General features: G+C 43.5%; 54 protein-coding genes (2 of these 54 cut by a window edge). 42 read left to right on the top strand and 12 right to left on the bottom strand.

Annotation, left to right across the window (positions count from 1 at the left end; translation table 11 throughout):
• From ACQRD1_RS08840 to ACQRD1_RS08815, 6 genes are all read left to right on the top strand, one after another.
• Window positions 1–966, top strand: partial view of an isopeptide-forming domain-containing fimbrial protein gene (locus ACQRD1_RS08840; protein ID WP_427787277.1) — the 3' portion only. 519 nt of this gene lie to the left of the window's left edge; 966 of the gene's 1,485 nt are visible here — the last part of the coding sequence; its start codon lies off the left edge, out of view; the stop codon is at window positions 964–966.
• 110 nt (window positions 967–1,076) lie between these two features.
• A complete protein-coding gene (locus ACQRD1_RS08835) occupies window positions 1,077–1,895 on the top strand; it encodes a class C sortase (RefSeq protein WP_268826643.1) in 819 nt (272 codons plus the stop codon).
• 25 nt (window positions 1,896–1,920) lie between these two features.
• Complete coding sequence (locus ACQRD1_RS08830) at window positions 1,921–2,874, top strand: Cna B-type domain-containing protein (RefSeq protein ID WP_235234033.1); 954 nt, start codon at window positions 1,921–1,923, stop codon at window positions 2,872–2,874.
• A gap of 1 nt (window position 2,875) precedes the next feature.
• The gene (locus ACQRD1_RS08825) at window positions 2,876–3,511 is read left to right on the top strand and encodes a sortase (protein ID WP_235234032.1); all 636 of its coding nucleotides are present in this window, start codon (window positions 2,876–2,878) and stop codon (window positions 3,509–3,511) included.
• A 68-nt stretch (window positions 3,512–3,579) separates the two neighbouring features.
• Window positions 3,580–4,017, top strand: a complete 438-nt coding sequence (locus ACQRD1_RS08820) for a hypothetical protein (RefSeq protein WP_235234030.1) — start codon at window positions 3,580–3,582, stop codon at window positions 4,015–4,017.
• Between the two features lie 61 nt (window positions 4,018–4,078).
• Window positions 4,079–4,558 carry a hypothetical protein gene (locus tag ACQRD1_RS08815; protein WP_427787276.1) on the top strand — a complete coding sequence of 160 codons (480 nt, stop codon included), beginning with the start codon at window positions 4,079–4,081 and terminating at the stop codon, window positions 4,556–4,558.
• A 90-nt stretch (window positions 4,559–4,648) separates the two neighbouring features.
• On the opposite strand, the gene ACQRD1_RS08810 is transcribed toward ACQRD1_RS08815, so the two are convergent.
• Window positions 4,649–6,271, bottom strand: a complete 1,623-nt coding sequence (locus ACQRD1_RS08810) for a peptidoglycan DD-metalloendopeptidase family protein (RefSeq protein ID WP_427787275.1) — start codon at window positions 6,269–6,271, stop codon at window positions 4,649–4,651.
• Between the two features lie 227 nt (window positions 6,272–6,498).
• On the opposite strand from ACQRD1_RS08810, the gene ACQRD1_RS08805 reads away from it, so the two are divergent.
• The 13 genes from ACQRD1_RS08805 to ACQRD1_RS08745 all read left to right on the top strand — a co-directional run bounded on the left by ACQRD1_RS08805 (window position 6,499) and on the right by ACQRD1_RS08745 (window position 19,808).
• A complete protein-coding gene (locus ACQRD1_RS08805) occupies window positions 6,499–7,623 on the top strand; it encodes a hypothetical protein (protein ID WP_235234045.1) in 1,125 nt (374 codons plus the stop codon).
• A 261-nt stretch (window positions 7,624–7,884) separates the two neighbouring features.
• Complete coding sequence (locus ACQRD1_RS08800) at window positions 7,885–8,856, top strand: Rpn family recombination-promoting nuclease/putative transposase (protein ID WP_347375597.1); 972 nt, start codon at window positions 7,885–7,887, stop codon at window positions 8,854–8,856.
• Between the two features lies 1 nt (window position 8,857).
• Window positions 8,858–9,745 carry a metallophosphoesterase gene (locus ACQRD1_RS08795; protein ID WP_235232509.1) on the top strand — a complete coding sequence of 296 codons (888 nt, stop codon included), beginning with the start codon at window positions 8,858–8,860 and terminating at the stop codon, window positions 9,743–9,745.
• A 242-nt stretch (window positions 9,746–9,987) separates the two neighbouring features.
• On the top strand, window positions 9,988–11,037 hold the full coding sequence (locus ACQRD1_RS08790) for an Rpn family recombination-promoting nuclease/putative transposase (protein WP_427787274.1): 1,050 nt from the start codon (window positions 9,988–9,990) through the stop codon (window positions 11,035–11,037).
• A 122-nt stretch (window positions 11,038–11,159) separates the two neighbouring features.
• Window positions 11,160–11,891, top strand: coding sequence for an Rpn family recombination-promoting nuclease/putative transposase (locus ACQRD1_RS08785; RefSeq protein WP_427787273.1), 732 nt, complete (start codon window positions 11,160–11,162; stop codon window positions 11,889–11,891).
• 194 nt (window positions 11,892–12,085) lie between these two features.
• On the top strand, window positions 12,086–12,424 hold the full coding sequence (locus ACQRD1_RS08780; protein ID WP_427787272.1) for a hypothetical protein: 339 nt from the start codon (window positions 12,086–12,088) through the stop codon (window positions 12,422–12,424).
• A gap of 80 nt (window positions 12,425–12,504) precedes the next feature.
• The gene (locus tag ACQRD1_RS08775; protein WP_427787271.1) at window positions 12,505–13,638 is read left to right on the top strand and encodes a radical SAM/SPASM domain-containing protein; all 1,134 of its coding nucleotides are present in this window, start codon (window positions 12,505–12,507) and stop codon (window positions 13,636–13,638) included.
• 26 nt (window positions 13,639–13,664) lie between these two features.
• Window positions 13,665–13,952 carry a PqqD family protein gene (locus tag ACQRD1_RS08770; RefSeq protein ID WP_347375602.1) on the top strand — a complete coding sequence of 96 codons (288 nt, stop codon included), beginning with the start codon at window positions 13,665–13,667 and terminating at the stop codon, window positions 13,950–13,952.
• Entirely contained in the window at window positions 13,952–14,800 is an 849-nt protein-coding gene (locus ACQRD1_RS08765; RefSeq protein ID WP_427787270.1) for a hypothetical protein, read from the top strand. The genes ACQRD1_RS08770 and ACQRD1_RS08765 overlap by 1 nt, the downstream gene beginning before the upstream one ends.
• 12 nt (window positions 14,801–14,812) lie before the next feature.
• Window positions 14,813–16,225, top strand: coding sequence for a polysaccharide biosynthesis tyrosine autokinase (locus ACQRD1_RS08760; protein WP_347375604.1), 1,413 nt, complete (start codon window positions 14,813–14,815; stop codon window positions 16,223–16,225).
• A 6-nt stretch (window positions 16,226–16,231) separates the two neighbouring features.
• Window positions 16,232–17,704: a polysaccharide biosynthesis tyrosine autokinase gene (locus ACQRD1_RS08755; protein WP_427787269.1), complete on the top strand. Its 1,473-nt coding sequence runs from the start codon at window positions 16,232–16,234 to the stop codon at window positions 17,702–17,704.
• Window positions 17,701–18,567, top strand: coding sequence for a hypothetical protein (locus ACQRD1_RS08750; RefSeq protein WP_427787268.1), 867 nt, complete (start codon window positions 17,701–17,703; stop codon window positions 18,565–18,567). Before ACQRD1_RS08755 ends, ACQRD1_RS08750 begins: the two co-directional genes overlap by 4 nt.
• Complete coding sequence (locus ACQRD1_RS08745; RefSeq protein ID WP_427787267.1) at window positions 18,546–19,808, top strand: nucleotidyltransferase domain-containing protein; 1,263 nt, start codon at window positions 18,546–18,548, stop codon at window positions 19,806–19,808. Before ACQRD1_RS08750 ends, ACQRD1_RS08745 begins: the two co-directional genes overlap by 22 nt.
• Here ACQRD1_RS08745 and ACQRD1_RS08740 read toward each other — a convergent pair.
• Entirely contained in the window at window positions 19,805–20,890 is a 1,086-nt protein-coding gene (locus ACQRD1_RS08740) for a radical SAM protein (RefSeq protein ID WP_427787266.1), read from the bottom strand. The genes ACQRD1_RS08745 and ACQRD1_RS08740 overlap by 4 nt on opposite strands.
• 73 nt (window positions 20,891–20,963) lie before the next feature.
• Entirely contained in the window at window positions 20,964–21,365 is a 402-nt protein-coding gene (locus ACQRD1_RS08735; protein ID WP_427787265.1) for a hypothetical protein, read from the bottom strand.
• Window positions 21,366–21,726: 361 nt separating this feature from the next.
• Here ACQRD1_RS08735 and ACQRD1_RS08730 point away from each other — a divergent pair, with 361 nt between their 5' ends.
• From ACQRD1_RS08730 to ACQRD1_RS08660, 15 genes are all read left to right on the top strand, one after another.
• Window positions 21,727–22,149: a hypothetical protein gene (locus ACQRD1_RS08730; protein WP_427787264.1), complete on the top strand. Its 423-nt coding sequence runs from the start codon at window positions 21,727–21,729 to the stop codon at window positions 22,147–22,149.
• Between the two features lie 101 nt (window positions 22,150–22,250).
• Entirely contained in the window at window positions 22,251–22,691 is a 441-nt protein-coding gene (locus tag ACQRD1_RS08725) for a S24/S26 family peptidase (protein ID WP_427787263.1), read from the top strand.
• 25 nt (window positions 22,692–22,716) lie between these two features.
• Window positions 22,717–24,501: an ABC transporter ATP-binding protein gene (locus ACQRD1_RS08720; protein WP_427787262.1), complete on the top strand. Its 1,785-nt coding sequence runs from the start codon at window positions 22,717–22,719 to the stop codon at window positions 24,499–24,501.
• Between the two features lie 69 nt (window positions 24,502–24,570).
• Window positions 24,571–25,332, top strand: a complete 762-nt coding sequence (locus ACQRD1_RS08715; protein ID WP_347375611.1) for a tyrosine-protein phosphatase — start codon at window positions 24,571–24,573, stop codon at window positions 25,330–25,332.
• A gap of 15 nt (window positions 25,333–25,347) precedes the next feature.
• A complete protein-coding gene (locus tag ACQRD1_RS08710) occupies window positions 25,348–26,220 on the top strand; it encodes a hypothetical protein (RefSeq protein ID WP_427787261.1) in 873 nt (290 codons plus the stop codon).
• A gap of 1 nt (window position 26,221) precedes the next feature.
• Window positions 26,222–27,682, top strand: a complete 1,461-nt coding sequence (locus tag ACQRD1_RS08705) for a polysaccharide biosynthesis tyrosine autokinase (protein ID WP_427787260.1) — start codon at window positions 26,222–26,224, stop codon at window positions 27,680–27,682.
• A 5-nt stretch (window positions 27,683–27,687) separates the two neighbouring features.
• On the top strand, window positions 27,688–29,181 hold the full coding sequence (locus tag ACQRD1_RS08700; protein WP_427787259.1) for a polysaccharide biosynthesis tyrosine autokinase: 1,494 nt from the start codon (window positions 27,688–27,690) through the stop codon (window positions 29,179–29,181).
• Between the two features lie 13 nt (window positions 29,182–29,194).
• Window positions 29,195–30,133, top strand: a complete 939-nt coding sequence (locus tag ACQRD1_RS08695) for an LCP family protein (RefSeq protein ID WP_427762184.1) — start codon at window positions 29,195–29,197, stop codon at window positions 30,131–30,133.
• A gap of 283 nt (window positions 30,134–30,416) precedes the next feature.
• On the top strand, window positions 30,417–31,841 hold the full coding sequence (locus ACQRD1_RS08690; protein WP_427787258.1) for a D-alanyl-D-alanine carboxypeptidase family protein: 1,425 nt from the start codon (window positions 30,417–30,419) through the stop codon (window positions 31,839–31,841).
• A 202-nt stretch (window positions 31,842–32,043) separates the two neighbouring features.
• Window positions 32,044–32,214, top strand: coding sequence for a hypothetical protein (locus ACQRD1_RS08685; protein ID WP_235232486.1), 171 nt, complete (start codon window positions 32,044–32,046; stop codon window positions 32,212–32,214).
• A gap of 161 nt (window positions 32,215–32,375) precedes the next feature.
• Entirely contained in the window at window positions 32,376–35,540 is a 3,165-nt protein-coding gene (gene ileS, locus ACQRD1_RS08680) for an isoleucine--tRNA ligase (protein ID WP_427787257.1), read from the top strand.
• 37 nt (window positions 35,541–35,577) lie between these two features.
• Window positions 35,578–38,064 carry a glycogen/starch/alpha-glucan phosphorylase gene (locus tag ACQRD1_RS08675; protein ID WP_235232484.1) on the top strand — a complete coding sequence of 829 codons (2,487 nt, stop codon included), beginning with the start codon at window positions 35,578–35,580 and terminating at the stop codon, window positions 38,062–38,064.
• 73 nt (window positions 38,065–38,137) lie between these two features.
• A complete protein-coding gene (locus ACQRD1_RS08670) occupies window positions 38,138–39,064 on the top strand; it encodes a SpoIID/LytB domain-containing protein (RefSeq protein ID WP_235232483.1) in 927 nt (308 codons plus the stop codon).
• Between the two features lie 44 nt (window positions 39,065–39,108).
• On the top strand, window positions 39,109–39,867 hold the full coding sequence (locus tag ACQRD1_RS08665; protein WP_347375620.1) for a M23 family metallopeptidase: 759 nt from the start codon (window positions 39,109–39,111) through the stop codon (window positions 39,865–39,867).
• Between the two features lie 151 nt (window positions 39,868–40,018).
• Entirely contained in the window at window positions 40,019–40,267 is a 249-nt protein-coding gene (locus tag ACQRD1_RS08660) for a GIY-YIG nuclease family protein (RefSeq protein ID WP_235232481.1), read from the top strand.
• A gap of 62 nt (window positions 40,268–40,329) precedes the next feature.
• Here the strand turns inward: ACQRD1_RS08660 and trhA are convergent, their stop codons facing one another.
• Window positions 40,330–40,992 carry a PAQR family membrane homeostasis protein TrhA gene (gene trhA, locus ACQRD1_RS08655; RefSeq protein WP_427787256.1) on the bottom strand — a complete coding sequence of 221 codons (663 nt, stop codon included), beginning with the start codon at window positions 40,990–40,992 and terminating at the stop codon, window positions 40,330–40,332.
• 275 nt (window positions 40,993–41,267) lie between these two features.
• Here trhA and ACQRD1_RS08650 point away from each other — a divergent pair, with 275 nt between their 5' ends.
• Window positions 41,268–41,837: an ECF transporter S component gene (locus ACQRD1_RS08650; RefSeq protein ID WP_235232479.1), complete on the top strand. Its 570-nt coding sequence runs from the start codon at window positions 41,268–41,270 to the stop codon at window positions 41,835–41,837.
• Window positions 41,838–41,867: 30 nt separating this feature from the next.
• Here the strand turns inward: ACQRD1_RS08650 and ACQRD1_RS08645 are convergent, their stop codons facing one another.
• The 3 genes from ACQRD1_RS08645 to ACQRD1_RS08635 form a co-directional block, all read right to left on the bottom strand.
• Complete coding sequence (locus ACQRD1_RS08645; RefSeq protein WP_347375622.1) at window positions 41,868–42,761, bottom strand: LysR family transcriptional regulator; 894 nt, start codon at window positions 42,759–42,761, stop codon at window positions 41,868–41,870.
• A 286-nt stretch (window positions 42,762–43,047) separates the two neighbouring features.
• Complete coding sequence (locus ACQRD1_RS08640; protein WP_347375623.1) at window positions 43,048–43,656, bottom strand: nucleoside recognition protein; 609 nt, start codon at window positions 43,654–43,656, stop codon at window positions 43,048–43,050.
• Between the two features lie 122 nt (window positions 43,657–43,778).
• Window positions 43,779–45,143: an MATE family efflux transporter gene (locus ACQRD1_RS08635; RefSeq protein WP_347375624.1), complete on the bottom strand. Its 1,365-nt coding sequence runs from the start codon at window positions 45,141–45,143 to the stop codon at window positions 43,779–43,781.
• A 195-nt stretch (window positions 45,144–45,338) separates the two neighbouring features.
• On the opposite strand from ACQRD1_RS08635, the gene ACQRD1_RS08630 reads away from it, so the two are divergent.
• Complete coding sequence (locus tag ACQRD1_RS08630) at window positions 45,339–45,866, top strand: spore maturation protein (protein ID WP_347375625.1); 528 nt, start codon at window positions 45,339–45,341, stop codon at window positions 45,864–45,866.
• Window positions 45,867–45,943: 77 nt separating this feature from the next.
• Here the strand turns inward: ACQRD1_RS08630 and ACQRD1_RS08625 are convergent, their stop codons facing one another.
• The 4 genes from ACQRD1_RS08625 to ACQRD1_RS08610 all read right to left on the bottom strand — a co-directional run bounded on the left by ACQRD1_RS08625 (window position 45,944) and on the right by ACQRD1_RS08610 (window position 50,743).
• Window positions 45,944–46,579, bottom strand: coding sequence for a hypothetical protein (locus ACQRD1_RS08625; RefSeq protein ID WP_347375626.1), 636 nt, complete (start codon window positions 46,577–46,579; stop codon window positions 45,944–45,946).
• A gap of 115 nt (window positions 46,580–46,694) precedes the next feature.
• Window positions 46,695–47,495, bottom strand: a complete 801-nt coding sequence (locus ACQRD1_RS08620) for an MBL fold metallo-hydrolase (RefSeq protein WP_427787255.1) — start codon at window positions 47,493–47,495, stop codon at window positions 46,695–46,697.
• Window positions 47,496–47,680: 185 nt separating this feature from the next.
• Entirely contained in the window at window positions 47,681–49,459 is a 1,779-nt protein-coding gene (locus ACQRD1_RS08615) for a DUF885 domain-containing protein (protein WP_427787254.1), read from the bottom strand.
• A 186-nt stretch (window positions 49,460–49,645) separates the two neighbouring features.
• Complete coding sequence (locus ACQRD1_RS08610; protein ID WP_427787253.1) at window positions 49,646–50,743, bottom strand: hypothetical protein; 1,098 nt, start codon at window positions 50,741–50,743, stop codon at window positions 49,646–49,648.
• A 237-nt stretch (window positions 50,744–50,980) separates the two neighbouring features.
• On the opposite strand from ACQRD1_RS08610, the gene ACQRD1_RS08605 reads away from it, so the two are divergent.
• The 4 genes from ACQRD1_RS08605 to ACQRD1_RS08590 all read left to right on the top strand — a co-directional run bounded on the left by ACQRD1_RS08605 (window position 50,981) and on the right by ACQRD1_RS08590 (window position 56,405).
• Window positions 50,981–51,928 (top strand): hypothetical protein, encoded by a 948-nt coding sequence (locus tag ACQRD1_RS08605; protein ID WP_427787252.1) that lies wholly within the window; start codon window positions 50,981–50,983, stop codon window positions 51,926–51,928.
• 594 nt (window positions 51,929–52,522) lie between these two features.
• Window positions 52,523–54,451 (top strand): methionine--tRNA ligase, encoded by a 1,929-nt coding sequence (gene metG / locus ACQRD1_RS08600; protein WP_427787251.1) that lies wholly within the window; start codon window positions 52,523–52,525, stop codon window positions 54,449–54,451.
• A 114-nt stretch (window positions 54,452–54,565) separates the two neighbouring features.
• A complete protein-coding gene (locus ACQRD1_RS08595; RefSeq protein ID WP_235232468.1) occupies window positions 54,566–55,552 on the top strand; it encodes a diaminopimelate dehydrogenase in 987 nt (328 codons plus the stop codon).
• Between the two features lie 85 nt (window positions 55,553–55,637).
• Window positions 55,638–56,405, top strand: coding sequence for a TatD family hydrolase (locus tag ACQRD1_RS08590; protein ID WP_427787282.1), 768 nt, complete (start codon window positions 55,638–55,640; stop codon window positions 56,403–56,405).
• A 232-nt stretch (window positions 56,406–56,637) separates the two neighbouring features.
• On the opposite strand, the gene ACQRD1_RS08585 is transcribed toward ACQRD1_RS08590, so the two are convergent.
• Window positions 56,638–56,982, bottom strand: a complete 345-nt coding sequence (locus ACQRD1_RS08585) for a hypothetical protein (RefSeq protein WP_235232467.1) — start codon at window positions 56,980–56,982, stop codon at window positions 56,638–56,640.
• 122 nt (window positions 56,983–57,104) lie between these two features.
• Between ACQRD1_RS08585 and ACQRD1_RS08580 the strand changes: the two genes are divergently transcribed.
• Both ACQRD1_RS08580 and nrdD read left to right on the top strand, forming a co-directional pair.
• Window positions 57,105–57,320 carry a helix-turn-helix domain-containing protein gene (locus tag ACQRD1_RS08580; protein ID WP_235232466.1) on the top strand — a complete coding sequence of 72 codons (216 nt, stop codon included), beginning with the start codon at window positions 57,105–57,107 and terminating at the stop codon, window positions 57,318–57,320.
• A gap of 175 nt (window positions 57,321–57,495) precedes the next feature.
• Window positions 57,496–57,671, top strand: partial view of an anaerobic ribonucleoside-triphosphate reductase gene (gene nrdD, locus ACQRD1_RS08575; protein ID WP_235232465.1) — the beginning only. Its footprint extends 2,014 nt past the window's final position; only the first 176 of its 2,190 coding nucleotides appear in the window; it begins with the start codon at window positions 57,496–57,498; the stop codon falls past the right edge of the window.

Here is a 57,671-nt window from a genome sequence, read left to right as displayed (position 1 = left end):
GTAAAGGATATCAATGATTCCACTGATGATGTTATGACTGACTGGCAGGATTCTGCTGACTATGATATCGGCGATTCCATTCCATTCCAGTTAAAAGCTACCTTAGCTGACAATGTTTCTTCTTACACAACGTACAAGGTTGTATTCCACGATACATTATCCAAGGGTCTGACTTACAACAATGATGCAAAGGTTTATATTGGTGGTGAAGAAACAAATGGATTTACGATTACTCCTACGAGTAATGATGACGGAACAACTACTCTCACGGTTTCCTGTGATGATGTGAAAGCACTTGGCGCCGGAAACAGCTCTGTAATCACAGTAGAATATACAGCTACTCTGAATAATAGTGCAGTACTTGGCTCTGCCGGTAACCCGAATGAGGTTTATCTGGAGTACTCCAACAACCCGAATAAATCCGAAGAGAGCGACAATGAGACTGGTAATACTCCAGAAGATGTAGTTATCGTATTTACATACAAGACAATCATCAATAAGGTTGACGACGAAAACAAACCTTTGACAGGTGCAGAATTTACTCTGGAGAAGTATAATAAAGAGACAGATAAATGGGAAGCTATCACAGTAGTTAAGAGTGAAGATGGAACGACTTTCACATTCTCAGGTCTTGATGATGGAAAATATCGTCTGACTGAGACAAAAACACCTGCTGGATATAACACCATTGAACCAATCGAGTTTACAATTACTGCAGAGCATGATGTTCTGTCTGATAATCCTGCTCTTACATCCCTGAGTGGAAATGCAACGACTGGTGAGATTACATTTACATCTAGCACTACAGAAGGTTCTCTGTCCGCTGATGTTGTAAACAAAGCTGGTTCTACATTACCGGAGACTGGCGGAATGGGAACGACAATCTTTTACATTCTTGGTGGATTACTTGTACTGTTTGCAGTAGTTTTATTGGTTTCAAAAAAACGCATGAGCAGTGAGAAATAAAAGATATAAATGGCATGTTGTAAAAGAGATTCTTGTCATAATAAAGAATTGGCGGCGGGGCACATTCGTGTGCCTGCGCCGCAGTCTGATACAACAGTAAGGAGAGTTCTATGGGATGGATAAAAAAGAATAAGTCAACGATTATATTAGTTTTTATTCTGTTTGTAGGCATCTCCTTACTGCTGTATCCTACTCTTAGCGATTACTGGAATTCTTTTCATCAGTCAAGAGCAATTGCAAGCTATGTGGAAGCAGTTTCAGATTTGACGAAAGAGGATTATGCCAGAATCCGTCAGGAAGCGGAGGAATATAATAATAGGCTTTTGGAGAAAACAGACCGTTGGACATTATCAGAGGAAGACAAAGAGGAATATGAAACTCTCTTAAATGTAGGTGGAACCGGAATCATGGGGTATATTGAGATCCCTAAGATTAAGACACAGCTGCCAATTTACCACGGAATTGATGAAGCCGTGCTTCAGATTGCTATTGGGCATCTGGAAGGGTCTTCTCTTCCGGTAGGAGGGGAGAGTACACATTGTGTAGTATCCGGACATCGGGGACTGCCGTCAGCGAGGTTATTTACTGATTTAGACCAATTGGTAGAAGGAGATATCTTTTTTTTGCAAGTGTTGGATGAGACGCTTGCTTATGAAGTGGATAAAATTTTAATTGTAGAGCCAGATGAGATGTCGGCATTGGAGATTGAGGAAGGAAAGGATTATTGTACTCTGGTAACCTGTACTCCTTATGGGGTAAACAGCCACCGACTTCTGGTAAGAGGACACAGGACAACTTATACTGGTGATTCGGTGAAAGTTACTGCTGATGCGATGCAGATTGAACCTTTATTAGTTGCACCTGTAGTAGCAGTCCCGATTTTACTGCTGCTGTTAGTATGGCTATTGATACACTATCGAAAACGTTGAAAGAGAAAGAAGGAGGAGGTAAAGAGTGGGAAGTAAAAAAAGACTATTTCAAAAATTCCAGATAATTATCACTCTGCTTATATGTATCATGATTTTTCCACTGAGGGTTCAAGCAGACTTTAATGGAGATAAAACAGAGACAGGAAGTCTGACGCTCCATTCAAAATCAGAAGGAAAAATATTTTCGTTATATAAGGTGGCAGATTTTTCTGAGACGGGTAAATTCGATAATATAGCGGATTGGGTTCCGAAAGACGCTGCAGATTTTGAAAACCTGGATAGTGAGGGGTGGAGAGTATTAGCTAAAGAACTGTCTGAATGTGTAAATAGTGACAAAGATATTTTGCCTGTACATCAGGATATGACAGACAAGAACGGTCAGATTCTTTGGACAGGACTACAAAAAGGTCTGTATCTGGTTACAGGCGAGAGAACAGAAGATGAAGAATATATTTACATTTCGAGTCCGTCGCTTGTAACGATTCCGAACCGGACTGAAGAAGGGGTGTGGTATAATACTCCGGAGATCACAGTGAAAGAATCATCTGTAGATAAATATGAAAAAAATGATATTACGGTAGTTAAAATCTGGAAAGACGCAGGAGTGGAAGATTCACGGCCAAAAGAGATTACTGTGCAGCTTTTGAAAGATGGTAAACCGTATGGCGAATCGGTAAAGCTGAATAAAGATAATAACTGGCAGTATGAATGGAAGGAGCTTTCTGCCAGATATGAATGGACGGTCAAAGAGAAGGATGTTCCAAAGGGCTATACAGCGGCAGTTCATCAGGATGGACAAAAGTGGATCATTACGAATACGGCTGATAAGTCAACAGTAAAGAGTACAAATACATCTGGCTCAAAGCTTCCGCAGACTGGGCAGCTCTGGTGGCCGGTACCGTTTCTTGCCCTGGTCGGAATAGTACTATATTTGGTGGGATGGATTTTCAGCAAAAAAGATAAAAAAGAGGATAAGTAAAATGAAGCGTAAGGCAGGAAAATTACTAATGACGATAGGGCTGTTGCTGATTGCAGCGGCCTTTTTACTCATGGTTTATAATATATGGGAGTCAAAAAAGGCAGAAAATATGTCGGAAGAGATTCTTAATCAGATAAAAGACGGGCAGGATGAAAACGTAAGTTCTGACGATGCAGATGAAAAACCACTCTATGAAATATATCCGGATATGGAGATGCCTGTCTTGACAATTGACGGAGTAGATTATATTGGAATATTGACAGTTCCTTCTCTTGGACTGGAGCTTCCTGTGGCCGGAAATTGGAGCTATCCGAATCTGAGACGTTCCCCATGCAGATATAAAGGTTCAGCCTATAGTAATGATATGATCATAGCAGGTCATAACTATAGCAGACATTTTGGCGGACTTAAAAATCTGGCAATCGGCGAAGAGATATCTTTTAGAGATGTAGATGGGCATATATTTCAATATCAGGTTGATGATATTGAAACAATTCCGGGAACGGCAGTGGAAGATATGCATGCAGGAGAATGGGATATGACATTATTTACATGTACTTACGGAGGAAAAAGCCGTGTTACAATCAGATGTAGGAAACTGGAAAATGATCACAGTGTTATATTCAAGGGATTGTAAAAACATTGTAATTGCTTTGACGCTAATATATAATAAACTTATTGATAATGAAAGGCAGGAACAGGTCTATGACAGATAAAGAACTTCGTAGATTAAAGAGAGAAGAATTGCTGGAAATGCTGATTTCACAGAGCAAAGAGGTTGAAGAACTTCGTGCTGAGGTAAGTGAGCTTAAGAAGAAATTGGACGATAGACAAATATGTCTGGATAAGGCAGGATCCATTGCAGAGGCATCGGTTCTGCTTAATGGAGTATTTGAAGCGGCGCAGGCAGCAGCACAGCAGTATCTGGAAAATATCCAATCATTAAGCGGACAGCAAGAGCAGATTTGCGAAGAGATGGAGCGAAAGACGAAAGAGCGTTGCGAAGAGATGGAACAGGAAGCCCGGGAAAATGTTGAAAAGCGATGGGTTGAGATATCTGAACGTCTGGAAAATTTCTACAATGAGCATAAAGGATTACGTGAGCTTCTGGGAGTTGCTGGCGAGAGTGAAGAAGCAAAATAAGAAATTGGAGATTTGATTTTTTTACGAATAGAGAATAACTTGAGAAAGCAGGTGTATTTACATGGATAGATTGCAGGAAATTAATGAGTATATTAATGACATGAAGATTAAGAAAGCTTTTTTTGGCGGATATGACAAAGAAGATGTCTACAAGAAGATTGGTGTTATCGTGGATCTGTTTCGAAAATTTACAGAGGAACAGCAGGAAAAAGAGAAAGAATTGATAGAAGGGTATGAAAAACGCCTTCAAGCATCAGATATGCTGAATATGGAATTAAATAAAAAACTCGGAAACCTCGCTGCAGAGCAGAAAAATGTTATTGAGGAAAAAGAGAAGATGAAAGAAGTCTATAAAGAATATTGCGCAAATATTCTTCAGCAATATTCTAATTCCTTGCGTGCATTATCGGCAGAATTTACACAGATTCTGGATAATGTGACAAATTTGCAGAAAGATATTGTGGATGAAGACTTGTTTGAAAAACTTGGTGCGGAGATAGAAGCTGAACAGATTCCAGAACTGTCAGAGGATGAGATATAGATGTATAAATAGGCTGAGAATTTGGTGTAATATCAGATTCCCAGCCTATTTTTTGATATTAATCATTTGATGTATAGATGACAGTGTAAATTACTCTTCCGTAGAAAGATAAGTTGTCGGATCTACGGCAACTCCATTTTCTTCTACCTGAAAATGTAAATGTATTCCTGTGGATCTTCCGGTAGTACCGGTAAGACCAATCTGCTGCCCCTTGGTAACTTCCTGCCCTCCCTTGACAAATGTATGACTGAAATGCATGTATTTTGTGGTAAGTCCATTTCTGTGGTCAATCAGAACCCAGTTACCGGCAAGATTATCATATTCTGCCTTGACAACCGTACCGGATTCCGCAGCATACACGGGGAGAATCTCGCCGTTAGTGCCAAGGTCAATGCCTTTATGGAACTTGTGGTCAAAATCACGATAGCCAAAAGAACTTGTCAGGTAAGAACCTGGACACGGATCAGAAAATTGTCCGATCATTTCACTGAAATCCAGAAGTGTCATGCGATCCAGACGATACAAATCATAGCGCTCCATATGCTGGATCAGATGTTGAGAATATTGAAGACTTGTTGCCCAGCGTGAACCAATCCGAGCGGCAAAAGTATTGGCATCTGTTACTCCGGAAATTAAGTCACTGTAAGCTCGTTTGATCAGTTTCGTGCGGTCTTCGATACATTCTGTGTAGGTGTTATAAACACGGAAATCGGCTGTAGTAGTGTAATATTTTCCGGAAGAAGTCTGCTCCCCGGTTCGCATGCTCACACTTCCGGCAGTTCCGGTACCTTTAACCCCAAACAGGTTGCAATACTGGTAAGCCAGATAAGAAAGCCCCTGATGGTCTTCTCCCCCTGGTCCGTATTTACCAAAGCCAGATTCCTGAATGATCTGAGCAATCGTTACGGAAGCTGGATATCCGGTCTCGTCCTGACATTTTAATGCAGCGATAATCATCTCCTGAGTGATAAAAGACGGAATATTGTCAAGAGGAAGTGCGGCATTATATTTAATCCGCTTATTCAGCTCGACAAAAGTCTCGGATGGATTATAGCTTCGTTTTATGTAAAGAGCATCGGAACTTTCGTCCCGGATTGTGGCTTTCGGAGAAGTTGTTTTCTCAGATTGTGTGGACAGATTCGGTTTTGCATCTGATGTTTGATGGGAATCCGAACCGTTATTTTTATCCTCGGTCTTAGAAGATTCACTGGAATCCGTACCATCATTAGAATCAGAAACATCCTCAGAACCCGAGACCTCGTTGGAATCAGAAACATCCTCAGAATTCGAGACCTCGTTGGAATCCTTACTATCCTCGGCCTCAGAAGACTCGCTGGTATCCGTACCATCCTCAGGGTCAGAAGTCTCGTCAGAGTCCGTACTATCCCCAGGGTCAGAAGTCTCGTCGGAATCTGTAATATCCTCAGGAACATTTGCATCGTCAGAGTCCGTACCCTCCTCAGGATCAGAGACTTCGCCGGAATCAATAATATTCCCAGAATCCGAAGCATTCTCAGAATCTGAAGGCTTTACTTCAGCTGCCCCAGAGTTCTCTGCATTTTGCGCTTCAGAATTTTCTGATGTCACAGATTCGACTTCGGTCTCCTCGGTTAATGCAGATGCTTTTTGAATCGTTGTGCATACCAAACCAATGGTAATAATAGTAATAACTCCGACTTTTGCCAGAGAAAGTAAGAATCGATGATGCTTCAACGAATGATGCCTCCAATCTGTAAAATAATGCTGATATCATTATACCACGTAAAAAGAGTGTTTAAAAGGAAGAAAAAATGTAAAGGTTCATATGAAAAGTGTTGACGATAGAAAAAATAAATATCTATGGAAAATGAAATGAAATTCTTTTACAATAAGTTTAGCAGTGAAATTCGTGTGAAGAAAGTGGAGTTATGACTATGATGTTAAGACGTCGTTTAATGATGATGAACAATTCAACGCAAGATAATTCATATAATACTTACGTAAAATACCAGATTATGCATGGGGAGCGCAAAGTCGCTTCGATAGATACTCAGGGGCGTTGTACTGTTTTTGATCAGGATTTTATGCCATATAATCTGTATCTGGAAGATGGTGGTGAAGAGCTGGATACGTTTATTAATAATCTTGCCAATTTTTATTTTTGGTGTGCTTCTCGTGTACTGACACTTGACCGTGAATATGCGAAGGAATTGCTAAACAGTATCGGTGCCACCCAGGCTTCTACAGATAAGGAGCGTGCACAGGTTGCGTTATCTTATCATTGCCTTAGTCTTACGGATATCTATTGGGTAAAACGAGAAGAAGAAAAGATTACATTTCGTGAAATAAATTTGTTTGAAAATCATTTATCTAATGCTTTCGTGGATGTGGCATTGCGCGGCAGACAGATGACGATAGAAAACAGCCATTTGATTGCTGACGATCTTTCAACAAATGGTTCGTTTCCAAAAGCATGGCTGAGAAAAAACAATACTTTCTGGCTTCTGAAGGATGGCGGAAGTCTTGCTGTTGAGAACGAGATTCTTGCCAGTAAGATCTGTCAATGTTTTCAATGTAATCAGGTGGTTTACTCAGAAGAGTTATTTGATGGGACTTTGGTTTCATGCAGTAAAATCATGACTTCTCTTAAATATAGTCTTGTCTCCAGAGAAGCTTTTGAGGTGTTTGCTCTAAATCTGAATATGAATGCTCTGGACTATATACTGGAGCTTGACAGTTATTCTTATTATATGATGAATATTTTAGATTACCTGGTAGGGAATACGGATCGTCATTGGGGAAACTGGGGACTTCTTGTTCGCAATAGCGATAATCAGCCGGAGAGACTTTATGATCTGATGGATTTTAACAAAGCTTTTTCGGCGTATGACAGGATGGAAGGGGCAAACTGTCTGACGACAGATTCGAAAAGATGTACGCAAAAGGAAGCGGCATTAGCAGCAGTAGAAAAAGTGGGACTAAATCAGGTGGCTGAAGTGAAGAAAGAATGGTTTGCAGGCAGAGAAGAGATATATGAAAGATTTATTGAAAGACTGAAACTGCTCGAAAATCATTTGCCTAAATGATAAAATGAATGTTCAGGGACGTCTGAAGGCAGGGACCTTACAGGCGTCCGTTTTAATGTAGTCCGTTTTAATGTACGATAAAATCCTGTTGCAAAGGGAAAGCAGCTTATGATATACTTGCAGCACATCAAAATCACAGACGAGTCCGTTCGGACTAATTCAGCGTCTGTATCGCCGTTTCAAAGACGGTCTCGAAGGTCAGAGGCAATTCGCCGAAGCATTCAGTTTTGATGAGAAAAATGGATATCAGGAGGTACATGCATGGGAAAAGGAAATGCAGCAGTCAGAGAATGGATGAGTAATCCGGTACGATTTTCAGATCTCTATAACGGAATCGTATTTCAGGGAAAGCAGGTGGTATTGCCGGAGGAATTGGAGCCGGCAGAAGGAGAAACGGATATCCTGCTGGAAGATAATGAACAAAAAGTACAGGAAATACACAGATATCGGGATATTGTAATGCGATGGAAAAAGGGAGCGCTACTGGTATTACTGGCATGTGAGAATCAGGAAAAAGTACATTACGCCATGACCGTGCGCAACATGCTCTACGACAGCTTGTCCTATGCCGGGCAGATCCAGCAACTGTGGAAAGAACGGGAAAAGGAAGAAAAACAGAAGATGACAGCCCCAGAATTCTTGTCCAAGTGGAAGAAGGATGACCGCCTGGTGCCGGTTATCACACTTGTCTTCTATTACGACACAGAGCAATGGGATGGGAGTACAGACCTACACGGCATGCTCCAATGGGGAGAAGGAAATCAAGAGCTGCTGAGAGAATACGTGCCTAATTATCGAATAAACCTTGTAGACGCTGGAAATCTAGAACATCTGGAACGCTTCCAGAGCGATTTACAAGAAATATTGGGTATGCTAAAATGTAGAGGGAATAAAAAAGAACTGCTAGACTATATGAATAAAAGAGAATCATACTTTCGGAATGTAGACGAAGAAACCTACCAGGTGATGCGAGAATTCCTGCATTCCGAAAAGATGTTAAAAGAAAACGTAGAAAGGATAGAGGGAAAGGAAACGGTGGATATGTGTAAGGCATTGGATGAATTGTATAATGATGGAATAGAGCAGGGAATAGAGCGTGGAATGATTCGAGGAACAATAGAGACAATGAAGGAATTCAATATTTCTATGGAAGAGGCTATAGAAAGAATCTCGAAGAAATTCGAGATTACAAAGGAACAGGCAAAAGAAGAGGTGGAGAAGTACTGGAGCTGATATGAAAGTGGAACGTAAATCGGTGAAAAGATATAGGCAAATCTCTATCAGTATCGTTCTTCTTCTTGTTATCCTCATTCTGGGAGAGGTCTGGTGCTCTACTCATTGGCTGATTGTGCGGAACTATGAATATCAAAGCGAGAAACTGGAGCCAGGACAAGAGATTAATGTAGCAGTATTATCAGATCTTCATGATCATGAGTTCGGAGAAGAGAATGCGAGGCTGGTAAAAAAGGTAAAAGAACAAGAGCCGGATCTTATTCTTCTGGGTGGAGATTTTCTGAATGAAGACTCTGAAGATGCAGATGTGCCGTGTGCTCTTATCCGGCAGTTAAAAGACGTTGCGCCAGTCTATTTTTCTCTTGGAAATCATGAAGTTTCTTATATGGAGAACGGGCATACGGACCTGGTTGGGCAGCTGGAGGCGGCAGGCGCAGTTGTGTTGGACAAATCATATGAAGATATTGAGGTAAATGGAGTGCAGTTCCGGCTGGGCGGGCTGTATGATTATGCATTTGCTCTGGATGGAAATGACGATGCAAAGAACACACCGGAGCCAGTCAAAAGCTTCCTGGAAGATTATCAAAATACCGACCATCTAAAACTCATGATGGCGCATCGCCCGGAGAGCTTCTGCTTCGGAAATGCATCTTCGGTCTGGGATGTGGATCTGGTCATCAGCGGACATATCCATGGAGGGCAGGTGGTACTTCCGATTCTGGGTGGTCTGTACGGAGGAGATCAGGGATGGTTCCCGGAATATGTTCACGGGATGTACCGGAAAGACGATATGAATATATTCGTAACCAGCGGACTTGGAAGCCACCATCAGCTGCTTCCAAGATTCTGGAACCGGCCAGAGATAGCAACGATAAAGATTCATGGATAACGATAAAGGGCATCTGAAAATATGTGTTTTCAGATGCCTTTTCCATATGAGGCGGCAAAAAAGAATTCTGTTGCAAAAGAAATGTAAGCCATGCTATACTTGCATCACATCAAAATCACAGACGAGCCCGCTCGGGCAATTCTTGCGTCTGAATCACCGTTTCAAAGACGGTCTCGAAGGTCAAAGGCAATTCGCCGAAGCATTCAATTTTGATGAGAAAATGAATATCAGGAGGTACATGCATGGGAAAAGGAAATGCAGCAGTCAGAGAATGGATGAGCAACCCGGTAAGATTTTCAGATCTGTACAATGGGATCGTATTCCGGGGAAAGCAGGTGGTATTGCCGGAGGAATTGGAGTCGGCAGAAGGAGAAACGGATATCCTGCTGGAAGACAAAGAACAAAAAGTTCAGGAGATCCACAGATACCGGGATATCGTAATGCGGTGGAAAAAGGGAGCACTACTGGTATTACTGGCATGTGAGAATCAGGAAAAAGTACATTACGCCATGACCGTGCGCAACATGCTTTACGACAGCTTGTCTTACGTCGGTCAGATTCAGCAACTGTGGAAAGAACGGGAAAAGGAAGAAAAACAGAAGATGACAGCCCCGGAATTCTTGTCCAAGTGGAAGAAGGATGACCGCCTGGTGCCGGTCATCACACTTGTCTTCTATTACGACACAGAACAATGGGATGGAAGCACAGACCTGTACGGTATGCTCCAATGGGGAGCAGGAGAAGCAGACCGAGAATTAATAAAAAAATACGTGCCCAATTATCAAATCAACCTTGTAGACGCAGGGAATCTAGAACATCTGGAACGCTTCCAGAGCGATTTACAAGAAATATTGGGTATGCTAAAATGTAGAGGGAATAAAAAAGAACTATTAGACTATATGAATAAAAGAGAAGCATACTTTCGGAATGTAGATGAAGAAACCTACCAGGTAATGCGGGAATTCCTGCATTCTGAGAAGATGTTAAAAGAAAAAGTGGAAAGAATGGAAGGAAAGGAGACGGTGGACATGTGCAAAGCATTGGAAGAATTGTATAATGATGGAGTAGAGCAGGGAATAGAGCAAGGAAGAAAGCAAGGAATAGAGCAAGGAAGAAAGCAAGGAATAGAGCAAGGAAGAAAGCAAGGAATAGAGTGTGGAATGTTTCGAGGAACAATAGAGATAATGAAAGAATTCGGAGTTTCCAAGGAAGAGGCTATAGAAAGAATCATGAAGAAGTTCGAGATTACAAAGGAGCAGGCGGAAAAAGAGGTGGAGAAGTACTGGAACTGATATGAAAAAAGATTCATAGATAGCGATAGAAGGGTGTCTGAAAATATACGTTTTCAGATGCCCTTTTTCTATATGAATGTAGATATAATTCTATTGCAAAAGAAATATAAGCCGTGCGCAACATGCTCTACGACAGTCTGTCCTACGTCGGTCAGATCCAGCAATTGTGGAAAGAACGGGAAAAGGAAGAAAAACAGAAGATGACAGCCCCGGAATATCTGTCCAAGTGGAAGAAGGATGACCGACTGGTGCCGGTCATCACACTTGTCTTCTATTACGACACAGAACAATGGGATGGAAGCACAGACCTGTACGGTATGCTCCAATGGGGAGCAGGAGAAGCAGACCAAGAATTAATAAAAAAATACGTGCCCAATTATCAAATCAACCTTGTAGACGCAGGGAATCTAGAACATCTGGAACGCTTCCAGAGCGATTTACAAGAAATATTGGGTATGCTAAAATGTAGAGGGAATAAAAAAGAACTATTAGACTATATGAATAAAAGAGAAGCATACTTTCGGAATGTAGATGAAGAAACCTACCAGGTAATGCGGGAATTCCTGCATTCTGAGAAGCTGTTAAAAGAAAACGTGGAAAGAATGGAAGGAAAGGAGACGGTGGACATGTGCAAAGCATTGGAAGAATTGTATAATGATGGAGTAGAGCAGGGAATAGAGCAAGGAAGAAAGCAAGGAATAGAGCAAGGAATAGAGTGTGGAATGTTTCGAGGAACAATAGAGATAATGAAAGAATTCGGTATCTCCATGGAAGAGGCTATAGAGAGAATCATGAAGAAGTTCGAGATTACAAAGGAACAGGCGGAAAAAGAGGTGGAGAAGTACTGGAACTAATTTGAAAAAGGCAAAGATCTGACAGCGCACTCTTTCGAAAAACTAATACGATTGTATTTATTTTGGTACAATCTACAATTGCTTTTGCTATGATTGACAATAGGGGGATGTTTTGGTAGTATGTAAAAAAGAGTATTGGCGAATAAGTCAAAATTGATAAGGGCGAGAGAAACAAAAGAGGGAGTGGAACGCGTATGAAGAGAGAATATGTTAAACCAGTGATCGAGAGCGAAGAATTTGTGGCAAATGAATATGTAGCAGCATGTTGGAGATTAACATGTGAAACGCCTTATTGTAATTATAATAAATATAATGTAATAATAGGTGGAGATAAATATTCAGCAAATGATTTGGAACAGTGCGTAAATGATTATAATGATAATAATACTGTTCATAAAGGTGGAGATCGTCCTTATGAATCTTCTTCAAGTTATTATCATATAGGAGGATTTCAGACAGAACTGGCGGCGCATCATACATTGACAGTTCAACTTGTATCTAGCGGTGAAAAACATCCTAATGCTTCCGCTTAAATCAATTATAAACTATAGAGAGTTATCCGAACTTTCGGGTTCAGATAACTTTTTCTATATCTACATACAAAGGAGTTTTTATGGATTCATTTACCCCTACAACTAAATTAGAAGAGCGTCTTGTTATCTCAGCCACCCGGAAGCGTATTCCTCTGGGTGGTTCTTTTGAATTGTTGCCTCTGTGCAACATGAACTGTCGTATGTGCTTTCTGCGGCTGTCTACGGAGGAGATGCGCGCCCAGGGGCGGCTGCGCACGGCGGATGATTGGCTGGCTCTGGCAAGGGAAGCTAAGGAGGCAGGAATGTTGTTCCTGCTGCTGACCGGTGGGGAGCCATTCATGTATCCGGAATTTGACCGGCTGTATCGTGGACTGTCGGAGATGGGACTATTCCTGACGCTAAATACGAATGGAACATTAATAACAGAAGAATATGCAGACCTTCTGGCAGAACATCTGCCAAGGAGAGTGAATATTACGCTCTATGGCTCTTCCGATGAGATATATGGGCAGCTTTGCCGCAATCCCCATGGTTTTACCCAGGTAATGCGGGCGATTCATCTTTTGCAGGAGAGGCATGTGCCGGTGAAGCTAAATGGCAGTCTGACACCGGACAACTGGGAGGATCTGGAGAAGATTCAGCAGATCGCCCATGACCTGGATATCCCTTTGGAGGTGGATTCTTATATGTTTCCGTCTTCCAGAAAGGGTGTATGCAAGTTTGATGAGAAGGCGAGACTTACGCCGGAGAAAGCGGCAGAAGGATATGTGAAGATCAGGCAGGATGAATTGTCAGAGGAAGCCTTCCGGGAACTTGCGAAAGCCATGGCTGAATGTTATGATAAGGGAGTAGATTTTCCGGGAGAATGTGACCCGGAACCGTTGCCTTGCAGGGCGGGATTGAGTTCTTTCTGGATCAACTGGAAGGGTATGATGACACCGTGCGTGTTCATGGATCAGCCGGGAATTCCGGTATTTGAATGCGGATTTGAGAAGGCGTGGGAATATGTGAAGCAGGAGAGAGACAAACTGTTTCTTCCTTCCGAATGTACGAAGTGCGGCAAGCGTGCATTTTGTACAGTGTGCGGAGCATGTGCATATACGGAGACCGGAGATTTTCAGAAACGGCCGGATTATATGTGTGCCATGACGATGGAGAAGCTTCGCCTGATGGCGGCATATGCGGATGAAGAGTTGAGTCAACAGATAACATAAGAGAGTCAGGAGAGGAGATTAGAAAGATGAGAATTGCAAAGGAATTTATTTTAAGAGAGATTGCGGGAGAGTGTGTACTGGTTCCGACTGGTGCAACAACACAGGAATTTAACGGGTTGATCACCATGAGCGATACGGCAAGATTTATCTGGGAGAATATGGAGAAGGCAGACAGTCTGGATGAGATGATAGAGATGATTCTTGAAGAATATGAGATAGATGAAGAAACTGCAAGAAAAGATGCCGTTGGATTTATCTCGCAGTTATTACAGGCTGGTTTCGTAGAATGTACGAAGGAGGATAAGACCTGGTAATGGCAAAGAAGAGTACACGTAGGCGTCTTCAGATTCTGTTGCTTGCGGCAGCAGTTATCATGGTGATTCTGTATATTGTGAACCGGTGGGTGCTCTACAGTCGGTTTGACCGGTCAACACCGGAGATTACATTTGACTCGGAGGTGCTGGAGGTATCTGTCGCTGTTACGGAGGAAGAATTGCTGAATGGAGTAACGGCTGCAGATAAGAAAGACGGAGATGTGACGGATACGATTATTATTGAAAGTATATCCAAGATGTTGGGAGATCATGAACGGATCGTGACCTATGCAGCATTTGATAAGGATAATCACGTAGGCAAGGCACAGAGGAAGATCCGGTATACGGATTATACATCTCCGAGATTCTCTCTGGATGGTCCTCTGGAAGCAGGCACTATGAATGCAGAGATGTCTGATATACTGGCACCTTTGCATGCCACAGACTGCATTGACGGAGATCTGACCAGTCAGATAGTAGTAATAGATACTGAGATTACTTCCATGTCTGCGGATGCCATGACGGCACAGTATGAGGTGCAGGTGACGAACAGCTGCGGCGATGTGACAACACTGAAGCTTCCGGTAAGAATGCAGATGAATACGAGTGGAAGCTTCGCTGAGATTAAGCTGTCAGAGTATCTGGCTTATCGTAAAGTCGGAGAAGCTGTGGATCCTGCAGCTTTTGTAGTGAGTGCATCAGCTGGGGGACAGGAGTATGGAGTGGGAGGTGTACAGATCAATTCGAATCTGGACACATCCATGCCGGGAGTATATACAGTGACCTATACATTGAGCGTAGAGGGGAACAGTACATCTACGGATTTGATAATTGTAGTAGAAGAGTAGGACATTAAGAAGATGACAGAACAGATTGATATTGTAAATATAATCCGGCGTGTGCTCAGACAATGGCAGATGATCCTGCTGGCGGGCATCATCGCGGCCATGGGGTGCGGTATCGTGTCAAGCCGGCTGTATCGACCGCAGTTTGAGACCAAAGCAATCATTGTGGTATATGAGAAAAGTGGATCCGGTGGTACCAGCGGAGCACAGGAGACTGCATCGGTATTTCAGGAGGTCATTACCAGCAGCCTGCTGCAGAAGAAAGTGGCAGAGGCGCTTGAGGTATCATCATTGCCGGGAACCATATCCTGTGAGAGTATCCCGAATACGAATATGATTACGTTGAAGGTACAGGCAGCTGCACCGAGAGATGCCATGCTTGTAATGAACGGTATACTGGATCATTACGGAGAAGTGACTGAGAAGCTGCTTGGCAACATGGTGCTTCAGGTGCTGGAAGAGCCGAAAGTACCGATGCAGGCAATCGATGCATATGATGAAAAGCGTCTCCTTGCAAAAGCATTTCTTGTGACGGTGGCAGGACTCAGCCTGCTGCTTGCGCTGTATTATTATTTCAGGGATGATATTAAGAATGAGAATGATGTAGAGAGAAAGCTAGATACACGTCTGTTTGCATCAATATATCATGAGAATCTGAATAAAGGGTTCCACCTGAGGCGGAAGAAGGAGAAGACCGGACTTCTGGTTACCCATCCGGTTACCAGTTTCGGATATATCGAGACGTTCCAGAAGCTGTGTATGAAGTTGGACTATAAAGCGGGGCGAAGGGGAAAGAAAGTGATCCTTGTGACCAGTGTTCAGGAAAATGAAGGAAAGTCTACGGTGTCGGCTAATCTGGCATTGTCTCTTGCTAAACGTGGGAAAAAGGTGCTTCTGGTAGATGCTGACCTTCGTAAGCCGGCGCAGTTTAAGCTCTTCGGACAGACCTACACAAAGGGAGAGCCTCAGATTGGCAGTGTACTTGCAGGGAAAGCGGATCCGGAGGCTGCAATACGCGAAATTGAGCATACGGGAGTACAGCTTCTTGCGGGCAGCCGAAGCTATAAGAATGCAACCAGACTTCTTGGCAGCCGGAGTGCGTCAAAGGTATTTGCGAAGTTTCAGACAGAAGCCGACTATATTATCATAGATACACCACCTATGTATCTTGCGGCAGATGCGGAAGAGATTATGCAGTATGCGGAGATGGGACTGCTGGTGGTGAGACAGAACTGTTCGAAAGCAAAGGACATCAACGATGCAATTGATATTTTCAAGAAGACGGGATGCCATCTGTTAGGGTGTGTGCTGAATGATGTGGAGACCGGGATCTTTGGAAATCTGGCACCGGGTTCAGACGGATACCAGCACAAATACGGATATGGCTATGGATATTATAAGAAGAAAGAACCAAAGGAGAATACCTGATAAGATATGAGTAATAAAGAAGAACCCAATTTAATCGATATTACTTCTTTTCTGGAAGATTTTCTGAAAACAGTTAGAAAGTTCTGGATTTCTTTGATCATATGTATCCTGATAACGGCAGCAGGATTTTATATCTACGCAAGAGTCCATTATCAGCCGGAATACCAGAGTCAGGCAACATTTTCAGTGAATACAGAGGGAAGCTCGGTAATCAGTGGAGGAACCAGTGGCAGCGAACAGGTGAAGGAGAGTCTGCCGTACATTCTTCAGTCGGATGTGATGAAGAATATGGTTATGGAGGATCTGGAACTGGACACCTTTCCTGCGCAGATTGAATTAGAGAGTAAGGAATCGGCAAATTTTTATATACTGAAGGTCACCTCTGATGATGCAGGAATGGCATATGGTATCCTGCAGTCGATTTTGGAGAATTGTCCCAAGGCCAGTGTGTATGTGCTGGGTAAGATACAGATAGAAGTGCTGGATGACTCGGGAATTGCAGCAAGACCATGGAATTATATGGATAAGAGGATGAGCCTTGCCAAAGGCGCTGCTGTCGGAAGTTTACTCTGGATGATTTTTGCTTTTTTCTATACATTGACGAATCATACGATTCAGAGGGAAGAGGATTTTAAGAAATATTTGAGTGTAACCTGTATAGCATCTATACCGAAGATTACATTTAAGAAACGCCGTAAACAGTTTGACAGGCATATCCACATTTATAATGATAAAGTTGGTTACGGATTTCTGGAAGCGATGCGTACCGTCCGGACAAGGGTAATTCGGGAAACAAAACGCTTCGATGGACGAGTGATCCTGGTGACAAGCTCTTTGCCGGGCGAAGGTAAATCTACGTTGGCCGCGAATCTGGCTCTGTCTCTGGCTGAAAAAGGAAGGAAAACTGCGCTGGTTGATATGGATCTCAGAAATCCCTCTGTTGGCAAAGTTCTTGGATTAGAAGCTGATGTAAAATACGGTATATCAGATGTGCTGAGAAATAAAATAAATATAGAAGATGCAATCCAGACACTGGACGATTGGGGAGTCGATGTGCTTTTTGGAAAAGAAGCGGTGTCGGATCCGATTAAACTTCTTAGTACCGGACGGGTGGAAGAGCTTATGGATGAGCTGGAAGACGGGTATGATTATGTGGTTCTGGATACCCCTCCGGCGGCAATGCTGGCGGATGCATCAGCAGTTGCCAGATGTGCAGACTGTGCGCTCTATGTCGTAAAGCAGGACTATGCAAGAATAGAGAGGATTGCAGAGGGCATGGATATGCTGACACTTTCCAGACTGCCGATTATAGGCGCAGTTCTCAACGGTGCTGAACGGGCTCTGGGAGGCTACGGCGGATATGGCGGTTATCGATATGGACGCTACGGCAATTACGGCGTTTATGGAGAACAGGTAAAAGCGGGAGAAGAAAATGCGGAATATGTGGATATAGGAGAGCAACAGGAGAAAAAGGTGTGAAAAAGCAATATCGATTTGGTCACGTAAAAATAGAACTGAATATGCCGGAAAGGATGCCGGTTCCAGAGAATATGCAGAAATTTGCGTGCGAGGATACCGGGAACAATGACAGACTGTACGAGATTAGATATACATCATCTCTTGCAGAAGTCGAAGAAGGTATTAGGCAAAATAATCCTGATATGAGAGAGATTTGCAGAGAGACGCTTCGACTTTTGATGGCTCCGGGAATGGAATGCCGGATACTGAATTTTCATGGAACCAGAGAGCCGTATGGGATCCTGTTTGAAGAACAAGGAATGCCATATCAGGTATGGGTTGATGAAAAGGTTACGCCAATGCTGGTATACGATACAATCTTTGTATCGCTGCTGGCGTTAGAAAAACTGATGCTGGAGCATGATTCCCTGATTTTACACTCGGCGTATATGTACCGGGAGGGGGAAGCGGTGCTATTTTCTGCACCGTCAGAGACAGGGAAGTCAACGCAGGCTGATCTGTGGGAGAAGTATCGCGGAACCCGAACTGTGAATGGAGACCGGTCTCTTCTGGTTCGGGAAAAGGATGGCTGGTATGCCTGCGGCTGGCCGGTCTGCGGAAGCTCGGATATATGTAATAACGAATCTTATCCGATCCGTGCGATTGTGATGCTTCACCAGGCCAGGACGAACAGTATAGAGAGGCTCGAAGGATTCGAAGCGGTACAAAAGCTGATGGCTCAGATTACCATCAATATGTGGAATGCAGAGTATCAGATGAAAGCGATGGATAAAATAGAGGAGATTATTGCAGAGGTTCCGATGTATGAACTTGGATGTGATATCTCAGAGGAGGCAGTAAGATGTCTGGAAAGGGTTCTGTGATGGTGGGACTTACACGTGTACAGGAAGAATTCCTGAAAATTCTTGAAAGCTTTATGCATGGAAAAGAATATCATTTTCCGGAAGCGTTTGAAGAAATAGAAGAATTATATCAGATGGCGGGTATCCATAAGATGACTGCTGCTGTTTATGAACAGATCCGTAACGATGTGCTTCTTGGAAGACCGGAATATGCCGGCCTTGCGGGAGCATTTAAGAATTATACGATGCGGGATGTTATGATGCAGATGCAGCGGGCAGATGGTTTTCTGCGTATTTATCAGAAGATCTGTGAGGCGGGCGTACGCCCGCTGGTTGTGAAGGGTATTATTTGTCGTAATCTGTATGAGAAATCAGATTATCGCGTGTCCGGCGATGAAGATATTCTTGTTCGGAAAGAAGACTTTGCCCTATGTGACGAGATTCTGGTGGCCGAAGGGTTTCAGAGAGAAGAGCCCGATACAGAACATCTGCCGCAGGAGATTCCTTATATTAATCCGCAAAATGGTGTGTATATTGAGATGCATTTTGACCTGTTTGCAGAAGAGTCCGGTGCATATGGACACCTGAACAGAGAGTTTGCAGACGCATTTGAAACCTGTATCAGTGAGGTGATACAGGGGCAGAAGATCTGGACGCTGAGTCCGACGCTTCACCTGTTTTATCTGCTCTGTCACAGCCTGAAGCACTTTCTTCATGGCGGATTTGGAATCCGTCAGGTCTGTGATATGGTCATGATGGCAGAACACTACGGAGCTGATATTGACTGGGAGTATATATACGGGAGATTACAGGAATTACGCATGGAAGGGTTCTGGAATGGACTGGCGGAGATAGGACGGAAGTATCTTGGATTCTCTTTTGAGAAAGCGCATTATCCGGTGTTCCTGCAGAAAGAACACGTGAACTGTGATCATCTGCTTCTTGATCTCCTTGACAGCGGCATCTTCGGAGACAGCACGATGGAGAGAAAGCACAGTTCTAATATTACACTGGCAGCAGCAGAAAGCGGAAAGAAAGATACCGTGGCTTCTGTGAAGGCATCCCTGTTCCCGGGGAAAGCCTATATGGAAAAAGGATATCCGTGGATAAAAAAATGCCCGTGGCTTTTGCCGGTAGCCTGGGGCATGAGAATCGTGGGTTACTTAAAGAGCAAAAGAAAGAACAGCAAAGAAGAGCCGGGCGGCGTGGAGATTGGAATGAGCCGGGTGGAACTTTTGCGGGAGTATGATATTATAGATTAGAGGAGACATAATGATTTTCGGGTATATCTGCACATGTATTCCGGTGTTCCCTCGTAACTACCCGTTTCCAAGAACGCACTGGCAGCACAAGTTCTACATAAAGAACGCATCCGGCAAGTACTGCATTGCTCACTCAGAAGAATCTTATCTGTCTCTTCAACAATATATTTCCAGGCAGCATCAAATCCCGCATCAAACACAGACAGACTCGGCTCTGTCATGATAACACAAGGACGCATCTCTCCCTGCCAGTTAATGGTAAATGAACTTTTCCCCGCATAACAGGACATACCTCTTTGGCTAATCTGTTGCTCATCACGTTTTATATTTTCCATAACGTTTTGAGAATACTGTGCGAAAAGTTCTTCCCCCATCTCTCTGCGCAAAGACTGTATCCTTATATCTGCCGCTTTCTCTGGTTCTACCCGGGATTGAAGATTATACGGCATACTCCTTTCTCTTGTTGCTGGCATCATATAAGTGTCAATACGCACCGGAACATCCAATTTCTCTCCAATCTCAATGATTGACTCAATCTCATGCTGGTTCGCTTTCGTCAAGCTCCCGCCAATCTTTACATCAACCCCATAGTCTCTCAGAAAACGAATGCCTTCCATCGTCTTTTGGAATCCTCCTGGAAAATGGCATAAATCTTCATATGCTTTATCACTGGCACCATATAATGTAATATTTACACGCCTTGGCTTATTCTCCCCTAAAAACCTCGCCAGTTCTTCATTGATCATTGTCCCATTCGTGTTAATCGTCAAAATTATCCCCATATTTCGAAGCTCCAGATAGATTCGGCGGAATTCCGGGTGCAAAAATGGCTCTCCACCGGTTAATAGCAAGAACAAGACGCCGGCTTTTTGCATCTGCCTTCCGATTTCTATCCATTCATCTCCAGTACGCATGCGTCCCTGACGCTCCATCTCCTCTCGACTGAGTCGGACATAACACATATCACAATTCATGTTACATAGAGGGAGAAGCTCCAGGCTACCATTAATGGGAGTACGTTTTAGACTCGCCTGGGACATTAGTGCCTGTTCAATTGTCGTCATACCTTCTGTTAATTCCATAAATCGCTCCTCGAATATCTGATATAACATTGAAAAAGACTGGAGAAAGACTCCAGTCATATATATTGCTAATTTATGATTTTGCTGTTTCCCAGTCTGTTTTATTGAGCTTAGTTGTACAATGAATATTCTGTCCGTCCTCGCCTCTCCAAATAACTACTTTACGTACTCTTGCATCAATTACTCCAGTTGGTTCAAAGTACCCATCTAAGAACTCACTTGTTGATTCAACAATATGTGTAGCACTACAACTATGGTATAGTCCTAAAGGAGAGTCAGGATTACTTCCAGACCTTTGCAAACCATCTACTCCATTTGTTTCTAAATATACAATGCCACCCAAATTAGCTCCCCACTTCCTTTGCGCATCACAAACAAATTTATATGTTGTCCCACTTTCACCACAAGCTGCTATATATTCATTCGGTGAAAATCTCTCTCCAATCATCATAGGTGTTACATACTCTCTTTTCATAAACTTACGCTCCCTCACATACTATCATCAAATATAATCTACTTTGAATAATTCGTTTACTTTTCACTAATCCTAATTGTTACAATCTGTAAAATTATCATTTTCCTAACTCTACAAAACAATTATACTCGCCATTATGTGGAAAAGTCAATAACTTTTTTCGGTGAAATATGGAAAAATCGCAAAAACTTATTGACATTTTTCGAATCATTTTTATAAAAAGGATTTATCAACATAGATTCTAGCAAAAAATGTGTAAAACTCTTCTCTGATTTTCTATTAAATGCGATGAAAACATCTTGTTATTCCGTAAAATGATAATTTTATTTATATTTAATATAGGAAAGACGAGGGGATTACAATGAAACGTATAAGCTATGAAAAGCCACAGATGTATGCAGAGACTTTTATCGCTAATCAATATATCGCAGCTTGCAAAGAACCAATATACAATGTAGCGCCAATGCAAGTACAATGTATAAGTCCAGGTCATGAGAATACACAGTATAATACCATGTTCTTGGATACTCAGACAGAATGTGCTGTAAAGTTCAATCCTGGCGTAGGTACTGCCAAAGATGATAAATTTTATACACAGTTTGAAGCTTGCTGGGGAACGGATGGATGTAATAGACAAAACTGGCTTGCTGAACAGCCTAATGATACGGATTTCTCATTGCATGTAAATAGGTGGTTCGGGCATGGAACATGGCAGGATGATGAGGATGGATTTATTTTGCATGATACAGTTATTGATTTGTCTACAGTCTGGCACAGGCGATAACCTGTGTATTTTTTGTGTTAAAAATAAGAAATCTGTGCCATGAGGTATCGATTTATGCTACAATGTTTCTGTATAAGCATATGGCAGAGTGGAGGTTATCCATGAGAAGAGTTGATACGCAGGAGTATTTATCTGTATTGAAGGATCTGGTACAGGAGGGGAAGGAAGTGAGCCTTCTGGTGGCTGGCAGCAGTATGTCTCCGTTCTTGATTCATGAACGCGACTATGTGTATTTCCGGCAGCCGGACCGGGAACTTCGTAAGGGGGATATTGTATTTTTTCAGAGGAAGAGCGGGCAGTATGTGATGCACCGGATCTGGAAGGTGCGTCCGAAAGGATATTATATCGTTGGGGATGCGCAGACTGACATAGAAGGGCCGGTCCCTGGGGAACAGATCTTTGCAATTGTGACAAAGGTGCAGAGAAAGGGCAGATGGATAGAGCCCGGAGACTTCTGGTGGGAGTTTTTTGAGCATGTATGGCTTCATATGATACCGGTACGACGTATGATCATGAGCGTGTACGCGAAGATAAGAAGATAGGAGTTCTGATACGTGGAGGAATTAGATGGAAGAAAATCAAAGTGGAAGAGGAATATCCTTTGAATCGTTGGATATATTGATAAAGAGATGGAAGGATGGGACATTTTCGGAGATCATTGATGATTGGAAATGGATTTTTTCCTATAGTAAGAGATACAAGGGTGCGATCATATTCTATACGCTGCTTGGTATATTCAGTACATCCATGGGGCTTGTGAGCAGTGTGGCGAGTAAGTATATGATTGATATTATTACCGGATATCAGACGAGCAAGCTGTGGATCATGATTGCGATCACACTGGGAAGTGCGGTGTTCAGTCTGGTGTTTTCCAATGTGATCAACCGTGTGTCAGCAAAGCTGAGTATCTATATTAATAATGATATTCAGGCGGATATATTTGATAAGATTATAGATGCAGACTGGCTGGAGATTAATAAGTACAGCAATGGTGATGTGCTGAATCGTTTTAACAGTGATGTGAGCACGGTCAGCAGTAATGCGATCAGCTGGCTTCCGACGATTGTGATCGCAGTCTATAATTTTATAGCAACGTTTGTAGTGATCTGGCATTATGACAAGGTTATGTCTCTGCTTGCTTTTGCAAGCGCACCGGTTATGCTTCTGATGTCTAAGTTTTTGATCAAAAAGCAGCGGGAGTATGCAAGAAAAGTCAAAGAGATGAATAGTAACATGATGACTTTTGAGGTGGAGACTTTTTATAATTTTGATACGATCAAGTCTTTTGGAATATCTTCTTTATATGGAAAGAAGATGCGGGAATGGCAGAGAAAATACAAGGACGTCAGCCTGGAGTACAATATGTTCTCTATTAAGACAGGGGTATTCATGTCAATCATGGGAATGATCGTGCAGTATGCGGCATTTGGCTACTGTCTGTTCCGTCTGTGGACGCATGATATTACGTATGGAACGATGACATTGTTCTTGCAGCAGAGAGGCAACCTGAATTCCGCGTTTAATAATGTGATTTCGATTATTCCGAACTTTTTAAACAGTTCAATTTCTGCACACCGTATCCGGGAACTGGCACAGCTTCCGAAGGAAGTGCATATTGCGGAGAGCAGTAAGCTGGATGCGCTTGCAGAGCATGGATTCGAAGTGCGGATGCGGGATGTGGATTTTTCCTATGTGGAAGGAACACGGGTAATTACAAAGTCTTCGTTCCAAGCATGCCCGGGAGAGATCGTGGCTTTGGTAGGACCGTCTGGAGAAGGTAAGACAACCATGATTCGTCTGATCCTTGGATTGATTCGTCCGGAAGCGGGACAGGCAGTCATGAAGGGATCGGATGGAAGTGAAGTGGAGATGAATGTGGAGACGAGACATCTCTTTGCCTATGTTCCACAGGGAAATACAATTCTGTCGGGGACGATTGCGGAAAATATGCGGATGGTGAAGGAAGATGCCACGGATGAGGAGATTATTGAGGCGTTGAAGGTGTCCTGTGCATGGGATTTTGTCGGAAAGATGCCGGAGACGATCAACAGTAATATCGGTGAGAGAGGCCGTGGTTTTTCCGAGGGACAGGCGCAGAGAATTGCCATTGCAAGGGCGGTGCTTCGGGATGCCCCGATTCTACTGCTGGATGAAGCGACGTCTGCATTAGATGTAACGACGGAACGCCAGGTGCTGAGAAATATTATCAATCAGCGGCCGAACAAGACTTGTATTGTGACGACGCACCGGCCGAGTGTGTTGAATATGTGTCAGCGGGTATACCGGGTGATGGAAACGACGGTCACCGAACTGTCAGAGGAAGAAGCTGGAAAGATGGCGATGGATTTTTAGTAGTTTTTTACACAGAGAATGCATTTTGTGATATAATTACACATTATTGCATGAATAAAGGATGATAAAATGATAGATATACATGCGCATATTTTACCAGGTATAGATGACGGGGCGGAGGATATATACGATACTCTTGAGATGGCGAGAATGGCGGTAGACAGTGGCGTGAAAGCTATGGTGGCGACGCCGCACTGTAATCTGCCGGGGCTTTTTGATAATTATTTTAGCGATGCTTATGTCAAGGTGTTCCAGGATAGTGTACGGGCGTTGGCAAGGGAGAAGATTCCGCTTAGGCTGTATCCGGGAATGGAGGCTTTTGCGACGTATAATCTGCCGGATCTGCTTGTGGATGGGAAGATTATGCCGCTCAATCAGAGTCGCTATGTGTTGGTGGAATTTTCTTTTGATGAAGATCCTGATTTTGCAACGGATCTGCTGCGCAGGATGTGTGCGGTAGGTGCCAAGCCAGTAGTTGCACATGCGGAGCGATATGAATTTATTCAGGACCGGCCGCAGATTGCGTATCAGTGGAGACTGAGCGGATGTGTGATACAAGTGAATAAGGGGAGTTTTCAGGGGAGATTCGGAAGAAAGGCACAAAGGATAGCTTATCGTATGCTTAAGCATAATCTGGTCTCTGTTGTGGCAAGTGATGCACACAGTCCGTTTCAGAGGACACCGTATATGTTGGATGCATATGAGGAAGTGTGTGAGGAGTATTCTAAGAGATGTACAGATCTTGTGTTCAAACACAATCCTGAGAGAATCTGCAGTAATAGTCCCATATTGAAACGGAAACCAATCGAGTTTTCTGAGTATGATATATAGATAAGGAAGTAGAGTATGAGAAGATTAAGAATAGTCATATGTATAATATTTGTCGTGTCGTGTATTCTGTTTGCAGGATATCAGGTGAAGGTAAGAGTGTTGGAAGATCATACGGCACCGGAGATTCAGTGTAAGGAAGATACGGTGTCCGTCAGCGTGGCAGATCAGGAGGAGGCTCTCTTAAAGGGGGTCACGGCGAAGGATAATAAAGATGGGGATATTACAGATTCTATTCGAATCTCCGCGATGTCACATTTCATTAATAATAAGCGTACCGTGACGTATGTGGTCTTTGATAAGGCCAATAATATGGCGACTTTGGAACGGACGGTGGAATATACAGATTATACGTCTCCGAAGATCCACATGCTGAAGCCTCTGCGTTTTTCCAGTACAGATCAGGCGGATACAACGATGTCAGAGTATCTGTCCGCGGAGGATTGTCTGGATGGGGATCTGACCAATCAGATTCGTACGATTGTGGATAACAGTTATTATAGTGGACAGGCAGGAACATTTCCGGTGACTCTGCAGGTCAGCAACAGTGCAGGAGATGTGTGTTCGGTAGCGGCAGAGATGACGATTACGGATTCAGATGACCGTCAGGAGCATTATAAGGAGTATCCGCTTTTGTCAGAGTATATCGCATATACAACTGTGAATCAACCCATTGATCCGGCTGCTTATCTGATTGGAATTGAGAAAAATGGGACGGAATATACTTATGAAGCGGATGGTGCTATGATTGCCGGAACCAGGGAGGCAATCGGAATTGCATCTTATGTAGATTATGAGAATCCAGGTGTCTATACGGTGGAATTTACTTATACAGGTGACAGTGGTGTGACTGCAGTTACCAAGTTGTATGTGGTTGTGGAAGGAGAATAGAATGAGCAGAGACGAGAAAAATAGAGACGAGATATCGGCAGCAGTTGATTCGGGAGTCGATCTTTTTACTCTGGTGCAGGATATTCTCAGGAATTGGTGGGTGATTCTTCTGGGAGCACTTGCAGGAGCGATGTTAACCTATGTAGTAACGAGTGTACAGTATGTCCCGGAATATACGACGACGGCTACATTTGTTGTCGGTTCCAAAGGAAGTAATAATACCTACAGTAATCTTTCAGCAGCATACAGCATGGCACAGACCTTTGAAAAGGTATTGAAAAGTAATGTCATGGAGAAGATTATCTGTGAGAATCTTGGAATGGAAGAAGTAGATGCGAAGATTACTACGGAGGTAAAGGAAGGGACCAATCTGCTCACGCTTAATGTGACCGCAGATACGGCGAAGGATTCCATAGATATTATCCGGACGATCATGGAGCACTACTCAGAAGTGTCCATTTATACGGTGGGAAATGCAGTCCTTAGTGTGCTGGAAGAACCGAAGATGCCTTATGCATCGACCAATCCATTGAACACGAGAAGAGAGATGAAGAAGGGATTCTTAGGTGGAGCCGGAATATGTGTCCTCTTATTCGGCCTCTTATCCTTTATGCAGAATTCGGTCAAGCAGGAGAAAGAGATTGAGAAGAAACTGGATGCGAGAAGTCTTGGTGCGATTAGTTATGAATTCAAATACAAGACGTTACAGGAGTTCGTACATCATAAGAAATCTGCTGCGCTGATCGATAATCCAATTGCAAGTTTCCCGTTTGTAGAGAGTTACAAGAAGCTGGCGGCGAAAGTGGAATACCAGATGGCGAAGGATGATCGCAAAGTTCTGGTGGTTACAAGTACCGCGGAGAATGAAGGAAAGTCTACGGTGGCAGCGAACCTTGCAATCAGTCTTGCGGAGCAGGGGAAGAAGGTTATTCTTGTTGATGGTGATATCCGCAGACCTTCTCAGTTCCTGATCTTTGATCTGAAGGTTGAGGAGAAGAATGAGCTGGGTGAATTCCTGAAAGGTTCTGGTGTGCTGACGGATATATTGATGAAAGGGGAACGACCGCATCTGTTCTTCCTTGGCGGAAGAAACTGTTATTCTTCTTCCACTGAGATCCTTCATACAGATAAGCTTCCGAAGTTGATGAATGCATGTAGAAAATATGCGGATTATGTAATCATTGATACTCCACCGGCAGGGCTCATGGGAGATGCGCAAGTATTTGCACAGTGTGCAGACGCGGTATTGATGGTAGTAAGACAGAATTATATGCTGGCTGAAGATGTTAATGATATTATGGATGATTTTCGTGATAATCATACGAAGATCCTGGGTGTTGTGCTCAATGGAGTGCAGACATTTTCCAGTGTGGCAGACAGCTCGGTCGGACGCTATTATGGCAAGTATGGATATGGACAATATGGTCATTATGGGAATTATAATAAGAATAGAGGGAATTGAGGCATATGGAAGATTATAGAGAAATGTCCGGGAAGGAATCTCGGGAAGCGCCTGAGAAGATAGATCTTACGTCGCTTCTGGTTGATTTTTGTCAAGGGGTGCGTAAGTTATGGTGGCTGATCGTAGTTTTGACTGTGTTTTTTGCAGTGAAGAATTATTTTACTACTACAACTACTTATGTGTCTCAATATGTTGCGTCGGCGACGGTATCGGTGAATTCTACCACTGGAAGTTCTGCACAGGATATGGCACAGATATTTCCGTACATTCTTACCAGCGGTGTTCTGGAAGATGTAGTGGCGGAAGATCTGGGAGTGAATGCCCTTCCAGGTACGATTAGCGCAGAGGCGGATGAGGGAACCAACCTGCTCACAATCTCTGTGACGGCAGATGACCCGCAGGTGGCGTATAATACACTGGTCTCTGTGTTAGACAATTATCCGCAGGTAGCAGAGTTTGTTGTGGGAAAGACGCAACTCACCGTGTTGGATGAGACGGGAATTCCGTCAGATACAAAGCGTTCAGAGGTAATTCGAGGTTCCTATAAGAGAGGCGCTTTAAAAGGAGCTTTGATTGGATGTGTCATACTGGTTCTCTATGTGTTGCAGAGAAGAACGGTGAAGTCCAAGAAAGAATTAAAAAAGCAATTGAATCTGATGGATTGTGGAAGTGTTCCGTATATTCGGGTGAAGAAGCGTAAGAAAGAGACATTTCACAATACGTTAAGTCTGTTGAATGAAAGAATCTCACAAGGATATGTGGAAGCAATCCGAAAAATAAGAATTAAGGTAATGCGGGATATGGAGGAGAATGGTTTCCAGTCTCTTCTGATTACCAGTTCCATTCCAGGAGAAGGTAAGACGACCCTTGCGGCGAATCTGGCTATCTCAATCGCGAAGCAGGGGAAGAAGGTAATCCTTGTGGACTGTGATATGAGAAACCCATCTGTTGCGGGTGTGATGAATGAACAGGAGAAGCACCCTGGGCTTGGAGCGGTTCTGAAAAAGGAAGTTGCCATTAAGGATGCTATGGTAAATGTAGAAGTGCAAAATGGAAGTCTGAAGGTGCTCTACGGTGGTGAGAATGACGAAGGAAATACGAAGCTTCTGAGTTCAAAGAGCATGCGGGCGTTGGTTCAGGCATTGATCAAGCAGGCGGATGTTGTCATATTTGATACGGCCCCGTCAGGATTGCTGGCAGATGCCCCGGTACTTGCACGATATGTGGATGCAGCTCTCTATGTGGTGCGTTATGACCATACGAAGATGAGGCAGATCCGGGAAGGTGTGCAGGCTCTTGCGATGAGCGGAATCCACATCATCGGTTATGTATTTAACAGTGACAGTTCAAGCAGAAGCCGTGGATATGGGTATGGTTACAGCTATGGATATAAGCGTTATGGCGGCTATGGGCGTTATGGAAGCCGGAGTCATTATGGAAATTATACGGACGCAGAAAAAGGAACACAGGATCAAGACGGACGTGTCATTAAGGAGTAAGGAGGCACTGTAGATGAAGTTTTTCAGAAAGCATAAAAAGCGGAAGATTATAGGAATTGTCATACTGGCAGTGATATTGTTGATTGTAGGTGTCTATGGTTCTATTATCTGGAAATTCTACAAAGATACGGTTGATATTGTTCCTGCAGATGAGGTGGATCCAAAGGCGAAGTCTGTAAAAATTGCAGAGGCGGATCAGAAGGATGACGAGGTATACAATGTGCTGTTGGTCGGTACAGATTCCAGAGATCCGAATTCAGACATGGGACGTTCTGACAGTATGATGCTGGTTTCATTTAACAAAAAGGAAAATAAATCTACGGTGGTTTCCTTCTTGCGAGATTCGCTGGTAGATATCGATGGTTATGGCAAGAGTAGACTTGGTCATACCTACGCATATGGAGGGGTCGGTCTTACGATCAACACCATCAATAAGACTTATGATCTGGATATTCAGAATTATATTACCATTAATTTTGAAAATCTGGTTGGCATTATTGACGAGATCGGAGGCGTGAAGGTATATATTTCTGAAGAAGAGGCAGAATATTATCGTCAGAACGGTATGCCGAATATCCAGTCCGGCGATGTGATTCTGACAGGCTCCCAGGCACTGGCGCATGCCAGAAACCGTACGCTGGGAAGTGATTTTGAGAGAACGAGAAGGCAGCGCAGCGTCATGTACGGAATATACCGCAAAGTAATGGAAGATAAAGATCCTTCCTCCATTCTCTCGCTGATCAATTACTGCATGAATCAAGTTGAGACGAATATGAGCGTGACAGAGATCTACGATATGGCCAAAGATGTCCTGGCGGTAGATAATCTGAAGATGCAGCAGGCAAGTCTTCCGCAGGATGGAACTTATACGGATATCACCTATGAGGGGATGGCAGTATTGGAGATAGATTTTGATGCGAATAAGAAGTTCCTGGAGGAATTGCTGTATTAATCGCTGGATGGTTGCGTGAATGGTAAGATTTGAATATGTTTTGTGATAAAAGGAGAGGCGTGTACTCTCCTTTTTGTGTATGGTGCGTGGGTGTTGAGTTATCTTGTGTATTCATATTGCGCATTTGTATTGTGTTGCGCGTTTGTATTGTGTTGCGCATCAACATAGGTACATAGTGTGCATAACATTGTACATGGAAATAAAGAGGGAGATATGATAAAATGAGTAAGAGATATAGAGCATGCTCTGTAAAGGGTGCTCGGAATGTACGGAGGAAATATCTATGAAAAGAGGCAGGCGGATCCTGGCAGTCTTTTTGATGATGGTCGTCTTGTCGGTCATCTTATGTGGTGGAATCTGTCCGGGAATGATCCTGACGGCATCGGCCACAGAGGCGGCAGAAGAGGGGGACGAAGGGCTGACGGAGCAGGAGAAAGCCGAGAAAGCGGAGCAGGAGTTGCAGCAGCAGGTCTATGCGATGCCGGTTGAGAGTAATGGATGGGCGAACTGGCCTCAGGGACCCGGAACCTATGGCGAGGCGGCGATTGTGATGGAGGTAGGAACGGGAGCGATCCTGTATGCGAAGAATATTGACGATCACCACTATCCGGCAAGTATTACCAAAGTGCTGACAGCGTTAGTGGCGTTGGAGAATGGACAGCTGACGGATACGGTGACATTTTCCCATGACAGCGTAGCATTCCTGCAGCCGGGAGATTCTTCGGTGGGCTTGAAAGAAGGCAACATCATCTCGCTGGATCAGGCTTTGCACGCTACTTTGCTTGCATCGGCCAACGAGGCGGCTTATGCGGTGGGAGAAAGTGTGGGAATCAATGCCGGATACGATTATAACTGGTTCCTGGAACAGATGAATATCCGGTGCAAGGAACTGGGCGGAGAGAATTCGAATTTCGTGAACACCAATGGGCTGCACGACCCGAATCATTATACCTGTGCGAGGGACATGGCACTGATTGGAAGAGAGTCGTTCAAGTATCCAGAATTCTTCAGTATTGTACAGACTTTGAATTACGAGATTCCTGAATCAGAGACCACGGAGCAGCACGTCTTCCAGCAGAAGCATAAGATGCTGATTCCAGGGAACTCGAATTATTATGAATATGCGATTGGTGGAAAGACCGGATACACGTCCGATGCACTGTCTACGCTGATCACCATGGCAGATAACGGAAACTTACAGTTGGTGTGCGTCGTGCTGCGTACCCACGGGGCAAATATATACCCCGATACAAGAAATCTCTTCGATTATGCATTTGCCAACTTCCAGAAGATCTCCGTGGCAGAGAACGAAACATCAGAAGATGTGGATGAATGCAGTGGATATGTCGTGGTGCCAAATGGCGTGGAATTCACGGACTTGGCTATGGAGATTATTCCAGATGGCGGGACAAGTACAGAAGCCACACTAGAATATCGCTATGATGATCAAGTAGTTGGCTCTGCCCGGGCTGTGCTAAGCCAATCTTATCTGGCAGAACACTCCGCAAAAGTGCAGGATGTCAAAGAGCTGCGGGCGCAGACAAAAGAAAAATCGGAGGATAATGAGAAAAACCTGTGGGAAAAGCTCGTCGAGAAATTCGGCAAAAAGTCCCTGGCCGAAAAAATCATCATCCTCGTAGCCAGCATCTTATTACTGGTGCTGATTGCAGTATTTTTACGCACCATGATCGTCAGAAAACGAAAGTAATTTGGGACGGGGGTTTTTTCATTTTCCTCCGTCCCAAATTAAAATATCCCTGTCCCTTTTTCGATTTACCCTGTCCCCTTTATACAATATGACGAAAAATATGCAGAATCATTGTGAAAAAATCCCTTGACGAATCAAGGGGGTTTTCAGTATAATAAAACCGCATATTGAGAAAAATGTTGACGAAGACAGTAGGTTATATTTGAACGATGCAGAGAATCGGGGATGGTGGGAGCCTGATACAAGTAGAATATATCTGAATATCACTTCCGAGTTGCAGTTCCTGAAAGGCGGTAAGTTGAACCGAGTAAAGGCTGCCGGGATTCGCCCGTTACAGAGAAGACATATGATAGTATGTTTAGGTGGTTTATAAACGTAAGTACAGCTTTCGTCCTATTCAGGACGGAAGCTTTTTTGTTCTATATCCACGAAAAAATCATTTTGGGTACAGGGCATTTTTCAATTAGGTACACCACATTTTTTATTTTGGGACGTAGTACTTTGCAAAAGTACTACGTCCCCAAGGAGGTTATTATGTATAAGAAGGTTTCTACAGATTTGAATTTTGTGGACAGGGAGAAGGCTACTGAGAAGTTCTGGGAGGAGAATCACATCTTTGAGAAGAGTATGAAGGAGCGTGAGGGGAACGAGATCTACATGTTCTATGATGGTCCTCCGACTGCGAATGGTAAGCCGCACATCGGGCATGTGCTGACGCGTGTTATCAAGGATATGATCCCGAGATATCGTACGATGAAGGGTTATGAGGTTCCGCGTAAGGCTGGATGGGATACCCACGGTCTGCCGGTTGAGCTGGAGGTTGAGAAGGCTCTTGGCCTGGATGGCAAGGATCAGATCGAGGAGTATGGTCTGGAGCCATTTATTAAGAGATGTAAAGAGAGTGTATGGAAATACAAGGGTATGTGGGAGGATTTCTCAGGTACTGTTGGTTTCTGGGCGGATATGGAGAATCCGTATGTTACGTATGATAATAACTTTATTGAGTCTGAATGGTGGGCATTAAAGAAGATCTGGGACAAGGGTCTTCTGTATAAGGGATTCAAGATCGTGCCTTACTGCCCGCGTTGTGGAACTCCGCTGTCTGCGCAGGAAGTTGCGCAGGGATATAAGGATGTTAAGGAGCGTTCTGCGATCGTTCGTTTCAAGGTCATTGGCGAGGATGCTTATTTTCTGGCATGGACGACGACGCCTTGGACATTGCCGTCTAATATCGGTCTCTGTGTGAACCCGGATGAGGAGTATGTGAAGGTAAAGGCTGCGGATGGTTATGTATATTACATGGCCGGAGCACTGCTTGATACGGTTCTTGGCGGTCTGGCGGAGAAGTCTGGCGCTGCTGAGGGAACCGCTGATTATGAAGTCCTTGAGACTTATAAAGGAAAGGACCTGGAGTACAAGGAGTATGAGCCGTTGTATCAGTGTGCTTATGACTGTGCAGCGAAGCAGAATAAGAAAGCGTTCTTTATTACCTGTGATTCTTATGTAACATTGACAGATGGTACTGGTGTGGTTCATATCGCACCTGCATTTGGTGAAGACGATGCCAAGGTCGGACGCAAGTACGACATGCCGTTTGTTCAGCTGGTTGATGAGAAGGGTAATATGGGAGAGACGACTCCATTTGCCGGATTATTTGTGAAGAAGGCTGATCCGGAAGTGCTGAAGGATCTGGAAGCAAGAGGACTGTTGTTCGATGCTCCGAAGTTCGAGCATAGTTATCCACACTGCTGGAGATGTGATACTCCGCTGATCTATTACGCTCGTGAATCCTGGTTCATCAAGATGACGGATGTTAAGGACGATTTGATTGCGAATAATAATACCATCAACTGGATCCCGGAAAGTATCGGTAAGGGTCGTTTCGGCGACTGGCTGGAAAATGTTCAGGACTGGGGTATCAGCCGTAACCGTTACTGGGGAACTCCGCTGAATATCTGGGAGTGTGAGTGCGGACATCAGCATTCCATTGGCAGCATTGCGGAATTGAAGGAAATGTCTGACAACTGTCCGGACGATATCGAGCTGCACCGCCCATATATTGACGAAGTGACGATTAAGTGTCCGATCTGTGGTAAGGAAATGCATCGTGTTCCAGAGGTTATCGACTGCTGGTTCGACTCTGGATCTATGCCATTTGCTCAGCACCACTATCCATTTGAGAATCAGGAATTGTTCGAGAAGCAGTTCCCGGCAGATTTCATTTCTGAAGCGGTAGACCAGACCCGTGGATGGTTCTATTCTCTGCTGGCGATCTCTACTCTGATCTTCAACAAGGCGCCATATAAGAATGTTATCGTTCTGGGCCATGTGCAGGATGAGAATGGACAGAAGATGAGTAAGTCCAAGGGAAATGCGGTGGATCCATTTGACGCACTGGAGAAATACGGTGCAGATGCGATTCGTTGGTATTTCTATGTAAATAGTGCTCCGTGGCTGCCAAATCGTTTCCACGGAAAAGCAGTAACCGAAGGACAGCGCAAATTCATGGGAACTCTGTGGAATACTTATGCTTTCTTCGTACTGTATGCGAATATTGATGAATTTGATGCAACCAAGTATGCATTGGAATATGATAAATTATCCGTTATGGATAAATGGTTACTGTCCAAGCTGAATACTTTGATCAAAGAAGTAGACGATGATCTTGGCAATTACAGAATCCCGGAAGCAGCAAGAGCATTGCAGGATTTTGTAGACGATATGAGTAACTGGTATGTAAGAAGAAGCCGTGAGCGTTTCTGGGCAAAGGGAATGGAGCAGGATAAGATCAATGCTTACATGACTCTGTACACAGCACTTGTAGAAGCCTGCAAGGTTGCCGCTCCGATGATTCCGTTCATGACGGAAGATATTTACCAGAATCTGGTAAGAAGCATTGATAAGGATGCGCCAGAAAGTATTCACCTGTGTGACTTCCCGGTTGCAAATGATGCTTATATCGATGAGGAACTGGAGTCTAACATGGATAAAGTCCTGAAGCTGGTAGTGATGGGACGTGCCTGCAGAAATGCTGCAAACATCAAGAACCGTCAGCCAATCGGACAGATGTATGTAAAGGCATCTTTTGAGCTTCCAGAATTCTATCAGGAGATCGTAGAAGACGAATTGAACGTAAAAACTATGACATTTACACAAGAAGTCCGTGATTTTACGTCATATTCTTTCAAACCTCAACTAAAGACAGTGGGACCAAAATATGGTAAAATGTTAGGAGGCATTAAGGCAGCGCTCGGTACGATCGACGGAAATGCAGCAATGGATGAGTTGAATGCTACAGATGCCCTGAAGTTAGATATTAACGGACAGGAGATTACACTGTTCCGTGAAGATCTGTTGATTGAAAGCGCTCAGATGGAAGGCTATGTATCTGAAAATGATAATGGTATCACAGTGGTTCTGGATACGAATCTGTCAGAAGAGCTTCTGGAAGAAGGATTTGTACGTGAGATCATCAGTAAAGTACAGACCATGCGTAAGGAAGCTGGCTTTGAAGTGATGGATAAGATTGAGATCACTTATGAAGGAACAGAGAAGGCTGAGAAAGTATTTGCAGCAAATGCAGAGACTATTGGAGATGAAACACTTGCACTGAAGGTGGAGAAAGCGGCGCCTGCAGGTTATGTAAAAGAGTGGAAGATCAATGGAGAAAAAGTGACACTTGGCGTGGAAAGAAAATAATCTTGCCCCAGGCTTGAGTAAAGGAAGGGAAAATATTATGTATAATCCAAGATTTGAAAAAGAAGCATTTAAAAAAGAAGTGGAAAGCAATGTAAAGCATTTATTCCGCAAAACAGTAAAAGAGGCAACACCACAGCAGCTGTTTCAGGCAGTATCATATGCAGTAAAAGAAGCAATTATTGATGACTGGATCGCAACGCAGAGACAGTATGACAAAGATGATCCGAAGATCGTATATTACATGTCTATGGAGTTCTTGTTAGGAAGAGCACTCGGTAATAACCTGATCAACATGACAGCGTATACAGAAGTAAAAGAAGCATTGGACGAGATGGGAATTGACCTCAATGCCATCGAAGATCAGGAGCCGGATCCGGCACTTGGTAATGGTGGTCTGGGACGTCTTGCAGCCTGCTTCCTGGATTCACTTGCATCTCTGGGGTATGCTGCATATGGCTGTGGTATCCGTTATCGCTATGGAATGTTCAAACAGAAGATTGAAAATGGTTATCAGGTAGAGACACCGGATAACTGGCTGAAGGATGGCAATCCATTTGAGTTAAGAAGACCAGAATATGCCAAGGAAGTTCGCTTTGGCGGAAATATCCGTGTTGAGTACGACAATCAGACTGGGGATATTCGCTTTAAACAGGAAAACTACGAATCTGTTATGGCGGTTCCATATGATTATCCAATCGTAGGATACAATAATCATGTGGTTAACACCTTACGTATCTGGGATGCAGAGCCGATCGTAGACTTCCAGCTGGAGTCATTTGACCGTGGAGATTATCACAAGGCAGTAGAGCAGCAGAATCTTGCAAAGAATATCGTAGAGGTTCTGTATCCAAATGATAACCACTATGCAGGAAAAGAGCTGAGACTGAAACAGCAGTATTTCTTCGTGTCTGCAAGTCTTCAGGCAGCGGTTGCAAAATATAAGAGAAAACACGACGACATTCACAAATTATATGAGAAGATGACCGTGCAGATGAACGATACACATCCAACAGTTGCAGTTGCAGAATTAATGCGTATCCTGCTGGATGAAGAGAATCTGGGATGGGATGAAGCATGGGAGATCACGACAAAAGTCTGTGCATACACCAACCATACGATTATGGCAGAGGCTCTGGAGAAATGGCCGATCGATCTGTTCTCAAGACTGCTTCCTCGTGTATACCAGATTATTCAGGAGATCGACCGCCGCTTTATTGAGCAGATCCGTGCAATGTATCCGGGTGATGAGAATAAGGTTAAGAGCATGGCAATCTTAAGAGACGGTCAGGTGAAAATGGCTCATCTTGCAATCGTTGCCGGTTACTCTGTCAACGGTGTGGCAAGACTTCACACAGAGATTCTGAAGAAACAGGAATTAAAAGATTTCTACCAGATGATGCCACAGAAGTTCAACAACAAGACAAATGGTATTACGCAGAGACGTTTCCTGATGCATGGTAACCCGCTTCTTGCTGACTGGGTAACCGAGAAGCTTGGAACCAAGGACTGGATCACAGACCTGTCTCTGATGAGTGGACTGAAGCCGTTGGCCGACGATCCGAAGGCTTGTCAGGAATTCATGGATATTAAGTATAAGAACAAAGAGCGTCTGGCAAAATATATTTTGGAGCACAACGGAATCGAAGTGGATCCAAGATCTATCTTTGACGTACAGGTAAAACGTCTTCACGAATACAAACGTCAGCTGTTGAATATTATGCATGTTATGTATCTGTACAATCAGATCAAAGAGCATCCAGAGAAACATTTCTTCCCAAGAACATTTATCTTTGGTGCTAAAGCATCTGCAGGATACATCCGTGCAAAACAGATCATTAAGCTGATCAATTCCGTTGCAGATGTCATCAATAATGACCGCAGCATCAACGGCAAGATTAAAGTTGTATTTATCGAGGATTACCGTGTATCCAATGCAGAGATGATCTTCGCGGCAGCAGATGTCAGCGAGCAGATCTCAACGGCTTCCAAAGAAGCATCTGGTACTGGTAATATGAAGTTCATGTTAAATGGTGCTCCGACTCTTGGAACTATGGACGGTGCAAACGTAGAGATCGTGGAAGAAGTCGGAATTGAGAATGCATTTATCTTCGGTCTGAGTTCAGACGAAGTCATTAACTATGAGCAGAATGGCGGCTATAATCCATGGGATATCTATAACAACGATCCAGATGTGCGCAAAGTCGTTGACCAGCTGGTAAATGGAACCTACTCAAATGGCGACACAGAGATGTACCGTGATCTGTACAATTCTCTTCTGAACACCAGGGGCGGCAACCGTGCAGATATGTACTTCATTCTGAAAGATTTCCGCGCTTATGCAGAGGCACAGGAGAAGGTAGGAGCAGCTTACGAAGACAAGGAAAGATGGGCGAAGATGGCTCTTCTGAATACTGCTTGCTGTGGTAAATTCTCTTCTGACAGAACCATTCAGGAATATGTGGATGATATCTGGAAACTGGATAAGGTGACTGTTGAAGTGAATAATGAGGTTCCTGAGTATTAATAAGATGTTCAAATCGTGAAAAAATAGAATAAAATATACGGCCCTTCCATACAGTGTATGGGAGGGTATTTTTATGCGAGCAAAGTTCAAAAAATTCGGATGTTATGTCATCATTATTATATTACTGCCATACGTGGTCACGGTGTTCCTGAATGGGCCAAGCATTACTTCTTACTCGCATGTGGATGAGACGTATGTGAAAGTAAGGGTGGCGGATGCTTCAGGGGATGAAGCTGCCGGTGGGGATGCTGCAGCAGGAACCGTAGTGGAGATGCCGATTGAGGAATATTGTGTGGGAATGTTAGCAAAAGAGATCCCGGCATCTTATGAAGAAGAGGCATTAAAGGCACAGGCGATTCTGGTACGGACGGATGTCTATAAGAAGATTAATGAGTCGGGAAGCGATACGGTATTGGAAGGTGACTTCTGGACACAAAAGCAGATGGAAAAGGCATGGGGTGGTAAATATTCGAAATATTATCATAAGCTTGAGAAAGTCTGGAGTGAGACCGAAGGGCAGGTGCTCAATTACGGAGATACACTGGCACTGACACCATTTTTCCGGCTGAGTAATGGCTGGACTCGTGATGCCAAAGAGGTATTGGAAAGTGAAGATTATCCTTACCTTAAGATCGTAGAATGTCCGGACGATATCGAAGCCGAGAAGCAGCTGCAGACGGTGACAGTGGATGATATGGATGCAGAGATTACGGCAACAGATACCGCAGGATATGTGTTGAATGTCCGTGTCGGACAGGAGAATGTCAGCGGCGAAGAATTTCGCAATACATACAAGTTGGCTTCGGGATGCTTTACCTTACAGCGCTGCAACGGACAGATTCGGATCACGACTAGAGGAATCGGTCATGGGCTGGGGTTAAGCCAGTATGAAGCCAATCAAATGGCAAAAAACGGCAAAGCATATGAAGAGATTCTGCAATATTTTTTTGAAGGAACCGAAATCAAAGAAGTCGCAGAAATATTACTGGATACAGAATAAGACCATCGCGATCTGGCAAAAATATAGTCAGAGGTGGTGATAAGATGAATAAAAAGCAAAAGCCTTCGCAGAAAAAGAAGGCTGCTACCGTTGCGGCAGTATTATGCTTTGTGGCAGCAATTGCAATAGTTGGAACATATACATTCAATGACTATAAAACGACACAGCAAAAAGAACAGCTTGCGCGGGCGGAGGAAACCAATGATACAGAAGATGAAAAAGATACGGAACCGGCGGAAGAGGCCAACAATCTAGTTGTCAGCAATCAAGATGACACTAAGGAGCAGGAAGACCAGAATCAGGAAGACACTGCTGACACGGGTGGTACCAGTGGAAACGGAAGTGCAGTACAAAGTACATCCGGAAGCGGAACGAACGTAAGCTTTAATGAAGACAGTACACTTCTGTGGCCGGTAGACGGTACGATCCTGATGAGCTATAGTATGGACAAGACCGTATATTTCTCGACCCTGGATCAGTATAAGTACAATCCGGCAGTCATTATCTCCGGTGCCGAAGGTGACCAAGTCATCTCCGCGACAGCCGGAATCGTCAAATCCATCGATGTCACGGCAGAGACCGGAACGACCGTCAATGTAGATATCGGCAATGGATACGAACTATTCTATGGTCAGCTCAAAGAAGTCCCGGTTAAAGTCGGCGATTATGTGGAGGCAAAGACCGTGTTAGGTTATGTCAGCCAGCCGACCAAATACTACAGCGTAGAAGGATGCAACGTCTACTTCGAGATGCGAAAAGACGGACAGCCAGTAAATCCAGTCGAATACCTGGCAGAAGAATAAGTCTTGTTTGGGGACGGGGGTTTTTTCATTTTCCTCCGTCCCAAATTCAGATATCCCTGTCCCTTTTTCAAGTATCCCTGTCCCCATTTGACAATTGTGGAAATTTTTCTATAATAATAAACAATATGAAAAAATAAGTCGGAGCAGGAATATGAACTATACATATATTGTGAGATGTAAAGACGGAAGCCTCTACACTGGCTGGACAAATGATATAGAAAAGCGTATAAAAGCCCACAATGAGGGAAAAGGAGCGAAATATACCAAGTCAAGACGACCGGTAAAGTTGGTGTATTATGAGGAGTTTCAAACAAAAGAAGAGGCTATGAAAAGAGAGTATGCGATCAAGCATATGCGACGAAAAGAGAAAGAAAAGATCATTGGGGACAGGGTAAATTGAAAAAGGGACAGGGATATTTGAATCTGGGACGGAGGAAAATGAAAAAACCCCCGTCCCCAATTTTAAAGTACGAATGCGTACATGACGATGAAGTGGCAGGCACTGCCGCCCATAACGAATAGGTGGAAGATCTCGTGGCTGCCGAAGTATTTGTGGCGGCTATTGAAGAGTGGCAGCTTTAATGCGTAGATGACTCCGCCTACGGTGTAGATGATTCCGCCGGCGAGGAGCCAGTCGAAAGCAGCCGGTGACATGGAGTTGAGCAGTTGGGTAAATGCCAGCACGCAGGTCCATCCCATGCCGATATAAAGCACGGAGGATACCCATTTTGGACAGTATACCCAGAATGCTTTGATCAGAATCCCGACAATGGCGATTCCCCATACAATAGAGAGGAGAATGATTCCGGTCTTCCCTTTGAGGACCAGCAGGCAGATTGGTGTATAGCTTCCGGCAATGAGTACGCTGATCATCATATGATCGATTTTCTTTAAGATTGTATTGATTTTCTCGGATTTATTAAAAGTGTGATATGTGGTGCTTGCCGCATATAATAGGATTAAGCTTATCGCATAGATTGCGATTGAGATTACGTATATCCTGCTTGGTTCGTGTGCGGCCTTTATCAACAAAGGTACTGCTGCAAATATAGCCATGAGCATTCCGATGAAATGTGTGATGGCGCTTCCCGGGTCTTTGATGTGTTCTTCGATTGACTGTGTCATAGTAACACCTCCTGAAATATTAAAATCACAACAAGTAGTATTTAATACTACATAATCTATATGTGTATATTATACCCGATATTCCTAAAATGCAAGCAGAATTTGAAAATTTAAGATTTTTCTTAGAAAATGAGTAAGTGTGTTCATAAATAATCAAGTGGCATGGTTAAATATAAAATAACTGGCTGTTTCTGTAAATCCACATTGATGATAACATAATTTGGAAAATCAAAGGAGTGTAGAGAAAGGTAGGAAGAGTGATGGAGGCAGAAACAGTGAAAACGAATTCGAGAGATAATGTAAAAGCGATGGTGATTACCGCTTTTTTTGCAGCAATTACATTTTTAGGAATACAGGCATTTCGCATCCCGCTCCCGGCAGCGATAGGAACACCATTTGTGCATTTTGGACATATTTTTGTTGTAATGGGGTTATTACTTCAGGGCGGAAAAAGAGGTGCGATATCTGGAACGATTGGTCTGGTCGTATTTGATATATTGAATGGTTATATTCAGGATATTCCACAGGTCTTTATCGAAACAATGGTAAAATGTCTGATTGTGGGAGCGATCTTTTATTTGCTTCAGAATAGAGCAGTGCAGGATAAGAAGAGGGAGTATAGAAATGCGATTATATGTGCGATTATCTATGGCTGTTTGAATATTGTGATTGAGCTTGTGATGGGAACGATTAAGATGATGTTGCTGGGAAGTGGATTTGCGGCGGCATTTGTCGGATCAGTCGTGTCAATTCCGGCAACAGCAATCAATGCTATATTTATGGTCGTTGCGATTGCGGTGCTGTATAAGCCCGTCAGCAATATTTACCGACGAATCGCATGCTAGAATTGCAGGATAGATCCGCCGGCAAATGGATTACTCAGAATCAGGAATATGTTTTTTTATATAATGAATGAATTCTGTGGCGACGTGGGATAGTTGATGATCTTTGTTCCAGATTAAGACATAGGAGGCCGTCACGGAAGGATTGACCAGTTCTTTTATGCAAATGTCGGAGCTTATGCCCACTTCTGCTGCAGAAGCGGGATATATGGCAATTCCGACGCCTTGGCGTGTTAATTCAAAGGCATTGAGCATATGGGCAATTCGGCAGCGGATCTTAGGTTTCTGACCGGTCATCTGAAACCATCCGCTGATTTCCTGGAGACGGGATGCACGCGAAGGGATTATAAGGTCATAAGGTGCCAATTCCGCTAATTCAATGGTGCTTCCTTCATGACGTGCAAGTGGATGCGAGGACGGAATCATGGCAATCCAGGGCTCTTTATAGACGGAAAGTGCTTCTACACCTTCTGCATTATGAGGTTTCATGATGATTGCCAGATCGCATAATCCCTTCATGACGCGGTTTACGACGTCGTCCGAGTTCCCGTTCCAGAGATTGTACTGTACATGAGGATGAAGCTGATGAAAGCCCGCAATCCACTCGGAAAACAGACGGGGAGCATGGCCCTCTACGGACGCAAGAAAAAGAGTTCCCTGAAGTCCCTGCTTCATTTCGCGGATTTCTTCCGTGGATTTATTTACCAGATCGATCACCTGGATGGCGTATTGGCGAAATAACTGACCTTCTTCCGTAAGCTGGAGCGCATGCGGATTACGGATAAATAATTTCACGCCCAATTCATTTTCCAGATCTTGAATCTGACGGCTTAGCGGAGGCTGTGCAATACAAAGCTTGTCTGCAGCCCTTGTAAAATTCATTTCCTCGGCAACCGCCAAAAAATAGCGAATATGTCTTAATTCCATCGTAAAATATCTCCATTCCATCATACTTAAAAGGTATTAATATAAGCTTATTATATGTATTTCCATATAAGGAGTCAATGTGTTATATTAAAATCAACAAAAGGAAGTATACTATGAAAGCTTTACAGTTTGCACCAGATAACCCATGATGTTACGCAATGCTGAAAAAATGAATAAAGACTGTAATGGAAGAAATAGATAAGGGATACCGACAAATGTGCGTCAGGTATCCCTATTTCGTTGCCGTACTTTTGGAGAAAGCCCTCGGGCAGCAAGTTTTCACAGCTTATGAATGGTCCATAATCTTACAATAAAGTAATGCAGCCAATGTACTTATGGATGTTGCGATAATCCCGGCGCCCACGATGGCTGCTGGATTCACACTCCCATACTGACTGCGGTAAGCAATAACATTTACAGGAATCAATTGCAAAGAAGAAATGTTAATGATCAAAAACGTGCACATCTCATTGCTTGCTACACCCCTTTTTTGAATCGGTCCCGGCTGACGCTCGCTCCTTCGATCCTCCTCCAATCGGCCAAGCTCCTCCATTGCCCGCAGGCCCGCCGGAGTCGCTGCCCATCCAAGCCCTAATACATTAGCGATCAGGTTCGTTGTGATATGCTCCTCAGCAGGATGCCCTACCGGAAGATTGGGAAATAAAAAGCGAATCAACGGTCGGATTCTGCGGGATGCACTTTGAATCAGCCCCGCTTTCTCGGCAATTTCCATTAGTCCCACCCAGAGAGACATGACCCCCATCATAGTAATACACAGAGAGATAGCCTCCTTGGAGGAATCAATAGCAGCATTGGTAATATCCGGCATACGGCCTGTAAAAGCTGCAAAAATAATTCCAAGAAGAATCATGGCTGCCCAAAGATAATTCAACATAATAAACACCTTGCAAAGCTTTTAGTATAGGATATGTTGTAAATTGGGGACGTAGTACTTTGCAAAAGTACTACGTCCCCAATTTACAAATGTGGTGTACCCAAATGAAAAATGCCCTGTACCTATTTGTCACTTTTCTCTAATTTTCTCCATACTGTGAATATCATTGTAACGAAGCAGACTGTTCCGCCTACAAAATTGGATATGGGTTCTGCAAGAAATACGCCATTTGTTCCAAGGGTAGCAATTGTTGGAAGCCATAAAGTGAGTGGAATTACGATAATTGCTTTTCGGAATAAGGAGAAAAAGACTGCGTGTCGATATTTACCCAATGCGGTGAAGGTGGATTGACCGGCAAATTGTAAAGCCATCATAAAGATTCCGAAAAAGTATAAATGCATGGCGGGTACGCCTTTTTCCAAAAGTTCAGGATCGCTGTTGAACAGGTGGATAAAAAAGCGCGGGAAGAAGAATAGCAGTGCCCATGCTGCGAGGGAAAAAAGGATACAGAATAAGGTGGTAAATTTAATGGAAGATTTTACCCGGTCGTATTTTTTGGCGCCATAATTAAAGCTCATTACGGGTTGAGCACCGCTTGTCATTCCATTAACTGGCATGGTAATAATTTCGCGGACAGAGTTGATAACGGTCATGATTCCAACGTATAAGTCGCCGCCATATTTCTGCAAAGTTGCGTTACAGATAATCTGGACAGAACCGTTAGTAATCGCCATAATAAATCCAGCCATGCCAAGAGCGGTAATCTCTTTGATCAGCGATGGCTGCAGTGTCATAGATTCTCTGGTCAACTTGATAATTGCTTTTTGGCCGATCAGGAAATGAAAAACCCAGATGGAAGAAACGCATTGGGAAATAATGGTAGCCAGCGCGGCGCCTTGAACATCCATGTGGAGACCAAAGATAAATATTGGGTCTAATATCAGATTGAGGACAGCGCCGATTGAAACAGTCAACATTCCGGTAATCCCGAATCCCTGAGCGTTGATAAAATTGTTCATACCAAGGCTGGTCATGACAAATAATGTTCCCAGCAGGTAAATGCGAAGATAAGCATCAGCGTAAGGATAGGTAACATCACTGGCACCGAAAAGATATAATAACGGATGCTTAAATACAAAACACAAAATGGCCAGGACCGTTCCAGATAATAAAAGCATAGTAAAAGAATTTCCCATAATCTTCTGCGCACGTTCCGTTTCCTTGGCGCCGCGGGACATGGAAAATAAAGGAGCTCCGCCCATGCCAAATAGATTGGCAAAAGCAGTGATGATCGTAATAACAGGCAGAGTAAGTCCAATTCCAGTTAAAGCTTCTGTGGAAGTATGCGGGATATGACCGATGTAGATCCGGTCAATGACATTATATAAGACATTAATTAGTTGCGCCAAAGTCATAGGAACCGCAAGACGCAAAATATTTGCAGCAATACTTCCCTGACCAAAATCCTTCTTTTGTTGCGTTTTCATGTTATGCGTTTTCATGTTATGTGTTTTTATGTTACGTGTTCTCATATCTATCACCATTACAATTTATAGTATTTTATATCATAAAATCTCTAATAAGTAGTATATGCGTAGTAAGAAAGATTTTCAATTATAAAAAACCCTGTCCCTACATATAATGTAAGCAACTATATGGGAAGTATGAAATGGGGAACTTATGTGAAAATCTTGATGTATGTGACGGATTTTATTGTTCCGCTTGTTATCTTTGGAATTGTAAGTTATGGTGTTTTGATGAAGGTGGATGTCTATGATACTTTTATTAAGGGGGCGAAAAGTGGATTTTATACGGTGATTAAGATTCTTCCGACATTGGTAGGGTTAATGGTTGCAGTGGGGGTATTGAGGGCTTCAGGGTTCCTTGATTTTTTGTCAGATATTATTGGGAGATTTTCTGAGTACATAGGCTTTCCCGGTGAATTGGTGCCGCTTACAGTCGTGAAGATGTTTTCTTCATCGGCCGCAACGGGACTTTTGTTGGATGTATATAAGGAGTATGGCACAGATTCTTATATTGGACTGATTGCATCTATCAGTATGTCGTGCACAGAAACTATTTTTTATACAATGAGTGTGTATTTTATGACGGCGAAAGTAACGAAAACAAGATATACACTGGGAGGTGCCATGTTTGCTACATTTGCCGGACTGATTGCAAGTGTGATCCTAGCCGGGCTGATGGCCTGAGGAAAATATGAATATAGAATGAAAAAGGACTGTCTATGACAGCCCTTAGAATATGTATCCAATCACTATTAATTTTACTATTTGTCTTTATCCTTGTCCTTGCTGCGTGGATTTTTCCAAATATTCAAGGCGGCGATGATACCGACAATATATAAAATGCTTATCAAAATCATTGGATTGTCTTTGAGCAGGTATACGATAGCAACGATGGCCGCCAGAGAGATCGTTAGCTGGAAAGCGATCAGCAGTCGCTTCTCTTTCACTTCTTTTGCCTGTTGCAGAAATTCTAATCGTTGTTGCTCTAACTTGAGATAATCCATCAGATCCTCATCTTTAATACGCGAAAGAATCAATTTGTCCCTTGTGTTCTCAACATCACGGGCGCGAGAACGGAAGAAATGCCTGTGGGGTTTTTCGTCTTCATCGCAATCTATATCGTCGAAATCGTCGTATTCATATGAAGCCTTTTGCTCTGTAGTGTGAGACGTTGTAGATTCATTTGATGTTGCAGATTCTGTACGTTCAGCCGCAATAGATTCTTTTGCTGCAGCAGAATCTACATCTCCGCCAGGTACTGGATTAACGGAATTGTCTGCTGTTATCTGCGCTTCTGCTTCTATTGAATTTGATTTATTCCCAATCGACACAATTTTATTTGCATCAGACTTGCTTTCGATATTCTCTTCTTTAACCATATTTACTTCTTCAGACACAAGCTATACCTCCCTGTTAAATTTCTTTTATCATAACAATTTCCGACATAAAATTCAACAAATCTGATGAATGCAATTCTTAAATTTTATGGTAGTCCGAGGAAAATGAAACACTTTAAAGTGTGAAAGTCTCTAAATCATCCGGTACAAACAAATTTCCATGATAATATTGCCGGCCTTCTTTGGTATATAGTTTTTTCCGTTCTGCCAGATGTGATTCTTCGGTATGATAGAGCAGAAGGTTAGGAATCCCGAGCTTTTCTGCAAGCTGGCAGGCTTCTTTTACTGTACTGTGGTGTTTTTCGTAAGGTTTGAACTTGTCTGCTTCGCGGAACAGACAGAAGGCTTCATGTAAGAGCCAATCACTGTCTTTTACATATTCAAAATTGACCTCGTTGTATGGCTCGTCTCCAACGCAAGTGAATTTTATGCCATTATTCAGCTGCATGGTAAATCCAAATTGTTTCGCCTTTGTAGAAGCAATGTCAAAGAAGGTTATTGGACAGTCAAGGATTTTGCGTTGTTCACCATTTTTTACAATATCAAATTGGATTCTTTCGCCCATATGTCTGCAGACCTTTTGTTGAATGGTCATGCTGGCGATTGACCGAATTTTTTCAGACAATTCTCTGTGGCAGTAGATATGTAAGTCACCGTCATATTTTCCCTGATTCATTTTCTGACCGATAATGCGAATCAGCCAGATGATCCCAAGAACATGATCCACATGCTCGTGAGTAACAAAAATATCATGAATGTCAGTAATCTGGATTTTAGTATCTTTTAAGACTTTTAATATCCGATTTCCGCCGCCGGCATCTACCAGAAAATGTCTGTCGCCATCCGAAATGGCAAAACAAGTATTGTAGCATTCTGATACGGCAGCATTTCCGGTCCCTAATATTGTTAGCTTCATATAAACATCTCCAATCTTTTGCTTTTATATCATGTTTTCAATAGAAATAATGGTTTGGTAGTTTTCAGTATAACACAGGAAATAAAGTAATGCCCAGTTGCTTTCAGCGAGATTCACAATAATGGTAGTATTGGCGAAAAAATACAAAAAGGGACAGGGTAAAGTCAAAAAGGGACACGGTAAATTTAATCTGGGACGGAGGAAAATGAAAAAACCCCCGTCCCCAATTCTTCAAATGATGCTGGCCCGATGTCGAGCACGGCTTTGTGGAATCTTTCTTGTGTGAATTCGCTTCCCCATTTTTCGATTGCTTCTTTTTTTAACTCCAGAAATTCGACATATCCAATATAATATTTCAAATAGTTTCCGGGATCGGCTATGATTAGGTGGAAGATATCTTCGATGGTGTTGCTGTCGGTGATTCCGTAGCTTCGGAAGAAGGATACGGTGTCGGTCAGGGCCCAGCCGTCGTAGTGTATGCCCATGTCGGCGAGTGCGTAGAGTCCGAGGATGACGGAGCTATTCTTCTGCAGAAGTGTGGCCTGCGCTTTGGAGATGGGAGCGTAGTAGTAGCTCAGCATCTCACTATAGGTGGCCCAGCCTTCGGTGTATCCGCCGTAATTCAGAAGCGTGCGGATGGGATCTGGATTCTGGCTGGCGAAGTAGGTGGTCTGGTACAGATGACCGGGATATCCTTCATGGGCAAGGGTCGTGAACAGGGACAGATCGTCGGGCAGATGTCCCTGATTGATGTAGATGACGTTGTTTTCGGTGTTGTCGATGGCTGGAATCATATAGAAAGCCGGACTAAGATACTCTTCCATGGATTTTTGGACGTATTTGATCTGCGTATTCACCTGTGGCGGTTCGGGAAAGTCTTTCCCCAATTTGGATTCTAACGTTGTCAGAATGGCAGCGGGATTGGAGTCTTTCAGAATCGCCCCCTGTGTTTTAAATATGTCGGAAGAGACGGAAGCTTCTTCGGTGGCGGTGGATTGTTCCTGGGTCAACACATCTTGCATAGCCGTGAGATCATCGATCATCTGATTTTGTGTCAATTGCTGAAGTTCTGGAATGCTGCGAGAGGAACCAGTCTCACTGGCAACCAGAATCTCGTAATATTTCTTCCCGTCTGGAAGATAGCAGAGTCCATTATGGTTCTTTCCACTGCCGCTTAGTGCGGTCAGGCCTTCTATTAACTCTTTATATGCTGGGAAAATATATTCCTCGATACATCGGGAATTTTCTTCTATATATGTATTACGCTGTGAATCCGTAAGATCCAGAGAATCCAGTCGTTCTTCGAAAGAAGAATAGAGATAATTGGAATTCCCCATATTGATAAATGCCTGGCATTCTTTGATAATGTCATCGGCGGAGTAAGAAGCCATAAATAGCCCCATCTCGGATTTTTCATTTTCAAATTCGATAATAGAACGGAAATATTCTGGTGTTTTGGTCAAAAGTTCCAGGTAGGTATCGATGTCGGAAGAGCCATAGAACTGATATTCCGACAGAAGTACCGGAAGCTGAGACTGGGTGCCGGTCAGAGGCGCCAGAGGTTCTTCGTACAGTGCATATTTAGATTCTGCCAGAGTATCCGCCAGACTGTCCTCCAGTATATCATAAGTGCGTTGGTTTTCATCACAAAGGCGGCTGCGGTCGTAAGATTGAAGAAGTGCAAGTGCATTTTCCGCAGAAGCGCAGATGGCTTCGGTGTCAGTAGTACAAGTACCGTAGGTTACCGGGGCATCCGTGATTCCAAAGGCTTCGGGATCTTTTAATGTATAGTGAAGTGTGATGGTACTGCCGGAGACTTCCGTGCAGAAAAGTTGATGTGTATATTCAAGAAAACGCTGATCTTCGCTTTTGTCGAGATGTAGGAACAGCTCTGCGGATAAGAAGAAAAGAATGGCAATAGAAAAAACAATTGCCACAGAGCGTTTCTTAGAGATTTTTGTCATGACGGTCCCTGAAAAAATGATTTGTATCACTATATGCGGAAAATTATTTTACAATGCAGATAATTCTGAATGTAGCTCGTGCAAAATGTATCGGAAGAAGGATAAGAGAAAGACATCGAGATGATTCTTTTTCAGTAATTAAGAAACATATCGATGTCTTTTTTTATTAAGATGTTTGATATCCGATTAAACAGTTCTTCTTTTTCTCAAGACGATTACAATTGCAGATGCTGCTATGAGCAGAGCTGCCAGAGGTGCTATTGCCTCAGCAGGGTCTCCGGTTTTGACTACGGAAGAAGCATTTGCAGTGTTAGCTACATTTTCCACAACAGCAGTTGAAGTACTGGTATTCTGTCCATTTGTATTCTGCCCGGTTGAGCCCTGAGAACCATTGCCTTGTCCACCCTGATTGCCAGAGGATGGTGAAGCGACTATCGGGAAATGATAACTATCTGTGAGATTGCCGTAACCGTTTAAATTATCTTCGAAACCGTTGCAGCTCACATCGATGCATAGGTGTGTATTATCACCGATTGATTCGGCAGGGAAAGTTATCGTACCTTTGATTGTGACGGATGCCTTTGGGGCAAGACTTTGAATCACTGCATCAGGACTGGCTATCGTTACTCCATCCATTGCTTCGTAATCGATGATTGCATTCCAATGATAGAGTTCTGTGAAGAAATTCAGCCCTCCGGCTGTAACCGTGATATCTTTCAACGAAGAATCCGTATTATTTGTAATCGTTACAGCAAATGGGTAAGGGGTTCCGGCAACTGCTTCGTTGATTGGATTCCACTGAGTCAGTTCGATAGAAAAGATCTGCTGGATTGTAAGGTCAAAGAAATTCCATCCAATGATATCAGACTCTCCAGAGGCACCTGTCTCAGGATCTACATAAGTACCATATAAGTCAACTTCACCGAGGGATTCTCCTGGGTAGGCATCTGAATTGATTGTTACGGGTACTGTTACTGGATCCGTGTTCTCAAGATTAATCGTAATATACCCATCTTCGTCTGTAGTTCCCATGGTGGAGGTAAATGGTCCGTTGATAGCAAGATAGAGATCTGTGTAATCTTCTACTGCTTCGTAATCGATCGTAAAGATAAGCTCCAGTTTGCTTCCAGCCATGATTGCATCTTCAGGTACACCAGCAACAGAGATGATGGGTTCTTCTTCCTCCTCTTCCCCTTCAGCAAAAACAGGTAAGGTGATCATCATACTGCAGGCCACTGCCAATGCCAGTGACACCCCACATAATTTTCTCATCCATTTTTTCATATATGTATTTCTTCCTTTCTTAGAATGATAGAGATATTCATGCATGATAGAAGTCTAGCATTTCCAGGGTTTCCCATCAATAAGGTGAAATTTAACATTTTTATTATCAATTGATTTCTGGCGTTGGTGTCCCTGTAGGTCTTCCGGATACGAATAAAGTTATAGTAGCAGGAATGTGTATTGGAGGGATGTGAATTTACACACGTCAATGTGCGAATGTTATCTGGAGGATGAAGAATGAATCATTTATATACTACAGAGGGGGTTCTTGAGCTTGCGAGGGAGTGCCTTCATATGGGGATGCAGGAGCGCCCGGAACTTGAGTGGCTTAAGGAGAGGCATGTGCGGGTTCGCTGCAAATATCAGCTTAAAAGCAAGCAGGAAACGGATGCTTTTCTCTATGAGCGTATGTATGGACGTGCACCGGCAAAAGATTCAGAAGCTTTGAAGATACGATATTGGCGGACCGGCAGATATATGCCGGCGAACCGGGAGCAGTGTCTGCGATTGGGGAAGGCTTTGGAGCTGTTGCCGGAAGAAATGGCTTACTTACTGCAGAATTACTATGACCGGTGTCTGGATGTCTATGATGCGTCAATGGATTTGTCGGATGTCCGTTACCAGGAAAAGAAGGATTGTATGAAGAAATTGGCAGGGACATATATCCAAAATGCATCACCGAAGAGGATGATTTGTCTGAACATTTCACTGGAAAATCCACAGGCCTGTCTGAGGCATCTGTACTTTACGGATGCATTTCATTATATAGATACGGTTGTTCCGGCGGATTCTGATATTCTGCTACGGCATATTACCAGTACAAGTTATGAATCGGAATTTGCAAGACAGATGAATTTATTAGGTGAGATTCCAAGAAAGACCATGCTGCGGCATCTGATTATCTTTAATCTGCCACAGCTTACATTGGACATAATAAATCAACAACTTGCATTTCTGGGGTATCTTCCGCTTTGTGAAGAACATACCATGGCCGGCGCAGAGCGGCTGGACTGGCTGCTGATTCGTATCATTCAATTGTATGAAGCGTTATGTGATAAAACAGACGAAGAAAAGAGTCTTGCATGGTTTCAAAAGACCTGTCGCGTGCTGGATCGGTTTTTTGTCGAGGAAAAGGAGCCAAAGATGCGCTTTATGCATTTTAAGGCATTGGATCTGCAGTTGTGAGATGGCTGGTCTGTTATTCGGTTTATGAAAATGTGGAAAAATGGGCTTTTATTCTCTGGCATATCTTGACATCAAAGCCTTCGTTATGCTACGATTTTTATTACGGATAAATATGTAAACGCAGTGATGAAGAGAGTATGCAATAGGAAGTTCTACAGAGAATTCCCGGGGATAGAGATCCGAAGGCTGAGAGGGATGGATGGAATATGGCAGAAGATGGCTTTGGAGCGGCGTGGATGAGCGAAGTAAGAAGTGCGAGGCGCACAACATCGTAAGTTCATGAAGGGAACCGCCCTTTACAGCGGCAGGATGTTTTCGACACCCAATAAGGCTTTCTGTCGTGAGGCAGGAGGTAAACAGAAGTGGTAACACGGGATTTCTCGTCTTCTCTGAATCTTCCGGATATAAGATCTGGAGGAGTCAGAGAAGGCGTTTTTTATTCTATATGATTCATAAAATAATCTGTAGGATGATCTGATGGGGTATTTTGTGGGGCATTTTGTGGTGGCCATAAAGTAGAAGAGAGAACATCTGCGAAAAAAACCGTCTTGTGCGTCAGACATATTTATGAACAATGAAAAAGGAGAGGGAATTATGAGCGATAAACCAAAATATTATATCACAACGGCGATTGCCTATACGTCCGGCAAACCGCATATTGGAAATACCTATGAGATCGTGCTGGCAGATGCAATTGCACGTTACAAACGCAGCCAGGGATATGATGTGTTTTTCCAGACCGGTACCGATGAGCACGGCCAGAAGATTGAGCTGAAAGCGCAGGAGGCAGGCATCACACCGAAGGAATACGTTGATAATGTGGCAGGAGAGATTAAGAGAATCTGGGATCTGATGAATACTTCTTATGATAAATTTATCCGCACAACGGATGAAGACCATGAGAAACAGGTTCAAAAGATTTTCAAAAAATTATATGACCAGGGAGACATTTACAAAGGATCTTATGAAGGTCTGTACTGTACTCCTTGCGAGTCTTTCTGGACAGAGTCACAGTTAGTAGACGGCAAATGTCCGGACTGCGGACGAGAAGTAAAACCAGCCAAGGAGGAAGCATATTTCTTCAGAATGAGCAAATACGCAGACCGCCTGATTGAGCATATTAATACACATCCGGAATTCATTCAGCCGGTATCCCGTAAAAATGAGATGATGAACAATTTTCTGCTTCCGGGACTTCAGGATCTGTGTGTGTCCAGAACCTCCTTCAAGTGGGGAATTCCGGTAGATTTTGATCCAAAACATGTTGTCTATGTATGGCTGGATGCGCTGACCAACTACATCACCGGAATCGGATACGACTGCGACGGCGACAGCACAGAGCAGTTCAAGAAAAACTGGCCGGCAGACCTGCATCTGATTGGAAAAGACATCATCCGCTTCCATACTATTTACTGGCCAATCTTCCTGATGGCACTGGATCTGCCACTTCCGAAACAGGTATTTGGTCATCCATGGCTTCTTCAGGGAGACGGAAAGATGAGCAAATCCAAAGGAAATGTACTTTACGCTGACGAACTGGTAGATTTCTTCGGAGTAGATGCTGTACGTTACTTCGTACTTCACGAGATGCCATTTGAAAATGACGGCGTTATCTCCTGGGAATTGATGGTAGAGCGTATGAACTCTGACCTTGCAAATACATTAGGAAACCTGGTTAACAGAACCATTTCCATGACCAATAAATACTTCGGCGGTGTAGTGACCGACAAAGGTGTTGCTGAGACAGAAGAAGAAAAGGCGGTAGATGTTGATCTGAAAGCGGTGAAAGACAATACACCAAAGGCAGTAGATGCCAAGATGGAGAATCTTCGCGTGGCAGATGCCATTACTGAGATCTTCACATTGTTCAAACGCTGCAACAAATACATCGACGAGACCATGCCATGGGCGCTGGCAAAAGACGAAGCGAAAAAAGACCGTCTGGAGACCGTGCTTTACAACCTGATTGAAAGCATCAAAGCAGGCGCAAGACTTCTGGAATCCTTCATGCCAGAGACATCCGAAAAGATCCTGGCACAGCTTGGCGACGGCAAAGTAACCGAAAAACCGGAGATCCTCTTCGCAAGACTGGACATCAATGAAGTCATGAAAAAAGTAGAAGAACTTCACCCACCGGTAGAAGAAGAGCCAGAAGCTTCCGCAGAGGAAGAAGAAGTCATCGACATCGAAGCAAAACCAGAGATCACCTTCGACGACTTCGGGAAGATGCAGTTCCAGGTCGGAGAGATCATAGCCTGTGAAGAAGTTCCGAAGTCCAGAAAACTCCTGTGCTCACAGGTGAAAATCGGGAGCCAGGTAAAACAGATCGTATCCGGCATCAAGGCACATTACAAACCAGAAGAAATGGTCGGCAAAAAAGTCATGGTACTTGTAAACTTAAAACCAGCCAAATTAGCAGGCGTGCTGTCCGAAGGCATGCTCCTGTGCGCAGAAGACGCAGATGGCAATCTGGCATTGATGACACCAGAAAAAGACATGCCCGCCGGGGCGGAAATTTGTTAATTTGGGGACGTAGACCTTTTTAAAAGGTCTACGTCCCCAAATGAAAAATGTGGTGTACCTTTTTGTAAAACGGGGTGTACCTTTTTGAAAGAAAGAGAGAGGTTTGAAGGAATTATGGAGAAAATTAGAATTGGTATTGTAGGTTATGGTAACATCGGCAGAGGTGTGGAGCTTGCGATTGCGCGCAATGAGGATATGGAGCTGAAAGTGGTATTTACACGAAGAGATCCGGCGAGTGTGCAGATTCACACAGAAGGTGTGGCTGTAAAGCGTTTCGATGACATGCTGTCGATGAAGGATGAGATTGATGTGATGGTCCTTTGTGGAGGTTCTGCAACGGATCTTCCGGTTATGGGTCCTGAGATTGTGAAGAATTTTAACACCATTGATAGTTTTGACACGCACGCAAAGATTCCGGAATATTTTGCCAATATGGATCGCGAGGCAAAGGCTGGCGGCAAGATCGGAATCATTTCCGTGGGATGGGATCCGGGTATGTTCTCGCTGAATCGTCTGTATGCAGAGTCCATTCTGGTGCAGGGAAGTACGTATACATTCTGGGGCAAAGGTGTCAGCCAGGGACATTCTGATGCGATTCGCCGTGTGCCGGGAGTGAAAAATGGCATCCAGTACACAGTTCCGATTGAAGAGGCAGTTGACCGTGTCAGAAGCGGAAGTGAGCCGGAGCTTACTACAAGAGAAAAGCATCTCCGCGAATGCTATGTGGTACCGGAAGAAGGCGCTGATCTTCAGGCAATCGAAGAAGCTATCAAGACCATGCCAAATTATTTCGATGAATATGATACCACGGTAACATTTATCACTGAAGAAGAATTGAAGGAAAATCACAGCAAGATGCCGCACGGCGGATTCGTTATCCGAAGCGGTGAGACTGGCAATGCAGGCAATAAACACGTTATCGAGTATTCTCTGAAACTGGACTCCAATCCAGAATTTACCGCAAGCGTCTTAATTGCCTATGCAAGAGCAGCTTACAGACTGTCACAGAAAGGTGAAAGCGGTGCAAGAACCGTGTTCGATATTGCACCGGCAATGCTGTCGATGAAGACACCAGAAGAGTTACGTGCAAAATTGTTGTAATTTGAAAAGGGGACAGGGTAAATTGAAAAAGGGACAGGGAGATTTTAATCTGGGACGGAGGAAAACTCAAAAACCCCCGTCCCCAATGATCTTTGATTCGCATGCGCATTATGATGATGAGCAGTTTGATGACGACCGGGAGGAGCTTCTTGGTTCTATGGCGTCGCTTGGTGTTGGCACGATTGTGAATGTGGGAGCGTCTTTGCGAGGCTGCGAGAGGGCGATGGAGCTTGCGAAGCGGTATCCGTTTGTCTATGCGGCGGTCGGGGTGCACCCGGATCATGTGGGCGATCTAAATGAGGAGACATTTGCCGTGCTGAAAGGCTGGTGCCAAGATGAGAAGGTGGTCGCAGTTGGTGAGATTGGGCTGGATTATTACTGGGATGTAGAGCCGCGTGAAGTGCAGAAAGAGTGGTTTGTCCGGCAGCTGAAGCTTGCGAGAGAGCTGAATCTACCGGTGAATATTCACAGTCGGGATGCGGCTGAGGATACGTTCGTGATCATGAAGGAACATGCGAAGGGGCAGGAAGGAATCATTCATTGTTATTCTGGGTCAAAAGAGATGGCGTTGGAATATGTGAAGTTAGGATTTTATATAGGGGTCGGAGGAGTTGTCACTTTCAAAAATGGCAAGAAGTTAAAGCAAGTAGTAGAAGCGGTTCCTCTGGAATCTATCGTATTGGAGACCGATTGCCCGTATCTTGCACCGGAACCAAACCGTGGCAAGCGTAATAATTCTTCTTATATCAAATATGTTGCAGAAGAGATTGCAAGATTGAAGGGGATGACCGGTGAGGAGGTCATAAAACAGACTGAAATAAATGCAAAAAAAGTGTATGGACTGGATGACTAGTCCATACACTTTTTTACTCTTATAGAAATTGATATGCCAAAGGATGATTCATCGGTAAGACTGCGACCAGTTCATCTTCCGCCAGAAGATATGCTTTATATTTCTGTACCCACCAGAACCAGCAGGTCCACCAGAGTCGGCAAATATAAAGACCCGGGATGCCGCACTTTGCAATGATGAAGAATGTAATTTCTTCAGAGAATTTTGTTAATGAGAATAAAGAAGATGAGCACTAAAAATCAATCTCGGTAACGATCTGACCCGAACCATTGCAGAGAACGGTGTCGTAAGGAATCCCGAGATAATAGTGCAGACTGGTGCGGTACAGCTCCAGTTCATAATATGAATTCAGATATTTTCCATTTCGCATCTGGCAGTCATCCACAATTTCTCTGGCCAATACCTCCTCTTTGATTGGAAAAAGACGGTTGATGACAATTGTCAGATGCGTTTCCGTAAGATTGGAAGAAGTAAAAATGGTAGAATGCATGACTTTGTAAGGCTGGTTTTCAAACCAGACGAAAAACAGCAGAATAAGCATAAATACAATGGCCGTAAGCCGTATCTTTCGTTTCAATATCTTCACTCCCTTGTGGATAATAACAGGCACTGTATCTTATTACAGTGTAAATTAATATATCTATTTTTTCAATGGAAATATGGGTATACTTAACACAAAGAAATGGCATGGTGTTGAGTATGAGTAAGATAGTGATTGATTTGGAAAGAGTTCTGGCAGAAAAAGGTGTCAGCAAAACACAACTTTGTTATATCTGCAGGCTGCAGCGGACACAGTTGAACAACTACTGTAAGAACAAGGTTGTCCGTGTCGATTTGAACACAATTGCAAAAATCTGCGATTGCCTCGAATGCGATGTAAATGACATTTTAAAATTGGAAAAAGAAGAAGTATAGCGGCCGCTGCCTGTTACAGGCAGCGGTTGTTTTATGCTGCCTTTCATAAAAAAATAAAATATTTTATAATTTCTTCTTCCCTTTATAGTAATTTTAGTGTATGATAGTAAATGCACTAGATATAGTGCATGGGAAAATGATAGAAACAATATTTGGTACAAAAGTGAGGACGAGTATGAGAATAGACGTAAAAACGAATGTAATTAAGCGAAATGGGGAAGAGGTATATTTTGACCTGACGAAGATTATCAATGCGATCAAAGCAGCGAACAATGAGGTGGACAGGATCCATCAGATGAATGAATATCAGATTATGGCCATTGCGGACAATGTTGCGGATCAGGTACAGGA

It is taken from the genome of Bariatricus sp. SGI.019, from assembly GCF_050315235.1.
Classification (GTDB): domain Bacteria; phylum Bacillota; class Clostridia; order Lachnospirales; family Lachnospiraceae; genus JAFBIX01.
This window is presented reverse-complemented; position numbering and strand designations above follow the sequence as displayed.

What these genes read in the sequence shown, in the direction of transcription:
- ACQRD1_RS08835 (WP_268826643.1), top strand. Translation starts at nt 1,077, where the DNA reads ATGGGATGGATAAAAAAGAATAAGTCAACGATTATATTAGTTTTTATT.
- ACQRD1_RS08825 (WP_235234032.1), top strand. Translation starts at nt 2,876, where the DNA reads ATGAAGCGTAAGGCAGGAAAATTACTAATGACGATAGGGCTGTTGCTG.
- ACQRD1_RS08820 (WP_235234030.1), top strand. Translation starts at nt 3,580, where the DNA reads ATGACAGATAAAGAACTTCGTAGATTAAAGAGAGAAGAATTGCTGGAA.
- ACQRD1_RS08815 (WP_427787276.1), top strand. Translation starts at nt 4,079, where the DNA reads ATGGATAGATTGCAGGAAATTAATGAGTATATTAATGACATGAAGATT.
- ACQRD1_RS08805 (WP_235234045.1), top strand. Translation starts at nt 6,499, where the DNA reads ATGAACAATTCAACGCAAGATAATTCATATAATACTTACGTAAAATAC.
- ACQRD1_RS08800 (WP_347375597.1), top strand. Translation starts at nt 7,885, where the DNA reads ATGGGAAAAGGAAATGCAGCAGTCAGAGAATGGATGAGTAATCCGGTA.
- ACQRD1_RS08795 (WP_235232509.1), top strand. Translation starts at nt 8,858, where the DNA reads ATGAAAGTGGAACGTAAATCGGTGAAAAGATATAGGCAAATCTCTATC.
- ACQRD1_RS08790 (WP_427787274.1), top strand. Translation starts at nt 9,988, where the DNA reads ATGGGAAAAGGAAATGCAGCAGTCAGAGAATGGATGAGCAACCCGGTA.
- ACQRD1_RS08785 (WP_427787273.1), top strand. Translation starts at nt 11,160, where the DNA reads ATGCTCTACGACAGTCTGTCCTACGTCGGTCAGATCCAGCAATTGTGG.
- ACQRD1_RS08780 (WP_427787272.1), top strand. Translation starts at nt 12,086, where the DNA reads ATGAAGAGAGAATATGTTAAACCAGTGATCGAGAGCGAAGAATTTGTG.
- ACQRD1_RS08775 (WP_427787271.1), top strand. Translation starts at nt 12,505, where the DNA reads ATGGATTCATTTACCCCTACAACTAAATTAGAAGAGCGTCTTGTTATC.
- ACQRD1_RS08770 (WP_347375602.1), top strand. Translation starts at nt 13,665, where the DNA reads ATGAGAATTGCAAAGGAATTTATTTTAAGAGAGATTGCGGGAGAGTGT.
- ACQRD1_RS08765 (WP_427787270.1), top strand. Translation starts at nt 13,952, where the DNA reads ATGGCAAAGAAGAGTACACGTAGGCGTCTTCAGATTCTGTTGCTTGCG.
- ACQRD1_RS08760 (WP_347375604.1), top strand. Translation starts at nt 14,813, where the DNA reads ATGACAGAACAGATTGATATTGTAAATATAATCCGGCGTGTGCTCAGA.
- ACQRD1_RS08755 (WP_427787269.1), top strand. Translation starts at nt 16,232, where the DNA reads ATGAGTAATAAAGAAGAACCCAATTTAATCGATATTACTTCTTTTCTG.
- ACQRD1_RS08745 (WP_427787267.1), top strand. Translation starts at nt 18,546, where the DNA reads ATGTCTGGAAAGGGTTCTGTGATGGTGGGACTTACACGTGTACAGGAA.
- ACQRD1_RS08740 (WP_427787266.1), bottom strand. Translation starts at nt 20,890, where the DNA reads ATGGAATTAACAGAAGGTATGACGACAATTGAACAGGCACTAATGTCC.
- ACQRD1_RS08735 (WP_427787265.1), bottom strand. Translation starts at nt 21,365, where the DNA reads ATGAAAAGAGAGTATGTAACACCTATGATGATTGGAGAGAGATTTTCA.
- ACQRD1_RS08730 (WP_427787264.1), top strand. Translation starts at nt 21,727, where the DNA reads ATGAAACGTATAAGCTATGAAAAGCCACAGATGTATGCAGAGACTTTT.
- ACQRD1_RS08725 (WP_427787263.1), top strand. Translation starts at nt 22,251, where the DNA reads ATGAGAAGAGTTGATACGCAGGAGTATTTATCTGTATTGAAGGATCTG.
- ACQRD1_RS08720 (WP_427787262.1), top strand. Translation starts at nt 22,717, where the DNA reads ATGGAAGAAAATCAAAGTGGAAGAGGAATATCCTTTGAATCGTTGGAT.
- ACQRD1_RS08715 (WP_347375611.1), top strand. Translation starts at nt 24,571, where the DNA reads ATGATAGATATACATGCGCATATTTTACCAGGTATAGATGACGGGGCG.
- ACQRD1_RS08710 (WP_427787261.1), top strand. Translation starts at nt 25,348, where the DNA reads ATGAGAAGATTAAGAATAGTCATATGTATAATATTTGTCGTGTCGTGT.
- ACQRD1_RS08705 (WP_427787260.1), top strand. Translation starts at nt 26,222, where the DNA reads ATGAGCAGAGACGAGAAAAATAGAGACGAGATATCGGCAGCAGTTGAT.
- ACQRD1_RS08700 (WP_427787259.1), top strand. Translation starts at nt 27,688, where the DNA reads ATGGAAGATTATAGAGAAATGTCCGGGAAGGAATCTCGGGAAGCGCCT.
- ACQRD1_RS08695 (WP_427762184.1), top strand. Translation starts at nt 29,195, where the DNA reads ATGAAGTTTTTCAGAAAGCATAAAAAGCGGAAGATTATAGGAATTGTC.
- ACQRD1_RS08690 (WP_427787258.1), top strand. Translation starts at nt 30,417, where the DNA reads ATGAAAAGAGGCAGGCGGATCCTGGCAGTCTTTTTGATGATGGTCGTC.
- ileS (WP_427787257.1), top strand. Translation starts at nt 32,376, where the DNA reads ATGTATAAGAAGGTTTCTACAGATTTGAATTTTGTGGACAGGGAGAAG.
- ACQRD1_RS08675 (WP_235232484.1), top strand. Translation starts at nt 35,578, where the DNA reads ATGTATAATCCAAGATTTGAAAAAGAAGCATTTAAAAAAGAAGTGGAA.
- ACQRD1_RS08670 (WP_235232483.1), top strand. Translation starts at nt 38,138, where the DNA reads ATGCGAGCAAAGTTCAAAAAATTCGGATGTTATGTCATCATTATTATA.
- ACQRD1_RS08665 (WP_347375620.1), top strand. Translation starts at nt 39,109, where the DNA reads ATGAATAAAAAGCAAAAGCCTTCGCAGAAAAAGAAGGCTGCTACCGTT.
- ACQRD1_RS08660 (WP_235232481.1), top strand. Translation starts at nt 40,019, where the DNA reads ATGAACTATACATATATTGTGAGATGTAAAGACGGAAGCCTCTACACT.
- trhA (WP_427787256.1), bottom strand. Translation starts at nt 40,992, where the DNA reads ATGACACAGTCAATCGAAGAACACATCAAAGACCCGGGAAGCGCCATC.
- ACQRD1_RS08645 (WP_347375622.1), bottom strand. Translation starts at nt 42,761, where the DNA reads ATGGAATTAAGACATATTCGCTATTTTTTGGCGGTTGCCGAGGAAATG.
- ACQRD1_RS08640 (WP_347375623.1), bottom strand. Translation starts at nt 43,656, where the DNA reads ATGTTGAATTATCTTTGGGCAGCCATGATTCTTCTTGGAATTATTTTT.
- ACQRD1_RS08635 (WP_347375624.1), bottom strand. Translation starts at nt 45,143, where the DNA reads ATGAAAACGCAACAAAAGAAGGATTTTGGTCAGGGAAGTATTGCTGCA.
- ACQRD1_RS08620 (WP_427787255.1), bottom strand. Translation starts at nt 47,495, where the DNA reads ATGAAGCTAACAATATTAGGGACCGGAAATGCTGCCGTATCAGAATGC.
- ACQRD1_RS08615 (WP_427787254.1), bottom strand. Translation starts at nt 49,459, where the DNA reads ATGACAAAAATCTCTAAGAAACGCTCTGTGGCAATTGTTTTTTCTATT.
- ACQRD1_RS08610 (WP_427787253.1), bottom strand. Translation starts at nt 50,743, where the DNA reads ATGAAAAAATGGATGAGAAAATTATGTGGGGTGTCACTGGCATTGGCA.
- ACQRD1_RS08605 (WP_427787252.1), top strand. Translation starts at nt 50,981, where the DNA reads ATGAATCATTTATATACTACAGAGGGGGTTCTTGAGCTTGCGAGGGAG.
- metG (WP_427787251.1), top strand. Translation starts at nt 52,523, where the DNA reads ATGAGCGATAAACCAAAATATTATATCACAACGGCGATTGCCTATACG.
- ACQRD1_RS08595 (WP_235232468.1), top strand. Translation starts at nt 54,566, where the DNA reads ATGGAGAAAATTAGAATTGGTATTGTAGGTTATGGTAACATCGGCAGA.
- ACQRD1_RS08590 (WP_427787282.1), top strand. Translation starts at nt 55,638, where the DNA reads ATGATCTTTGATTCGCATGCGCATTATGATGATGAGCAGTTTGATGAC.
- ACQRD1_RS08580 (WP_235232466.1), top strand. Translation starts at nt 57,105, where the DNA reads ATGAGTAAGATAGTGATTGATTTGGAAAGAGTTCTGGCAGAAAAAGGT.